65 protein-coding genes (2 of these 65 cut by a window edge) are annotated in these 57,671 nt (G+C 35.7%); 21 read left to right on the top strand and 44 right to left on the bottom strand.

What is annotated here, in order from left to right; translation table 11 throughout:
- Positions 1-261, bottom strand: the 5' end (the start) of a protein-coding gene (locus QH639_RS15735; RefSeq protein WP_131520106.1) for a hypothetical protein. 300 nt of this gene lie to the left of the window's left edge; the window shows 261 of its 561 coding nt (coding positions 1-261); its start codon is at positions 259-261; the stop codon falls past the left edge of the window.
- 305 nt (positions 262-566) lie between these two features.
- Here QH639_RS15735 and QH639_RS15730 point away from each other — a divergent pair, with 305 nt between their 5' ends.
- On the top strand, positions 567-1,508 hold the full coding sequence (locus tag QH639_RS15730) for a DMT family transporter (protein WP_048392645.1): 942 nt from the start codon (positions 567-569) through the stop codon (positions 1,506-1,508).
- A 130-nt stretch (positions 1,509-1,638) separates the two neighbouring features.
- On the opposite strand, the gene QH639_RS15725 is transcribed toward QH639_RS15730, so the two are convergent.
- From QH639_RS15725 to QH639_RS15675, 11 genes are all read right to left on the bottom strand, one after another.
- The gene (locus QH639_RS15725; protein WP_054550269.1) at positions 1,639-2,118 is read right to left on the bottom strand and encodes a GNAT family N-acetyltransferase; all 480 of its coding nucleotides are present in this window, start codon (positions 2,116-2,118) and stop codon (positions 1,639-1,641) included.
- A gap of 252 nt (positions 2,119-2,370) precedes the next feature.
- Complete coding sequence (locus tag QH639_RS15720) at positions 2,371-3,222, bottom strand: hypothetical protein (protein ID WP_131520104.1); 852 nt, start codon at positions 3,220-3,222, stop codon at positions 2,371-2,373.
- A gap of 449 nt (positions 3,223-3,671) precedes the next feature.
- Complete coding sequence (locus tag QH639_RS15715) at positions 3,672-3,842, bottom strand: hypothetical protein (protein ID WP_193767319.1); 171 nt, start codon at positions 3,840-3,842, stop codon at positions 3,672-3,674.
- 108 nt (positions 3,843-3,950) lie between these two features.
- Positions 3,951-4,319 (bottom strand): hypothetical protein, encoded by a 369-nt coding sequence (locus tag QH639_RS15710; protein WP_281114802.1) that lies wholly within the window; start codon positions 4,317-4,319, stop codon positions 3,951-3,953.
- Positions 4,320-4,414: 95 nt separating this feature from the next.
- Positions 4,415-4,789, bottom strand: coding sequence for a DUF6713 family protein (locus tag QH639_RS15705; protein WP_281114801.1), 375 nt, complete (start codon positions 4,787-4,789; stop codon positions 4,415-4,417).
- Between the two features lie 277 nt (positions 4,790-5,066).
- Positions 5,067-5,672, bottom strand: coding sequence for an ABC-2 transporter permease (locus QH639_RS15700; protein ID WP_054550271.1), 606 nt, complete (start codon positions 5,670-5,672; stop codon positions 5,067-5,069).
- Positions 5,665-6,531, bottom strand: a complete 867-nt coding sequence (locus QH639_RS15695; RefSeq protein ID WP_131520102.1) for an ABC transporter ATP-binding protein — start codon at positions 6,529-6,531, stop codon at positions 5,665-5,667. Before QH639_RS15695 ends, QH639_RS15700 begins: the two co-directional genes overlap by 8 nt.
- A gap of 5 nt (positions 6,532-6,536) precedes the next feature.
- Positions 6,537-6,908 (bottom strand): GntR family transcriptional regulator, encoded by a 372-nt coding sequence (locus QH639_RS15690; RefSeq protein ID WP_004225203.1) that lies wholly within the window; start codon positions 6,906-6,908, stop codon positions 6,537-6,539.
- Between the two features lie 15 nt (positions 6,909-6,923).
- Positions 6,924-7,229 (bottom strand): YfzA family protein, encoded by a 306-nt coding sequence (locus QH639_RS15685; protein WP_237898098.1) that lies wholly within the window; start codon positions 7,227-7,229, stop codon positions 6,924-6,926.
- 345 nt (positions 7,230-7,574) lie between these two features.
- Complete coding sequence (locus tag QH639_RS15680; RefSeq protein WP_066037309.1) at positions 7,575-8,420, bottom strand: MBL fold metallo-hydrolase; 846 nt, start codon at positions 8,418-8,420, stop codon at positions 7,575-7,577.
- 98 nt (positions 8,421-8,518) lie between these two features.
- Complete coding sequence (locus QH639_RS15675; RefSeq protein ID WP_155483390.1) at positions 8,519-8,656, bottom strand: hypothetical protein; 138 nt, start codon at positions 8,654-8,656, stop codon at positions 8,519-8,521.
- A gap of 272 nt (positions 8,657-8,928) precedes the next feature.
- On the opposite strand from QH639_RS15675, the gene QH639_RS15670 reads away from it, so the two are divergent.
- From QH639_RS15670 to QH639_RS15655, 4 genes are all read left to right on the top strand, one after another.
- Positions 8,929-9,438, top strand: a complete 510-nt coding sequence (locus QH639_RS15670; protein ID WP_237898099.1) for a DUF3231 family protein — start codon at positions 8,929-8,931, stop codon at positions 9,436-9,438.
- Positions 9,439-9,467: 29 nt separating this feature from the next.
- Positions 9,468-10,325 (top strand): manganese catalase family protein, encoded by an 858-nt coding sequence (locus QH639_RS15665; RefSeq protein WP_048392622.1) that lies wholly within the window; start codon positions 9,468-9,470, stop codon positions 10,323-10,325.
- A gap of 352 nt (positions 10,326-10,677) precedes the next feature.
- Positions 10,678-10,794 (top strand): YjcZ family sporulation protein, encoded by a 117-nt coding sequence (locus QH639_RS15660; RefSeq protein WP_004225198.1) that lies wholly within the window; start codon positions 10,678-10,680, stop codon positions 10,792-10,794.
- Between the two features lie 217 nt (positions 10,795-11,011).
- Positions 11,012-11,410 (top strand): hypothetical protein, encoded by a 399-nt coding sequence (locus QH639_RS15655; RefSeq protein ID WP_131520099.1) that lies wholly within the window; start codon positions 11,012-11,014, stop codon positions 11,408-11,410.
- Positions 11,411-11,611: 201 nt separating this feature from the next.
- On the opposite strand, the gene QH639_RS15650 is transcribed toward QH639_RS15655, so the two are convergent.
- The 6 genes from QH639_RS15650 to QH639_RS15625 form a co-directional block, all read right to left on the bottom strand.
- Complete coding sequence (locus QH639_RS15650; RefSeq protein WP_004225195.1) at positions 11,612-11,812, bottom strand: cold-shock protein; 201 nt, start codon at positions 11,810-11,812, stop codon at positions 11,612-11,614.
- A 370-nt stretch (positions 11,813-12,182) separates the two neighbouring features.
- Positions 12,183-13,058, bottom strand: coding sequence for a cation diffusion facilitator family transporter (locus QH639_RS15645; protein ID WP_131520098.1), 876 nt, complete (start codon positions 13,056-13,058; stop codon positions 12,183-12,185).
- Between the two features lie 342 nt (positions 13,059-13,400).
- Positions 13,401-14,156 carry an SDR family oxidoreductase gene (locus tag QH639_RS15640; protein WP_237898100.1) on the bottom strand — a complete coding sequence of 252 codons (756 nt, stop codon included), beginning with the start codon at positions 14,154-14,156 and terminating at the stop codon, positions 13,401-13,403.
- Between the two features lie 233 nt (positions 14,157-14,389).
- Positions 14,390-15,046 (bottom strand): hypothetical protein, encoded by a 657-nt coding sequence (locus QH639_RS15635; RefSeq protein ID WP_131520096.1) that lies wholly within the window; start codon positions 15,044-15,046, stop codon positions 14,390-14,392.
- Between the two features lie 46 nt (positions 15,047-15,092).
- Complete coding sequence (locus QH639_RS15630; protein WP_131520095.1) at positions 15,093-15,566, bottom strand: GNAT family N-acetyltransferase; 474 nt, start codon at positions 15,564-15,566, stop codon at positions 15,093-15,095.
- 270 nt (positions 15,567-15,836) lie between these two features.
- Complete coding sequence (locus tag QH639_RS15625) at positions 15,837-17,312, bottom strand: methyl-accepting chemotaxis protein (RefSeq protein ID WP_131520094.1); 1,476 nt, start codon at positions 17,310-17,312, stop codon at positions 15,837-15,839.
- 138 nt (positions 17,313-17,450) lie between these two features.
- On the opposite strand from QH639_RS15625, the gene QH639_RS15620 reads away from it, so the two are divergent.
- A complete protein-coding gene (locus tag QH639_RS15620) occupies positions 17,451-18,413 on the top strand; it encodes an MBL fold metallo-hydrolase (protein ID WP_237898101.1) in 963 nt (320 codons plus the stop codon).
- Between the two features lie 174 nt (positions 18,414-18,587).
- On the opposite strand, the gene QH639_RS15615 is transcribed toward QH639_RS15620, so the two are convergent.
- Positions 18,588-20,405 carry a DNA ligase D gene (locus tag QH639_RS15615; RefSeq protein ID WP_237898102.1) on the bottom strand — a complete coding sequence of 606 codons (1,818 nt, stop codon included), beginning with the start codon at positions 20,403-20,405 and terminating at the stop codon, positions 18,588-18,590.
- 106 nt (positions 20,406-20,511) lie between these two features.
- Here QH639_RS15615 and ku point away from each other — a divergent pair, with 106 nt between their 5' ends.
- Positions 20,512-21,333, top strand: a complete 822-nt coding sequence (gene ku / locus QH639_RS15610) for a non-homologous end joining protein Ku (protein WP_004225181.1) — start codon at positions 20,512-20,514, stop codon at positions 21,331-21,333.
- Positions 21,334-21,364: 31 nt separating this feature from the next.
- Here ku and QH639_RS15605 read toward each other — a convergent pair whose 3' ends face one another.
- Positions 21,365-21,886 (bottom strand): AAA family ATPase, encoded by a 522-nt coding sequence (locus QH639_RS15605; RefSeq protein WP_237898103.1) that lies wholly within the window; start codon positions 21,884-21,886, stop codon positions 21,365-21,367.
- A gap of 139 nt (positions 21,887-22,025) precedes the next feature.
- Between QH639_RS15605 and QH639_RS15600 the strand changes: the two genes are divergently transcribed.
- Positions 22,026-23,033 (top strand): serine hydrolase domain-containing protein, encoded by a 1,008-nt coding sequence (locus QH639_RS15600; protein WP_259419575.1) that lies wholly within the window; start codon positions 22,026-22,028, stop codon positions 23,031-23,033.
- A 14-nt stretch (positions 23,034-23,047) separates the two neighbouring features.
- On the opposite strand, the gene QH639_RS15595 is transcribed toward QH639_RS15600, so the two are convergent.
- A complete protein-coding gene (locus QH639_RS15595; protein WP_131520089.1) occupies positions 23,048-23,578 on the bottom strand; it encodes a dihydrofolate reductase family protein in 531 nt (176 codons plus the stop codon).
- Between the two features lie 101 nt (positions 23,579-23,679).
- On the opposite strand from QH639_RS15595, the gene QH639_RS15590 reads away from it, so the two are divergent.
- On the top strand, positions 23,680-24,633 hold the full coding sequence (locus QH639_RS15590) for a helix-turn-helix transcriptional regulator (RefSeq protein WP_259419576.1): 954 nt from the start codon (positions 23,680-23,682) through the stop codon (positions 24,631-24,633).
- A 90-nt stretch (positions 24,634-24,723) separates the two neighbouring features.
- The gene (locus QH639_RS15585; protein WP_259419577.1) at positions 24,724-25,764 is read left to right on the top strand and encodes a DUF418 domain-containing protein; all 1,041 of its coding nucleotides are present in this window, start codon (positions 24,724-24,726) and stop codon (positions 25,762-25,764) included.
- Positions 25,765-26,128: 364 nt separating this feature from the next.
- On the opposite strand, the gene QH639_RS15580 is transcribed toward QH639_RS15585, so the two are convergent.
- Complete coding sequence (locus QH639_RS15580) at positions 26,129-26,983, bottom strand: malate synthase (protein ID WP_281114800.1); 855 nt, start codon at positions 26,981-26,983, stop codon at positions 26,129-26,131.
- A gap of 405 nt (positions 26,984-27,388) precedes the next feature.
- Between QH639_RS15580 and QH639_RS15575 the strand changes: the two genes are divergently transcribed.
- Positions 27,389-27,634, top strand: coding sequence for a hypothetical protein (locus QH639_RS15575; protein WP_131520085.1), 246 nt, complete (start codon positions 27,389-27,391; stop codon positions 27,632-27,634).
- Positions 27,635-27,687: 53 nt separating this feature from the next.
- On the opposite strand, the gene QH639_RS15570 is transcribed toward QH639_RS15575, so the two are convergent.
- Together QH639_RS15570 and QH639_RS15565 are read right to left on the bottom strand one after the other, a co-directional pair.
- Positions 27,688-28,080 (bottom strand): RidA family protein, encoded by a 393-nt coding sequence (locus tag QH639_RS15570; RefSeq protein ID WP_131520084.1) that lies wholly within the window; start codon positions 28,078-28,080, stop codon positions 27,688-27,690.
- 708 nt (positions 28,081-28,788) lie between these two features.
- Positions 28,789-29,337 (bottom strand): hypothetical protein, encoded by a 549-nt coding sequence (locus QH639_RS15565; RefSeq protein WP_054550288.1) that lies wholly within the window; start codon positions 29,335-29,337, stop codon positions 28,789-28,791.
- A gap of 217 nt (positions 29,338-29,554) precedes the next feature.
- On the opposite strand from QH639_RS15565, the gene QH639_RS15560 reads away from it, so the two are divergent.
- Complete coding sequence (locus QH639_RS15560) at positions 29,555-30,220, top strand: response regulator transcription factor (RefSeq protein ID WP_131520083.1); 666 nt, start codon at positions 29,555-29,557, stop codon at positions 30,218-30,220.
- A gap of 1 nt (position 30,221) precedes the next feature.
- Positions 30,222-31,469 carry a sensor histidine kinase gene (locus tag QH639_RS15555; protein ID WP_131520082.1) on the top strand — a complete coding sequence of 416 codons (1,248 nt, stop codon included), beginning with the start codon at positions 30,222-30,224 and terminating at the stop codon, positions 31,467-31,469.
- A 141-nt stretch (positions 31,470-31,610) separates the two neighbouring features.
- Here the strand turns inward: QH639_RS15555 and QH639_RS15550 are convergent, their stop codons facing one another.
- The 16 genes from QH639_RS15550 to QH639_RS15475 form a co-directional block, all read right to left on the bottom strand.
- Entirely contained in the window at positions 31,611-32,165 is a 555-nt protein-coding gene (locus QH639_RS15550) for a ferric reductase-like transmembrane domain-containing protein (RefSeq protein ID WP_131520081.1), read from the bottom strand.
- A complete protein-coding gene (locus QH639_RS15545) occupies positions 32,155-33,060 on the bottom strand; it encodes an FAD:protein FMN transferase (RefSeq protein ID WP_131520080.1) in 906 nt (301 codons plus the stop codon). The genes QH639_RS15550 and QH639_RS15545 overlap by 11 nt, the downstream gene beginning before the upstream one ends.
- 28 nt (positions 33,061-33,088) lie before the next feature.
- Positions 33,089-33,346, bottom strand: coding sequence for a hypothetical protein (locus QH639_RS15540; protein ID WP_131520079.1), 258 nt, complete (start codon positions 33,344-33,346; stop codon positions 33,089-33,091).
- Between the two features lie 17 nt (positions 33,347-33,363).
- Positions 33,364-34,002: a copper amine oxidase N-terminal domain-containing protein gene (locus QH639_RS15535; protein WP_131520078.1), complete on the bottom strand. Its 639-nt coding sequence runs from the start codon at positions 34,000-34,002 to the stop codon at positions 33,364-33,366.
- 324 nt (positions 34,003-34,326) lie between these two features.
- Positions 34,327-35,532 carry an EAL-associated domain-containing protein gene (locus tag QH639_RS15530; protein ID WP_348638181.1) on the bottom strand — a complete coding sequence of 402 codons (1,206 nt, stop codon included), beginning with the start codon at positions 35,530-35,532 and terminating at the stop codon, positions 34,327-34,329.
- A gap of 442 nt (positions 35,533-35,974) precedes the next feature.
- Positions 35,975-37,078, bottom strand: a complete 1,104-nt coding sequence (locus QH639_RS15525) for a TFIIB-type zinc ribbon-containing protein (protein ID WP_131520077.1) — start codon at positions 37,076-37,078, stop codon at positions 35,975-35,977.
- A 14-nt stretch (positions 37,079-37,092) separates the two neighbouring features.
- On the bottom strand, positions 37,093-38,424 hold the full coding sequence (locus QH639_RS15520) for an SPFH domain-containing protein (RefSeq protein ID WP_112118514.1): 1,332 nt from the start codon (positions 38,422-38,424) through the stop codon (positions 37,093-37,095).
- A 162-nt stretch (positions 38,425-38,586) separates the two neighbouring features.
- Positions 38,587-38,961 carry a DUF423 domain-containing protein gene (locus QH639_RS15515; protein WP_131520076.1) on the bottom strand — a complete coding sequence of 125 codons (375 nt, stop codon included), beginning with the start codon at positions 38,959-38,961 and terminating at the stop codon, positions 38,587-38,589.
- Positions 38,962-38,972: 11 nt separating this feature from the next.
- Complete coding sequence (locus tag QH639_RS15510; protein WP_004225136.1) at positions 38,973-39,398, bottom strand: acyl-CoA thioesterase; 426 nt, start codon at positions 39,396-39,398, stop codon at positions 38,973-38,975.
- A 427-nt stretch (positions 39,399-39,825) separates the two neighbouring features.
- Positions 39,826-40,290 carry an STAS/SEC14 domain-containing protein gene (locus QH639_RS15505; RefSeq protein WP_131520075.1) on the bottom strand — a complete coding sequence of 155 codons (465 nt, stop codon included), beginning with the start codon at positions 40,288-40,290 and terminating at the stop codon, positions 39,826-39,828.
- Between the two features lie 253 nt (positions 40,291-40,543).
- Entirely contained in the window at positions 40,544-40,732 is a 189-nt protein-coding gene (locus QH639_RS15500; protein WP_054550360.1) for a hypothetical protein, read from the bottom strand.
- A 111-nt stretch (positions 40,733-40,843) separates the two neighbouring features.
- On the bottom strand, positions 40,844-41,032 hold the full coding sequence (locus tag QH639_RS15495; RefSeq protein ID WP_131520074.1) for a hypothetical protein: 189 nt from the start codon (positions 41,030-41,032) through the stop codon (positions 40,844-40,846).
- 570 nt (positions 41,033-41,602) lie between these two features.
- Entirely contained in the window at positions 41,603-41,848 is a 246-nt protein-coding gene (locus tag QH639_RS15490; RefSeq protein ID WP_131520073.1) for a DUF3953 domain-containing protein, read from the bottom strand.
- A gap of 214 nt (positions 41,849-42,062) precedes the next feature.
- Positions 42,063-42,452, bottom strand: coding sequence for a VOC family protein (locus QH639_RS15485; RefSeq protein ID WP_131520072.1), 390 nt, complete (start codon positions 42,450-42,452; stop codon positions 42,063-42,065).
- Between the two features lie 668 nt (positions 42,453-43,120).
- Positions 43,121-43,678 (bottom strand): hypothetical protein, encoded by a 558-nt coding sequence (locus QH639_RS15480; RefSeq protein ID WP_103118266.1) that lies wholly within the window; start codon positions 43,676-43,678, stop codon positions 43,121-43,123.
- 265 nt (positions 43,679-43,943) lie between these two features.
- Positions 43,944-44,624, bottom strand: coding sequence for a TraR/DksA C4-type zinc finger protein (locus tag QH639_RS15475; protein WP_281116204.1), 681 nt, complete (start codon positions 44,622-44,624; stop codon positions 43,944-43,946).
- Between the two features lie 235 nt (positions 44,625-44,859).
- On the opposite strand from QH639_RS15475, the gene QH639_RS15470 reads away from it, so the two are divergent.
- From QH639_RS15470 to QH639_RS15450, 5 genes are all read left to right on the top strand, one after another.
- Positions 44,860-45,489 (top strand): LysE family translocator, encoded by a 630-nt coding sequence (locus QH639_RS15470; RefSeq protein ID WP_048392575.1) that lies wholly within the window; start codon positions 44,860-44,862, stop codon positions 45,487-45,489.
- 74 nt (positions 45,490-45,563) lie between these two features.
- The gene (locus QH639_RS15465; RefSeq protein ID WP_259419586.1) at positions 45,564-46,796 is read left to right on the top strand and encodes an MFS transporter; all 1,233 of its coding nucleotides are present in this window, start codon (positions 45,564-45,566) and stop codon (positions 46,794-46,796) included.
- A 906-nt stretch (positions 46,797-47,702) separates the two neighbouring features.
- On the top strand, positions 47,703-48,041 hold the full coding sequence (locus QH639_RS15460) for a hypothetical protein (protein ID WP_048392571.1): 339 nt from the start codon (positions 47,703-47,705) through the stop codon (positions 48,039-48,041).
- Positions 48,042-48,421: 380 nt separating this feature from the next.
- Positions 48,422-48,811, top strand: a complete 390-nt coding sequence (locus QH639_RS15455; protein WP_131520069.1) for a spore coat protein — start codon at positions 48,422-48,424, stop codon at positions 48,809-48,811.
- A gap of 766 nt (positions 48,812-49,577) precedes the next feature.
- Positions 49,578-49,760 carry a hypothetical protein gene (locus QH639_RS15450; RefSeq protein ID WP_237898115.1) on the top strand — a complete coding sequence of 61 codons (183 nt, stop codon included), beginning with the start codon at positions 49,578-49,580 and terminating at the stop codon, positions 49,758-49,760.
- A 119-nt stretch (positions 49,761-49,879) separates the two neighbouring features.
- Here QH639_RS15450 and QH639_RS15445 read toward each other — a convergent pair whose 3' ends face one another.
- The 3 genes from QH639_RS15445 to QH639_RS15435 form a co-directional block, all read right to left on the bottom strand.
- The gene (locus QH639_RS15445) at positions 49,880-54,010 is read right to left on the bottom strand and encodes a chitobiase/beta-hexosaminidase C-terminal domain-containing protein (RefSeq protein WP_281114798.1); all 4,131 of its coding nucleotides are present in this window, start codon (positions 54,008-54,010) and stop codon (positions 49,880-49,882) included.
- 63 nt (positions 54,011-54,073) lie between these two features.
- Positions 54,074-54,199, bottom strand: coding sequence for a hypothetical protein (locus QH639_RS15440; RefSeq protein WP_255501574.1), 126 nt, complete (start codon positions 54,197-54,199; stop codon positions 54,074-54,076).
- Positions 54,200-54,929: 730 nt separating this feature from the next.
- Positions 54,930-55,439 carry a ClbS/DfsB family four-helix bundle protein gene (locus QH639_RS15435; protein ID WP_131520065.1) on the bottom strand — a complete coding sequence of 170 codons (510 nt, stop codon included), beginning with the start codon at positions 55,437-55,439 and terminating at the stop codon, positions 54,930-54,932.
- A 247-nt stretch (positions 55,440-55,686) separates the two neighbouring features.
- Between QH639_RS15435 and QH639_RS15430 the strand changes: the two genes are divergently transcribed.
- Both QH639_RS15430 and QH639_RS15425 read left to right on the top strand, forming a co-directional pair.
- Entirely contained in the window at positions 55,687-55,890 is a 204-nt protein-coding gene (locus QH639_RS15430; RefSeq protein WP_131520064.1) for an RNA polymerase subunit sigma, read from the top strand.
- A 174-nt stretch (positions 55,891-56,064) separates the two neighbouring features.
- The gene (locus tag QH639_RS15425) at positions 56,065-56,526 is read left to right on the top strand and encodes a DinB family protein (protein WP_048392558.1); all 462 of its coding nucleotides are present in this window, start codon (positions 56,065-56,067) and stop codon (positions 56,524-56,526) included.
- A gap of 463 nt (positions 56,527-56,989) precedes the next feature.
- On the opposite strand, the gene QH639_RS15420 is transcribed toward QH639_RS15425, so the two are convergent.
- Positions 56,990-57,151, bottom strand: a complete 162-nt coding sequence (locus QH639_RS15420; protein ID WP_193767318.1) for a hypothetical protein — start codon at positions 57,149-57,151, stop codon at positions 56,990-56,992.
- Between the two features lie 398 nt (positions 57,152-57,549).
- On the opposite strand from QH639_RS15420, the gene QH639_RS15415 reads away from it, so the two are divergent.
- On the top strand, positions 57,550-57,671 hold the 5' portion of the coding sequence (locus QH639_RS15415; protein ID WP_281114797.1) for a VanZ family protein. It continues 1,303 nt past the right edge of the window; 122 of the gene's 1,425 nt are visible here — the first part of the coding sequence; the start codon lies at positions 57,550-57,552; the stop codon falls past the right edge of the window.

The following is a 57,671-nucleotide window of genomic DNA, read 5'->3' as shown; positions in this document are numbered from 1 at the left end:
TAAACCTTTCATCATTTCTTTATGTTCTGTTTCAGACATTTTATAAGTTAAAGAACCATCCTCATTTTTACTGACTTCCTTCATCCCACTGCTTTTTGCCTTTGAAATAACAGAATCAATGTCCTGACCCTCAAAAAATAGAGCTGGAATAGTTACTTCTACATCTCCACCATCTTTGCTACCTTTTTCCTGGCCCTCACTACAACCAGAGATCAAAACACCTACTAATATAAATAATGGTAGAATCCATTTTCTTGCCATTAAATCTCCTCCTCATACACCAATATACAGAATATGAAGAGATTACACTATACTTTATTAACATAAAGCTCTATTTCTTAACCGCTTCTATACATGAAAAATCATTTCTTTTTTGAGAAACTGATTTTTTTATCGTTATCTTAATGTGTTGGGTGACGTTCCACATCCTAAATAAAATCTATTTCTTACTAAGTGTTCAGTGCTTAATTTTATAAAATTCAACACGTACTTTGATATAATCAATCATGCGTTGTTTTACATTTGTTTTTTTACATTTTCTTCAACAAAGGTTGTGATGAATTTTTATGTTTGCAGTACTTTTGGCTATAAGTATTGGAGCTATTCTTGCTGTGCAAACAGCCATTAATGCTCAATTAAGAAAGTTTGTGATTTCTCCTTTTTTAGCTTCAATGATTTCCTTCGCTGTTGGTGTCATCTTCTTAACTATTACATTAGTAAGTAGTGGTTCATCACTGGGGATTCCATTAGATTTATTGTTGAACCAACCTATCTATATATGGTTGGGGGGAATTGGTGGCGCTATTGCGATAACTACTAACATTCTCTTGTTTCCTAAATTGGGAAGTGTGCAAACAACTATCCTACCGATCTTTGGAATGACTCTCATGAGTATGTTAATCGATCATAATGGCTGGTTTAATGCAACACAATATTCCTTTGGATGGAATCGAATCTTTGGCATATTACTAGTCTTACTAGGCGTCCTTTTAGCTACAGCTATACGAAGCAAGAAAAATGAACAGTATTCTCCCCAAACAAATAAGGAGAGTGTGCGGAATCTATGGATTTGGCGCATAGTAGGGATTCTAGCAGGAATGTTACTAGCTATCCAAATCGCTGTTAATGGACAATTAGGAAAAGTTCTTCACTCTTCTTCTCATGCTGCCCTTGTTTCATTCTTTGTTGGTACTATTACCTTGATTATAATTGTTGGGTTAAAAGATCGATCTTACACAAGTATTAAAGAGCCTTTTAAACAAGCTGCTCCTTGGTGGATATGGATTGGCGGGATCTTAGGAGGATCTTATGTTCTCATCAATGTATTTCTTGTCAATCAAATTGGAAATGGCCAAACTGTAGTTCTTGCTTTATTCGGTCAAATCACTGGTAGCTTGCTGGTACAGCAATTCGGATTGTTTAACTCGCTAAAGAATCGAATTCAACCATTACAAATAATTGGTTTAATGGTGATGATAGCCGGTGTATTTTTAATCAGGATATTTTAAATAATTTTCTTTGCTAATCTTGATCGATGAAACTCTTTTTCAAGAATGGATGCGACATTTCTCCAAAACATAAAACCAGAGTTCATCTACAAAATGTAGCATAAACTCTGGTGACAATGGTGGTCTAACTTTATTTTATGAATTGCCTCATGATTATCTCTTCGCCGATACGTCCTATTAGCCTTTCATTCGTATCTTCAAACCCTACCTTTACATATAGTTTCTGTGCTGGTATATTATCTTTGTCTACAACTAAAACAATTTCATCACAATTAGGAAATTCTGCTTTAACAAACTCAACTAGTAATGTCATTCCTTGTTTTGCATAGCCCTTCCCTTGTTCTGTATGATTAATTGATAATGCAGATAATAGCATCGCATTTCTATTCGTAGAATATTTCTTAACTCGTTCATTTGCATTTAGGAGAAAGAAACCAACAGGTGTATTTTCACTTAGAATTACAATGCGATGCTGTCCTTCATTAATTTCCTCAAAATTACTCGGTAGTGCAGAAAATTGTTTTTGCTCTTCAGTAAGTACAAAAGCGTTCAGTCCTTGCATATATTCACTTGAAAAATGTTTTAATTCAACCTTCTTCAGTTTTTCCATTACATAATTCTCCATTCACTTTTTCTATACTTTACCACTTTATTAGGGTGTGGTCATTCATTTATTTGAAATTTCGAAAAATAACACGTTCGTTAGATAAATAAATCACGTAAAAAATGCCCAGGCTCAACATTAATTTGAGTACCTAGGCTTTGTTGTTACTTAGTATATTCATCCTAATACCGTTTTTGGATTTGCCGCTAACACGCTACTGGCTTCATGTTGTACTTTTGTTAGCAATGTATGTAATCTTTACTTGATTTCGTTCACTAACACTGCAGTATTTGGAGCAACAATCGCTTCAATGCCCGAAGCTTTGTAGCTAACTCGAATTGACTCGTTGCTTTTATATAAATGGAAAGTATCCGAACTAAAAACAAATTCCCCGTTCTCATCTAAAGCCGGTGAATAGGTGATATCATAATGGAACTTTATGTCCTTTGCATCGGCTGGCATATCTGGTTCAGGTTGATAATCCTCAGGAACTTCCGTTGTAACGTATCTAAAAAATAGTTGTATGTCGTTTTCATCTATTTTTTTCCAAAGGTCATATGTATTTCCTTGTGCCTTCATACCATCAAAATAAGTTGTTTCCTTTTCTTTATCGGTAAGGGGCAGATAAGGAACGGCTGCTTTTGCTAATTCCGTTATTTTTATTCTTTTCGTTTCTTTCCCTGCGGCATTATAAATCAATAGTGTTTTGTCTAAACTTCCAAACAAATCATCTCTTTTTCCAACCAGAAGATGGTTTTGAAAGGTTAAAAAAACCTCATCAGGTTGCAACTCTACATTATATTGATTTACAATTTTATTCATCTCTTTAGTCATTAAATGTTCTTCAAGGATATATTTTAAATTTCCAAATCCCAAAAAAGGAATGATTGCTGCGATGATCATGCTTAAAAACAACAAACCAAATTTTTTGGCTAAACTAATTTGGTTTTTAATAAAGATAATGGGAATACCCACCGCAAAAGTAAAACCTAATAAGCCAACATATGCAAAAAATTGCATCAACCCTAATTCATCTATTTCGTACATATTAATATATACACACACACCAAGTAGAACGATAGCGATTAATCGTATCAATTGATTTTTCATACTATACTTCCTTCCTTCTACAAACCTCTAAAAGCTATGGACGCACTAAGAAAAGATCGGATAATTTCTCTACAATTGTTTGTCTATTCTCAATTATCAGCCGTGTTTTTCCTTCATAGTTTATTTTGGCTTTTTAATTGTCCCTAAGTTTAGAACTATGTACCATTTTTACGTTTTGTAATGACTAATTAGCATTCTATTTCTATTCCAATTCCATCGAATACTTTACCTATCAAATCTTACCAATGTCTCACCTTATTTTATATAGGTAATTTTTTCCTTTCTTATAAATAGAAGGAGCCAGGAGATCTGAGTATCATTTTTATAGTATATATCAGCAAGATAACTCGTTACTTATGAATACTACTACTCTTGAGGATCAATATCACAAGTGTATCTCTACCTTCTCTAAAATTATAAAAGACACCAAGTATTAATATCTCAATGGATTATTTACTCTTGGGTATTGTTACAGGGATAGTGGCAACTATTAATATTAATCCTAGATAGAGAGGATATTTTAAACATTCATTCGTTGAATACCCCAATAAATAAGGCATACCTATTATGGCCATTACTACTCCAACTACAAACAAACCCATTTCAATTTTTCTGATCATATTTTTCCCCCATCCCTTAACATTTTACCCCTACAACCAGAGAGGCTTTATCTAAGGAGCTTCTTTAAAATAAAAGACACCCCTCGGAAATAAGGAATGTCTAACTTTTTATCTATACACATCTAACAGATTTAACAAATATCTTTCTAATTCATTAATCGCAAACAAAACTTCCTTATGAAGTCTATCCTCGACAACGCTATCATCATTAAAGACCTCTAAGTATTTATTCACTTCTACAAAGAATTTTTCATACTCCTGTAAAAACTTATCAATCGTTTGATCACCAGGTGTTACAGATAAATAAATTGTTTTAAATAAATTAAAATCACTATACGCATTACTTAAAAAATAGATAGCCAGTATTCTATCGCTATTAATATAAAATTTCACAAAAGATAGATTTTGCTTCAATTTTTTCAATGCATTGATAAGATTGTTCGTTTGCTTCAACATATTTGCCGTATTACTATACATCTGATAATCACCTCCATCTTTATAATAAGCAGAAAACCAACAAATTGGAATAATTTTCTGCAAATTACTAGCTGAAAACTTCCTTTACAATACAATTAAATCGAAATATTAATTAATAATGCTAAATGTATGACAGAAAGGACCCCCAATGGATAAATAATGGATCTTGAAAAGCTATTTTTAAATTCATTTCGAGGATGCCTTTCAAAAAATAAATGCAGGATTGCATGAATGATAAAGAATAGATCAAGGACCCAAAAAATGATGGTTTGATAGTGACTGAAAAGTAAGGAAAGGATTAATACGTATAGAAACAGGTGAATAAAAGTGAATACTTTATAAGCCTTTGAATCTTCCATATCTTTAAGTATTATAAACAATCGCCACTCAGAGCATCTTATTGCATCCATTTCGTGCAAAAGAAATAAAGAAAAGTTAAATAAAAAAAGAACGAGTAATAAATCAGGCATATAAAACCTCCTACAGACTATATACCAAATATTACTATAAAACAACTTTCGAAATACTAAGTAAACATGCCTAAATATGTCGATTTGTAGGCATATGGAGGCTTTCATTCTTTCCCTTATATTAAGCAACATAACCTTTTTACTTCATTCATTTTTGCATAAAGACATTTAAATCCATTTTACATTTAGTTCCAAATGATATTTTATCAAGTGGGCACCATTCTAAAATTGTCCACTTTCCTTGAGTAATCTTCTAGAAGTAAACAAAAGCACACAATCAGAAGGCTTTTCGTTGGTAAATAATATGTGTAATTCCCCAAGAAATAATATAGATTAGCATAATAAAAAACGTCGCCCCTGTATATAAAACCGTAACGGATGTATTATCAACAAAATCAATAATTGTTGTTAAGTGTTCATTCATATACAATGCAATCGGTCTTGAAATCCAAGTTAAGAGGATAAAGCTAATAAGTATAACCGTTGTAATATAACCCTGTTTAAATATCTGAAATAATGGGAAGGTAAGCGCAGCAAATAGTAAGAATAAGCCACTACCAATGGCAATGTCAGATACCGTAAAATGTTTATTGAAAGCTAGCAGCGCTAGACTTGTAACACCTATGGATAAAATCATATAGACAATCGCTCCAAGATAGCGGGATGCGATAATTTCTGTACGTGTGTATGGCAAGGAGTTTAATAATATATTCGTCTCAACTTTTTCATCGTATGCATATGTGTTAAAGGGAATAAAAATACTGGCGACCAGAAAAATTAAAACGGGTGGTGCCCCCAACAAAATAAAAACTAAGATAAAAGGAATAAAAAGTAATAGCTGCCTTTTCTGTAGTATGACATCGCGTTTAATTAAATTAAGCATGATGGATGCCTCCTTTAAAGTAATACATGATATCTTCCAGAGAGGCACGTTCAATCATAACTGTGTCTCCAAAAATATTTTTCGCTGCTTTAATATTATCCGTTAATGCTTCAAATCCTGTGGATGCACGATGAACATGGACAAATGCTTTTTCAGTGTCTCTATCAAGTAGATTCAACTCACCTTTAACGAGCGCATAGTTTTCAGCTACATCGTGTATAGATTGATTAAATACTAATTCCCCTTTCTGTATAAAAGCTATGTAATCTGCGATACGATCTAAATCAGTTGTAATGTGCGTAGAAAAGAAAATAGTGCGATTGCCATCAACCATTAATTCCTGTAATAGATCTAACAGCTCCCGTCTAAAAATGGGATCTAATCCTGCTGTCGGCTCATCCATAATGATTAGCTCTGCATGATGTGAGAGGGCTATTGCTAATGAAGCCTTCATTTGCATCCCTTTAGAAAATGTTTTTATTGCTTTGTTAAGTGGTAATTCGAATTGTTCTACATATTGATAAAATATTGTATCGTCCCAGCGTTTGTAAGCAGGTGCAACTATACGTTTTATATCTTTTAAGTTCAACCCTTCAAAAAATATATTGCCATCGTATACAAACCCAATGCGCTGCTTAATCTCCTTCTCATGCGTCTTGTAGTCTAATCCGAAAAGCTTTACTTCTCCAGCATCTGGCCTTAATAGATTCATCATCGTTTTTATCGTTGTAGACTTACCAGCTCCATTTGCTCCAATGAAACCCGTTACAAAGCCTCGCTTTACCTGTAAATTTATATGATTTACGGAAAAGCCCTTGAACCTCTTTGTGACATTCTTTAATTCAACTACATTTTCCATCCCTTTCACTCCTCGTATAAAATCTTCAATAATTCCTTTAGCTCATCAAGTGACAGGCCTATTTCTCTGCTATTCGCAATGACCGCACTCAGTTGTTCCTCAATAACCTTCAGCTTCTTTTCCCGTATAACCTCCAAATTTTGCTCCGCTACAAAAGATCCTTTACCAACAATGGAATAGATAAAGCCCGCCTTCTCCAATTCTTCATAAGCCCGTTTTGTCGTTATTACACTAATTTGTAAATCCTTTGCGAGGTTACGCATGGAAGGTATAGCTGTACCCTCCTGTAGTTCACCTGCTAAAATAAGTGATTTAATTTGATTCGTAATTTGTTCATAAATTGGCTCCTTTGAACTGTTCGAAATAATTATTTGCATGCCAATCCCTCTTCTTTATTTTTTTGAGAATATCGTTGAAACAATATTCCCTAGTGCTGCAATCAGTATAGCAATAACATGGATTGTGATGAACATATTAAAAAAAGGAAAGGAATAAGGCGTTATCCATTCGGTGAAAAGCCTCGAATCCAAAATCCATCTTCCCATTCTGGCAACTAAATTATTACTATCGTTCATGTTCGGCTCCAGATTAGTGCCATCGACCGCGATAAAGATCAATTGAACAATTAAAAATATACCAATAGTAATGATCCATCGTTTTAACAGATTACTTTCATCCGCTTTTTCAGTGCCTATCACTTAAACAATTCCCTCCACAAATTCGTTATATTGTATATATACTATATAAACATTATATACACAAATAAAAAATTTGTTCAACCACTTTTTTTAAAAAGGAAATTTTATACCATGAAACGATCTATGACATTCAAATACAAAGAAGGAGCCTGTTTTGATAGCTATTATCAAAACAGGCTCCTATTAACAACTTGCCATTCATTGTGTCTTGTCATTCAAATATGTTCATTCTACAGTTGCAATCTGATAATTTATGATATAATGAATCATCTGACTAAATTGGCAAGACAATGGCTGTAGCGTGTGACGACGCTGCGGCTTTTTCTTTGTTTTTTCCTTACGTGGTTAATTTAAATATTTACCCTGCTTGGGTAGTGCGATTTGTTCAAAATCATCGACAAGTTTTTTTAGGTTGCTTGTCAGTTCTTCGCCCTTCATTGGTAATCCGTGCCCTGTGATGGCAACTGAAGGTTTTAGTATTGCTAATTTTTCGATAGATGCTCGAGCAGCCAGCCAATCTGTTGTAAAATATTGAGGGGGACCACTGATTTCTTTTGTCTGCGTAATCACCTTATAAAGAGATTCTTGTTTGACCGTAACAAATGCATCCCCAGCAATAAGCACCTTATCCTTCTCACGGAATAAAGATATATGCCCTGGTGAATGGCCAGGCGTATGAATCCATCTGAAACCTGCCATAAATGGAACACTACCATCAGAAGGTAAAACTTTGAGGTTACCACCTAAATTTATAGCTTCATTTGGAAAAATAGGTGACATTTTAGCAACCAAGCCGTTATTTACCGTTGGATCAGGCTCGGGATAATTTTGTTTTCCAGATAAAAAGGGTATTTCCAATGTATGCGCATAGACAGGAACATCCCACCGCTCTATTAATTCTATGAGTCCTCCGACATGATCAAAATGACCGTGAGTCAGTATGATTGCCTTCGGTCGAGACTTAGAACCATAACGTTCTTCAACAACTGAAATGATCTCATCCGCACTTTTGGGCATCCCCGCATCTATTAGCACAAAATCTTTCATCTGCGGTTCACCATAAAGTACAATATTTACAATTTGAATCGTGTATTGATATAAATCAGGTAATATGTCTATACCTACACCGCTTCCAACAGAAGTTGCTGGGATAAATTTATAATCGTCCCCGTAATTCAAATTCTTGTCCATTTTAAATCATCTTCTTTCAATTAAGTCATTGGAGGTTCAAGCATTAACTATATGAAAATGCCACAACTATTGATGATGGCATACGCATACTTACCTTCTTACTTCTTTTCTTTTTTATTGAAGGGCTGTTCTTTCTGTTGCTCTTGTTCCTCTTTTACTGCTTCTAATTCTTCAGGATTAAATTCCATTGCTATTTCTTCTTGCTCTACTTCATTCTTTTGCTTTTCTTTTGTCAAAACACTCACCTCCAATATGCTTTAAAGTGGCCTTCCTAAAGAAAATCTATACTTTTCACTTTTTCAAAGCTACATTAAACGTATAACTAAACAGAAAACACCCATTCTATAAGTGCGTAGTGTTTCACTACTTAAAGAGCTGCAGAGATTTCTTTCTCTGTGGCTTCTTTTAATTTTTACATTAATAATTTTATTAAAAGTGAATTTTACTTATTTTTTCAGCCATACTAACATGGCTTTAATGGCGAAAAATAAGAAAAGGATGTGTACAGATGGGTATTCTTGGTGGAAATCCAAAAGATGAACCGTTGCATTATGGTGAGGTATTTAGTGTTTGGTCGGGTTTAATTGCAGACTATGGCATGATTTCTGGCTATCAAACGTTTTATAATCATGCTGGTGATGAAGATCTTAAAAAAATTATTGAAGATATCATCGAAACATGCAGGGAAGAAGTAAAGCAATTAGAAAAAATTCTAAAAACAAACGGGATCGCACTACCTCCTGCATCACCTGAGAGACCTGTAGCAAGACTGGAAGATATTCCTCCAGGTGCAAAGTTTAATGATCCAGAAATAAGCGCTGCCCTTACTGCTGACGTTGCAGCTGGATTAGTTGCATGTAGTCAGGCAATGGGTACTTCTACTCGTGAAGACATCGCATTAATGTATGGGCAATTCCATATGGCTAAAGCTCAGCTTGGCGCAAAACTTTTACGTTTAAACAAAAATAAAGGCTGGCTTGTACCACCACCATTACATGTTAATTATCCTGAAAAATAAAGACTATTCCCCCGAATTGAGGAAAGTAAATGTATTATTATAAAGAAGAATTGATAAACATTATTAAACCTGACAAACCAGATCCTCAAGCAGCACGAGTAATGCAAGAAATACTTGGTGGTCATTATGGTGAAATGAGAACCATGATGCAGTACTTTTTTCAAAGCTCTAATTTTAGAGGCAAAGAAACCCAATATCGTGATTTATTACGTGGCGTTTTCTTAGAAGAAATTGCACACGTTGAACTTGTACAAAATACAATCAACCAATTACTAAATGATTCTGGGGAATCCTCTGCTCCTGGAAATAACGGCATGGACCAAGCACCTTTAGATGAGGCAGTTAAACATGCCAATCCACACCATTATATTGTGGGTGCACAATCATCTTTGCCTGTAGATGCAGCAGGTAATCCCTGGAATGGTTCGTGGGTTTATGCACATGGAAACCTTATTGCAGATTTATTGGATAATTTAGTACTGGAGTCAACGGGTGTACTTCAAAAGACACGTATATATGAGATGAGTTCTAATCAGACATTTAGAGAAACACTTGCTTTTCTAATTGTTCGTGACAATGCTCATCAAAATGCATTTGCCAAAGCATTAGAAACTTTAGGGGTAGATTGGGGAAAATTATTCCCTGTACCGAACTACGATATCAACAAATACCCAGAGTGTAGAAAGTTTGTTGAAATGGGTTATCACAATGCTCAATTTAACTTTAGATTAGATCCAACTCGTATCGGGGAAATCTTTCAAGGACAAACTCCAAGTAGAAATGGTGGAGAATTAAATGTGACCCCTCCACCAGAAGGATTCCCAGTACCTGTTATGCCAGAGATGCCAAATGAACACAGTCCTGGCCTGAAGGATATGAATAACTAAAATACTTTTAGCTGTAGCGTTTGTCGACGCTGCGGCTTTTTGAATGTATAAATCCCTATATTTACACAAACTATTAATAAGTGTATCGCACAAACTTTCATAGGCTGTGGCGTTGTCATAGTCTTATTTTTATTTTAAAGGCAATAAACTATGCACAATGAGTTAACTTTTCATATAAATAGTAGTGTTAAGCTAATCTAGTTTAACATGTACCTCCCGAATTGTTACTTAGGGTCACTTTCAGCCGAGTGACCCTTAAATATTTATATAAACTTCGTTTTAAAGGAGATTATTTTGCCTGAAGCTTTCTATACTTTACATATTCTAGATTTTCGAAAGGAGGGACTTTCATATGGGATATGAAGTTTACGGTTCAAACTATGGCAAGCATGATAATTTATCATTCGCTCTAATTGTTGTCCTCTTTATTCTTTTAATTATTGCTGGCGCTACTTTCTTATATCATTAATAATTACCTTCTATTATCCTCAAATATTCATGCTATGATCAAAGGGTCGTCTTCCACCCTGGTGACCCTTTTTTACTACTTACTTTGTAGCATAGAAGAATATATGTAGAAGCTTGCATATGTAAAGTTTGTAGCTTACATAGTGTACTAATCTAACAAGCAGTTCATAGAATATATCAAGCATAATTTTGGCTAAAAATAACGAAGGAGAATGTCTATGAGCATTGATTTTATTACACTTGCCCCAACAGTCATGCAGGTGTTTAAAGCTGGAGATGCAAATCCCAAAAAAGTAAAGCGCATTGTTTATGGACAAGCTAGCTCAGATGCAAATGGAATAGCAACATTCTACTTTACAGACAATGCATTAGTGAATGGCAGTCCTCTCTTATCTACTCTTGACTATGCAGTGGCAAGTGTATACTCGACAAATTCAACAATAAACTTAAGACCGAGGGTTCAAATGAGAGAGAAGAATATTAGTGGAAAATATGTCTCTGCTAATATTACAAATATTAGTGGTGTGACAGTATTAGGAATTAATGTATTAGGATCGGAAAATCCAGTAAGTGGCGTGATTGTAGATTTTATGATTTTAGGTAGTTTTGATTTGTAAACAGATCATACTGAACAAACTCCCTCGTGTTGCTTTTACATTCTTCTTGGTAAAACCTCTTATCCTCACTTCTTTCATCGAGAATAAGCAAGTAACAAATGTATTTTGATATGTAATGAGAAAAAATAAAGACAAAGTCGAAAAAATCGACTTTGTCTACTGAAACCACTCTATTTAAGAATGTTTTTCTTCATTTAAAAATTAAAGTTTAACGATGTTAGCAGCTTGTGGTCCACGTTGACCTTCTTCAACTGTGAATTCAACTTTTTGACCTTCTTCAAGTGATTTGAAACCTTCACCTTGGATAGCTGAGAAGTGAGCGAATACGTCTTGTCCGCCTTCTACTTCGATGAAACCGAAACCTTTTTCTGCGTTAAACCATTTTACTGTACCTTGTGTCATTTAAATGACCTCCAATAATGTTATTAAATAAAATCATACTACTTCCAAAGAAAAAAATTCACATATTACAAAAAGTAACTAACAAAACACGATTACTCTTTGTAATATGTGAATTTATTATTTCTTTAAGAAAGATTCTATTACATACAGTATATGATAAAAAATCGTATTAGTCCAGTGTAAAGTGAATTTTTTTATCAATGAAGGCTAAAACCTGCACGTACCACCATTTTTAAAGGTTAAAATTAGTCATTTCACCGCCATTAAGTAGCTAGAGACAATTGTTTTTGTATTTCAATAGCGACATTCCTTACCTCATTAATCCATATAGTTTTTGAAGCTGAATATTACATTTAAGGACTTAATTGCCCTATGCATCCTTAGGCTCCACATGGACATGCACTTCGTAAACCCCTTGCTCTTCCACCATATTTTTCTCAACAACCGAAGCAACATCATGTGCTTTCGTGATATTTAACTTTGCATCTACAAGTATAACGACATCAATTACCTCATTATTCCCATAATTTCTTCCTCTGATTTCTTTCAATCCTTTAACGCCATCTATTTTTAAAATAATCTCTTTGTATGTTTGCAGAATTTTCTCATCAAATCCATCTGATAGTTCATGAGAAGCTTCCTTAAAAATCTCCCAAGCTGTTTTACAAATAATGAAACCTACCACAATTGCAGTTATCGTATCTAACCAAGGCATATGTAGTTGTGACCCTAAAATTCCTACAGCGGTTCCAATACTTACCCAAGCGTCTGACAAGTTATCTTTAGCTGCAGCCATAATGGCCTTACTATTGATTTTTCCAGCCAATTGTTTGTTGAAACGATAGACAAAATACATCACCAATGCTGATCCTACCCCTACATAGGCTGCGACCATATCCGGCGATTCTTTACCGCCTTGAAAAATGGAAGAAAAACCACCGACCAATACTTGAATACCAACGGCCATCATAATAAATGATGCGACCATCGATGCAATGGTTTCACTTTTCCAATGACCATAGCGATGATCATGATCTGCTGGTTTTTGTGAAAGCTTTAGTCCAATAAGTACTGCAATAGAGGCAATAATATCTGTCGTATTATTCAACCCATCCGCTTTTAAAGCTTCTGAACCACTCATATAACCAATGCCAACTTTTATGATAGATAAAATTATATAGGCAATAATACTGATAATGGCACCACGTTCACCTAATTTAAGATTATTATATCTTTCTGCTTCCAATTTACTTACCTCCCACTTACGTACCTTATCATCATAACAACCCAATATCGAGTGGGTCTACAGCAACCTTTTTGCCTTACTATACATAAGTAGGCGGAAGATAAAAGTGTTGATGTGGGGAAAAAATAAAGCCCTTAGGAAGAAACGCTGTCACTGGTTCAAAGCCTAGAAATTATTATACTAATCGAATAAAATAGTAGTGTATCTGTTCTTTAAGATTTTTTCCTCCAACGAACACACCTAACAAACCTTGGTCATTTCCAATTTCGGGAATGACCCTTTTTTAGGTACTTATAAGCACGTAGAAAAACCTTGCCACAACTGTAGCAAGGCTTAGAAGAATTATCCTCGTAGAAACCCGCCCTCTGAGTGGATTATTTGTCCAGTTATCCATGTAGCCTCCTCGCTAGCAAGAAAGCTAATCACCTTGGCCACATCCACTGGTGTCCCAATCCGCCCCATTGGAAATTTAGGTAATAGATAGCTTCTAATCTCATCATTCATCCATGTAGAATCTGTTGGCCCTGGATTGACAGCATTGACGGTAATACCCAGCGGTGCTAGCTCCTGTGCTAATGATCTAGTAAAGGCTGAAATTGCCCCTTTCGTTGCCACATAGGCTAGCTCTCCCATCATAGGACCTAAATCTTGACCAGATGTCATATTAATGATTCTTCCTGAATTTAAATTAGCTTTTTCAAAAAGACGTGCAAATTCCACACAAAGTAGTAAGGTTGATCTCATATTCACCGCGTAATGCTCGTCTAATGTTTGAGCATCTAACGCTAGATAACCATCTTGTGCTGAATGGGCAGCATTATTCACTAAAATGGAAGGTACACCTAGTTTTTCGAAAACCGTTTGGAGTATCCTTTTTGGAGCTTGAGAATCTGATAAATCAATTGACATTTCTTCACATGAAACACCCATACTCAAAATTTCCTGTTTGAATTCTCCTATCCACTTACGATCAGCATGCCAGTGTGTGAAAAAAACATTGACACCGTCCGTAGCCATTCTTCTACAAATAGCTGTTCCAATATCTTGAGGGTGGCTTGCACCCGTAATGATTGCTATTTTACGTGTTGTTTTATTCATTTCTTTTTACCCCTATGCTTTTTGATGGTTATTGAGATTATGAATAAAAAAAGAGCATTACCATCATGGTCTGCTCCGTTTTTAGAAATACAAAACCCTTACACTGCACATCCTTTGAAAATGACCACCATACCTAGACATACACCCTAAGCTACAGAAATTGTCACATGTAGAGTATGTATTCCCCTCTTCATTTAACTGAATTCATACCAAACAAAATTCGTGATAATTTTCTAATCTAAAATTATAATCTTATTTTGAACATCAATAGAAAAGTTTTCTACATCAAATTGATGCTGCTTTATCATATCTTCCGCTAACTGTTGAGCCTTCTTTTTAGCCTTGTGATTTTTTTCTTCTGTTAAATTAATGCTTACTTGAATTCCTTCAGACGTCATACTATGGTCAATGCTGAAAGTCCCGAAATCTTGGGCAAACATCTTCTCAAATAGATTGGCCATGACATCATTATAACTGAGCCGAGTTGAGATCGCTTCTGCTGGCTCATAGAGTTGCTTTAACGTTATTTGAAAAGAGATGGGGTTTAATTCATTAGCTTTGATAACGTCCAGCATTGTTTCCTCTATGTGTTGCTTTGTCTTGTGATCGACCTTGTCGGGTAATGACACAAGGAGCTCTATTTTTCCATTAGGTGAAATTCCGTAATCTAACAGAAAGCTATAGGATTCTTTGCGCAATGTATAAGAAATCTCACTAATTAAAAATTGATATTGCTGAATATAACGCAATAATTCATCATTACTAGGCTGTGACATAGAAACATTGGTTTTTTCAGCATATTGAATAGGTGCATTTGCCAAAAAGAAAAATGCACCACAAACAATGCTTAAAAGTAGAAACCATAACGTAAACAACCTTTTAATAAACATGTATAGCCCCCTTATTCGGGACTATATGCCAACTATCGAAAGTAAATTACGGTAGAATTTTATAAAACAACACACGATCTTGATTTTCACCACCATAATTACTATGAATGGACATATTATCTATCACCTTGTCACCTTTTTCCATTCTAAAACCCAGATTCGTATGGAAGGCGATGGATACTTCATTAATAGGCGACGTGACACATTTCACAATATTTCGATGGTATTGCTTCACCACATGAAAGAATACATCATATAATCTTTTTGCAATATTCTGTTTTCTATAATCAGGATGGACCCCAACAAAATGGATGAACGCTTCATTTGTTTTAGACTGCGATAAAAAGCCAATGAGGAAGCCGATAATCTCGCCATCCTTCTCCATAATTAGGCTTGTATTTGTAAAGTGATCAAAAAATAATTTAGGCAGCTTATCTGACATATTCCTACCACCCCACCACTCATTAATCAATGGAGATAAAGTATAGTAATCTGAACTCTGTACACTACGAATGTTCATGGAATCCCTCCTCCTTTTCAAGTCATACAACAGATTTATGGTCTGAATGTATCTACAGCTATTATATAAATGGTGACAATCACCATAGCATACCCCACTAAAAATGCATATTAAGTTATTGTGCTGAGGCTCATACAAACTCAAAAACAATCACCATAACCAGATATGGATAAAACAATGTAAATGAATACTATCTTTATACCCTCCATCTAGGAAGGTTAATCCTACTCTTATTTTACCCTACCATTTATTTCAATATCAATGGTTCTATTATACCTTTGCCATCACTAATGCCTTTAACGTGTTACTTAAAGCCTGAATGTGGTTCGTGGTGTCTGTCATGCTTACGAGAAGCTGATTTTCATCCTCCACTGAATGTAGAATAGCACCAGTAGAAGCTGCATTTTGCTCCGTCATGTGATTCAGTTTTTCAATTTGCATTTGGATTACCTCAAATTGTGAGATGGCACTACTTAATTCCTGCATCCCTCTTGTTAAATCTGTATTCGTTTCTGTAAAAGAATCCTTTAAATTATTAAAGAAATGACTGACATCCTGTAAAAGCTGTTCACCATGCTGGAGTGCCTTTTCACCGTCATCAGAACGTTGATGAGCCTCTGTTGATTTTTCAAACAAGGTTTTTGTCACATTGGTAATGCTGACAGTAATTGCAGCGCTTTCCTCTGCTAGCTTACGCACCTCATCTGCTACAATGGCAAATCCCTTTCCATGTTCCCCCGCTCTAGCTGCTTCTATCGCGGCATTTAAGGCCAATAAATTAGTCTGTTCTGCAATATGGGTAATCCCCTTTAATAGACTATCCACCGTTTGTAGGCTGTATTGAAGCTCTTTGACAGTTTCCACTGTTGAGCCCATCGCATAACTCATGACGCTCATTTGAGTCATGGCATCCTGCATTTTATCCCATCCTGCTAATACTTCTTGTTGTAGCTCAGTAGATTTAGCGACCGTATCCTTCGAAATCGTCAATGTTTTATTGACAAAATGAACCGAGTCGCCCATTGTGCCGTGAATCATTTGCAAACTGGATGCCTCCTGCTGAATACTTGCAGAAATATCCTCTGTCGCTACTAAAATTTGCTTACTAGAGCCAGAAATCCTTTGCATTGTTTGTTGGAATTGCGTGACATGCTTGTCCAATGCCTGACTGCTCTTTTCAATTTCCTGAAATGTATTTTGTAGTTGATTGAAGGATGCACGCACTTCATTTTGCTGGATTTCTGCATGTTGAATCAGTTCATTCCCCCATTTTGCCAGCAAATAAAAAGCAATAATGACCCCATTCATAATTGCCAGAAGTGTCACAAAGACAATGGTATCATCAAATGGGCCTAACAATGATGACGAGTTGACCATATATAAAATGAAAAAACTAAAATTGGTTAGAATCCCAAAGAAAACAATCAATTCTTTTTTAAAATACAGGGCAATAATGGCCACTGTGCACAGTAAAATATAATGTTTATTTAATGAGAAGCTATCAAGCAAAAATAAGGTAAACACAACACTTGATGGAATGAGGCCAAAAATAAAGCCTTTGACATACGTTTTTATAGGTAAAAAATAATTACATACCGCTAACGCAATGACAGCTAGCCCGATCAATAAAAAATGGATGCCCTTTGATAGAATCATAGGTCCGCATATTAGAATGGCCAAAATTGAGATAATAGCCAAATTGACACGATGAACTTTTCGTGTATCATAACGAAGTTTATGCTCCATTACTATCCCCCTTAAAAAATGAATAGACATTCAGTTAAATTTTCTATTATTATATAGTATAACAACTACTTTTTGTAGCTAAATATTGCATTTATAAGCAGAAATAGCTTATTTTTGAAATAAAAGGGGGAAATTGAATTGACTAGCGTCCAACAAATTGCACCAAATTTCTACTGTATCGATACACATGATTTAGGTCGAGAGCAGCGAACAAGCTCCTATCTATTAATCGATGAAAAGATTGCTCTCATCGAAACTTCGGCCAGTCCATCCGTACCTTATATTATGGAAGGGTTACAGAAATTAAATATTGCAGTAGAGGATATAGACTATGTCATCGTGACACATATTCATTTAGACCATGCAGGCGGAGCAGGGTTATTTTTGCAAAGCTGTCCCAATGCTAAATTAGTGGTTCATCCACGAGGCGCAGCCCACATGATTGATCCAAGTCGTCTTATCCGCAGTGCTAAAGGAGTTTATGGCGCTGAATTTGACCGCCTTTTTGATCCAATTGTGCCCATTGACGCTGCAAAAATTATAGAAGTTCATCACGAACAGCGTTTACAATTAGGTCAACATCAATTAACGTTTTATCATACTGAGGGACATGCTAAGCATCATGTTTCAATGCTTTATTCCGCTACAAACGGCTTGTTTGTAGGAGATACCACAGGTGTTCGCTATCCCGAAATGGATGAGGAAGCAATTGATTTAATCATTCCGTCCACCTCTCCAAATCAATACAACCCTGAAACAATGGAACAATCCTTAAAATTGTACGAAAAGCTACAAGCAAGTGAATTATACTTCGGTCACTATGGGGCTTATAAAAATCCAGCTGAAGCCTATCGTCAGGTGCGCTATTGGACACCGCTCTTTTTAGAAGAAGGTAGAAAAGCGCAAGCAGCATCCAGCCAGTTCCAAGAACAAGTTCACTACTTAGATGCTCGCTTAAAGGAACTTTTATTCAACTATCTACAGGAAAACGACATTCCGTCCGATCATCCTGTCTATCAAACCATCCCATTCGATACCATTGTGTCCGCAATGGGCATACTGGATTACCTCGAAAAAGTAAATGCACAGGTTCCACTATAACGGCAAAAAGAGGTGTTCCCAATGACATTGGGAACACCTCTTTTTTAGAAGCGCTTGCAGTATTGGTCAAAGCGATCTTTTTTGTAAACCTGAGTTTTATCAGGTAAACCCTGCTCGTTTTACATCGCACAGCGCTCATGCCCTGTCAGAGCTTCCCTATCCCCATAAGTGTCCTCATGCCTTTAATTGATCTAGAACTGCTTGAAAATTTTGTTGCTCCCCTACTTCACGAAATAATTGAAAGGGATTGCTCATTTTTTTCATGCGCGCCATGACAAAGGGAATCGTAAAAAGTGTTGGTGTTAGGTTTTCATTGACCTCCTCCCATAGAAGCGGTGTTGCTACTAAACCCATTTCATTGCCCCGAGTAGAATACGGGGCAATGATAGTCTTGCCCTCTGCATGCTGGACATAATCTAAATATAATTTTTCATGACGATTCTTCTTTAAACGCTCAATTGTATATAAATTTGGCTTTTGCTCACATAAAAAGCGACAAACAAACTCTGTAAAAATACGTACCTCTTCATAAGTAAATGTATTTGCGGGTAAAGGAATATACAGCTGTAAACCTTTTCCACCTGATGTTTTGACGAAGGATTGGAGCTGAAAATAATCAATAATGTTCTTTAAATCAAGTGCGCCTGAAACGGCTAATGAAAAATCTTGTACTGAGGGAGGATCTAAGTCGAAAACGATTTCTGTCGGGTACGGAGAATGATGTGTTTGAAATGGAATGTGGAACTCTAATGCCAGCTGATTTCCAAGCCACAATAACGTTTCCAAGTTATTACATACGATATAATCAATATCATCCATCACAGCTGTTGCCACAAAATCAGGCATTTTTTCTGGTCTACTTTTTTGATAAAAACTTTCACCTGGAACACCATGTGGATAGCGTATTAGCGTTAGAGGGCGATCCTTTAGAAAAGGCATTAAATAGGGCGAAATATTTTGCAAATAGAACAAGTATTGATCCTTTGTAATACCCATATTCGGCCATACAGGCTTGTCTGGATGTGTGATAGCAACTGAATCAGGGATAGGATACAGTTGACGTTGCATGTGCAGCCAATGACATTGCTCAGGTGCTATCTCTAATCGAAAGGCATGAAATCTAGGTTCCCGAAGCTTACTACCATCAAAATCAATACAGGCAATATCAACACAAATCGAAGGCTCAAGTGCCCATAGCTCCTTTTTACGCAGTCCATTAGTCTGAAAGAATTTGACAAGTGTTTGATGCTCTTCCTCTGTCATCCCATGCTTAAACGTAACGACTTCTCGTAATTCATTGTCCTCAAAAACTGCACCATGAAAATAACTATTGCTATGGTCATATTGTGTGACAATGACTGTGACATAACGCCAATTTTTTATCTTTAACCAATGATTTGATCGTATGTTTTCAAGCCATTTACTTGTTTTCTTCTTAGCAACAATGCCTTCCCCATTGTAAAGCTTGATGGACTGCCATATGCTCTCATGCTCCTCACTACCATGTATGACTTGGATAGGCGTTGGATTCTCATAGTTTACGCTTGGCCATTTGAACTTCGTCGCAAGCTTGACCAATTGCTCCTTTCGCGTTTTTAAATAGTGGTTTTGGAGAGATTCTCCTTTAAGGGTTAAAACATCAAATGCTAGATAGTGAAAAGGACATGAATGAGCATGTTCCTGAATCACGTCTTGATTTTGCATTCTCCCCCTCTTCTGAACAACGGCAAAATCACTTTTATAATGATTGCGTAAATAAACTAACTCCCCATCCAAGGTTAGGGGTAAAAAGGTTTGGATGGATGTATATATTTGCTGACAAAAAGCTAAAATTTCGGGAAACAGGTGATTTAAATGTCGCCCATTTCTACTAATGAGCTTCGGCTCCTCATCCCAAACTAATAAGCAGCGAAAACCATCATATTTTGTTTCAAATAGCCATTCATCTCCACTAGGAATATCGTTTGTTTCCGATAAAAGCATTGGTTTCATTTCACAATACCTACTTTGCTTTTTATATTCAGTGTTTGAAGATTTCATTTTAAGATACATAAAAAACCTCAAAATACATCATAGTAAGAAAAACGAGGTGACAACAATGCATACAGTGTGGAAAGGCAGTATTTCCTTTGGACTTGTTAATATTCCTGTGAAACTACATGCTGCAACTGAAAATAAAGATGTCAAATTGCGTCAGCTTCACAAAGACTGCCATACGCCGATTAGTTATAAAAAGGTTTGTGAGGGCTGTAACCAAGAGGTAACAGATGAGGATATCGTGAAGGCTTATGAATATGCCAAAAATAAATTTGTTGTGTTGGATCAAGAAGATTTAGAAAACTTGCGTAAGGAAAATGAAGATAAGGCTGTGGAAATTATTGATTTTGTGCAATTAACTGAAATCGATCCAATCTATTTTGAACGCACCTATTTTTTATCACCCGATTCGACGGGAGCCAAAGCCTATTCATTGTTACGAAAAACATTAGAACAATCAGGGAAAATAGGCATTGCCAAAATCGTTATCCGCTCTAAAGAGCAACTTGCCATTGTGCGTGTTTATCAAAATGCCCTTGTGATGGAAACAATTCACTATCCAGATGAGGTAAGGAGCATTGGCGATGTCCCTAATATTCCAAGCGAACAGGATGTAGTACAAAAGGAGCTCGATACAGCCCTCATGTTAGTGGAACAACTAACAACTACATTCAACCCTGAAAAATATACAGATGATTACCGCAATGCTTTATTAGAACTAATTGAAGAAAAGAAAGCTACAAATACGATATCTACAAGCGATAAACAACGTCCAATTCCTGAAAATGTCACGGATTTAATGACAGCTCTACAGGCCTCTTTAGAAAAAACAAAAAAGCCCGCTACAAGAAAACGGACTACACGTACAAAGAAAAATGCCTAAGAACAAGCGTATCCTGACATCGGGATACGCTTTAGAATTGTCGAAAATAGGAATCTAAATCCTTATTGCGCTGAATCATTAAAAGTTTAGCCAATACAGCATGTTGCTGTTTAAAGAATTTAGGCTTTCCTACCCTTTCAAAGCGTTTATTCCAACGAAACATTTTAAAAAAGATCGAAAAAGTAGGTTGATAGTGAGCTTTTTCGAAGCCCATTTTTTGTTTTATAAATCTTTTTATTATACGAAAGACTCGAATTTTATAAGGCGTATCGAGAAAGATAATGCAATCAGCTTGCTGGAAGCTATCAACAACCCACTCCTCCTGATGGATCCCCTCTATAATCCAACTGTTCGTTTGGAGAATGGTTTGTAAGTGCTCCTTTTTTTCTTCATCTGTTCTTAGAATATCCCCTGATTCCTTTCGCATCCATGCCACATTATCAAGCTCATAATAAGGAATCTGCAAGGTTTTAGATAACTTCCTCGCCAATGTCGTTTTCCCACTGCCAACGGACCCAATGATATGTATTTTTTGTGGAAACGCTTTTGTCACAGAACCCCTCCATTGTATGTACCTTTGTAGAAATAATTCCTTTATTATACAATAGATTTCAACTTACATAACGATAGTTTCCCAAGAACATTCGTTCCTACTTATGGTATGATGAAGGAAAACTAGGAGATCTTTATTCATGACAATACATGAGCAAATGTCGCAACAACAAATAGCTGGCCTCAGCATTGCCTATATAAAGGATGGTGAGCTTCAGAAAGCAGTGTGCTTTGGTCTATTAGAGGTCGGGAAAACTAACAGAATCAATACCCAAACCATCTTCAATGCCTGTTCAATTAGTAAACTAGTTACAAGCATTTTAGTGATGAAGCTGGTCGAGCAAGGTATAGTAGATTTAGATGAGGATATTAATCAAAAGCTCACATCTTGGAAGATGCCAGATCATAGCTACACTCAGGGAAAAAAAGTAACATTACGACATTTGTTAAGTCATCAGGCCGGAATTATTGACCCTAAAGGCAGCTTCTCTCCCTTACATTCACGATGGCAGAGGCCTTCGATGGTCGACTTATTAAAAGGTACAACTCCTTATTGTTCCATTCCAATCGATAGTACTTTTGAGGCCGGACAAGAATTTCACTATTCAGATGCTGGCTTTTGCATTGTTCAATTGCTGATTGAGGATACAATAGGCTCAAGTTTTTCAACACTTATGACAGACGTGATTTTCCGACCACTAGCCATGACAAATAGCTTTTTTTCTTCCGCAGTCCCAACTGCCAATACAGCAAGTGGTCATCAGAAAGATGGCACCCTAACAGCACAAAGATACCCTATTTACCCGTATGATGCAGCTTGTGGATTATGGACAACACCGTCAGATCTAGCAAAATTATTACAAGAGGTAATGCAGGCCTTAAAGGGAAAGGGTACACTTGGTTTAGCTTCAATCCATGAGCTAATTCGTCCTCAGGGCTGTAAAGAATGGATGGGCCTTGGTGTATTTCTTGATGGTGCTGGTGAGCAGCTTGAAATATCCTCGCTTGGCTGGGGCGTTGGCTATCAATGTATGCTAGTGGCCTACCCCCACCTAGACAAAGGCTTTGTTGCCATGACTAACACCGATACAGGCGTTCATCAAATGCAAGGTCTCTTAGGAGAAATCTATCGTTCCTTTATCAAATAAAGAAGAGGCTTGATTTAAGCCTCTTTCCTTACCTCATAATGTAGTTGTACCATTTGACCATATCGTTTTGTTTCCAATAGCCTTAAGTTTTCGAATGGACGGGGAGATTTAAACAAGGGTATCCCTGAGCCCAGTAAATGGGGTGTAATCGTAATAATCCATTCGTCAATTAGCCGCTCCTGTAAAAAAGCATCTAGAAGGTTCCCTCCCCCTACCATCCAAATCTTTGTGCCTTCTTGCTCTTTTAAACGTTGAGTAAATGTGATGACATCCTCTTGGATAAACGTCACATGCTCATTTTCCCCAGTTTGAGTTGTTGAGAACACATAGCATTTTTTATCAGGATAAGGGAACGGTTTAAGATGTTCTAGGATATAATCATATGTCCGTTTTCCCATAATGACGGTATCAATGGTTTGATACATATCAGCGTAGCCATTATCACCCTCTCCCTCTGTTTCCTCTAGCCACTGTAGATCATCATTTTCCTTGGCAATAAATCCATCTAAACTCCCTGCAATAAATACCAGTATTTCCCGTGACATTACGTCAGCTCCTCTTCTTTTGAAAATCTCTTGTACAATCTCTATACTAAATATAAAACATGACAACTATTGGCATGATTAAATAAAAAGGTGAACAAAATATGACCAAAGCTAAACGATTAATTGATATTTTGCTATTCGTCAGTGTGAAAAAGAAATTTACAGCGCAGGAAATTGCCGACACCTTCCATATTTCCGTGCGAACGGTGCATCGTTACCTTTTGGATTTAAGTGATATGGGGCTACCCATTTACGCGGAACAAGGAAGACATGGGGGCTATACGGTGCTATCCAATGCTATTCTCCCCCCGATATTATTTACTGAGGAAGAGGCGGTCGCCATCTTCTTTGCATTCCAGTCTTTGCACTATTATCGTGATTTACCCTTTAATACTGAAATGAAGTCTGTCTCTCAAAAGCTGTATGAATCCTTACAGAAGGAAGCCAAGAAAAAGGTGGATACGCTGCAATCCTATATTGCCTTTTGGAACCCTAAAAGAGCCATTACAACACCACTCCTAACGGACGTTTTAGAGGCTATCATCAACCAATCACAATTGCATATCCAGTATGAATCGAAGTCTGGTATCACCTCTAAGCATATCCAGCCTATTGGCGTGTACGCTCATGATGGCTTATGGTATATGCCTGCGCTACTGCTATCAAATGAAAGAATATTACTCTTCCGTGTAGATCGAATTAAAGGGATAAAAATTAGTGAAGCAAACCATAAAACGACGATGAATTTGCAGCAATGGCTTGAAACTGACTATGAGCCTCAGCAGCCTATTCGGTTATATGTAGAATTATCAAGCGAGGGCATTCGTCAATGTTTAAGTGAGCCCCATCTTGAAAAAGCGGTTGTTCGACATAGTGATGGAACAGGCTATATCGATACGATTATCGATCAACATGAGCTCCACTTTAATAGCTCCCTATTCTTTCGCCTTGGTCAACATGCAATTGTCAAAGAACCATACGCACTAATTCAGCTTATACGTCAGCATGCATATGAGCTATTAGCGATTTACCCTGAGCCAATAGAGCCTCTATAAGATGACAATTTTGTTAGATTCACGTAACATTCATCGTTACTACTTTTAAAAGATCTTCCTTATAATTGGTTTTAAAGGAGGAGATATACGTTGCAACCGACCAACAGTAATAAACGGATTGATACATTAGATTATTTAAGAGGGTTCGCCTTACTGGGCATTATTTTAGTCAATATCCCCTCATTAATGTGGATTGAACCACCTGAATTGGCAAACGATATTGCCTATAGCCGCTTTCTGACACTTTTTGTAGAGGGTAAATTTTTTATCATTTTTTCATTTTTATTTGGAATAGGATTCTATCTCTTTATTTCACGCGCACAGGCAAGGGGCGAAAAAGCCTATGCCTTATTTAGTCGTAGGCTTTTGATTTTACTGTTTATGGGGCTAGTGCATTTTTATTTCCAACCAGGTGAAGCCTTAACTGTCTATGCTATCTTTGGCTTTGTAGCCTTACCTTTTTATAAAATGCGCAAAGACATCAATCTCATCCTTGGATTCATCCTATTAGCCATCACTGCCTATTTTGGTCTAAAAATTTTAATGCCATTTCCACTGATTTTGCTTGGTCTAGCTGCTGGTCAATATCATTTATTTGAAAATATCTCGTTACATCGAAATAAAATCATGTTCGTGACGATTGTAATGGGCTTTATAAGCATGGCTAGCTGGTTTTATCAATGGCAGTATGTCCCTGAGCCTCTTGTTAATATCCAGCATTTGCCCAAGGATCAGCTAGCGGCTCATATTACAAATATTGAGCAATTTTCATTAATTGGACTACAGTTTAGCCCATTCGCTTCTGCCTTTTACATGGGAACAATCATCCTATTATTACAAAGCACTTTGTTCCAGCGACTATTGGCACCGTTAAAAGCATATGGGCGCATGGCCTTGACTAATTACTTGGGGCAAACAGCGCTCATTCTCTTAATTGGCCATACTTTCGGTTTAATTGGACAACTTCGCTATCTTGAATCTTTGTGGATTTGTCTAGGCATTTATGGTTGCCAATTGCTCTTTAGTAAGCTATGGCTATACTTTTTCCGCTTTGGCCCTATGGAATGGCTATGGCGAATCGGGACATATTGGACAATTCCTCCCCTACGCCAAAGTACGAAAGATTATTGATCGTAAAGGATAAACACCTATCAGCTTGGTGGTAAACATCATATATTGGTAATGTACCCTACTCGCTTTCCATCTTTGCTCATATCTTCAGCAAGAAACACATCCCCATTTTATTTAGTCACCAAAGTGACTAATTTAAAAACAGCGTTAAGCCATTATTAACGCTGTTTTTTTACTTTTATTACATCTAATAAGTGAATCATTGGGGTTACTGTGTGTGGAATAGGTATTAAAAGCTAATAAAGTTATTGGGACATAAACATACAAGTCACTGGATTTTAAAATCCAGTGACTTGTATTCATTGCCATTATTTTTCTCTTGCAAGCAAGTATAGCTCTTTAACTTGATAATTGGTTCACTGTACTAAATACGGGTTAATGCGCCATCAGGTTTGGGAATTTCTTGTACTGTTAGCTGATTCATTTTACAAAAATGTTTAAAGAATTGTTGTGCCAACTCCAGTTCTTTTGGGTCACTTTTCAACGAAATGATATCAAGTAAAATTTGAGCCATCCATAAATTTTCGAAATAACGATATTTCCCTGTCTTCCATGTCATTTTTTCGGGGAATTTTTCATTGATATAATATTGCCAGAAAAGTAACTGATCCGATTCCTGTTCTGTCAGATGAATTCTGTATTTTGAATGAGCAGGAATATGTCCATCTTCACACAGCTTGCCGACGAATTTTTCATTCACCATATAGACACCTAAGATACGTCTATCACTTTCAGGCTGGCTGGAATCTCTTGCTGTTAAAAGGACAGCGCTATTTTGGTGTAAGCGGCTCGGCTTGTTTGGCTTTCCTTTGTTATTCCCACTCTTTAATATACCTGAAAAAACATTCCACTCTGAAACAGAGCTATGCTGTTCCTCTGAATCACACCAAAAAACCATCTGTGATGCGGGATGAAGTTTATGATTACTCATAAGTTTTTCGTGTTCCAAGCGAAGTAAGAGTTCTTTCCGCTGAAGTTCTTTTGTCTCTTCCATCCGCGCTTCTTCTTCTTCTCGTTCAATTTCCTTTTTTTGTATAATCCCCTCAAGTAACTTAGCATCACTTTTATCATGTATTGTTAGGTGCTTTCCAAAGACATCTGGAAAAACAAACCTTTTATTTTCTGATGCAAAATGTATTTCAATACTCGAATCATTTTGGTTAACTATACTACCTATGCCAAAACGCTTGTGTGTAACTTTCTTATTAATTAGATTCATTTATCTAGTCCTCCTTATGGAATAAAATTAAGTTACTATTAGATAGTAAATTTCCCCAATAACTTCTTTAAAACAATTTCGAATTTTTCATCCGTTTAAAAAATTAAAAAAACGTATCCAAATTCTTTCTGCAAAATAGGACATCGGAATTCGAAATACGTTTATAAAAAATGATCGTAAGACTATTATAACATTTTTTATTAAAATTACAAATTTATTATTGACAATACATTTTTACATGAGTTAAAATATTCATTTATTCTCTAAATCATTTTAGAAAAGACCATAGACTTCTGAATAATGCTTTATAAAATCCAACTTTCCCCTGTTCCCTATTTGATGCCCATAAATTCTTCACCTGTTGCATACAATGCAAGTAATACCCTTTTTTGTAGGGAGGATTATATGAAGCAAAATAAAGGTAATCGGAATAGTGAGGGATTGGAGTCCGTGAGTCAAGCAGCTAAGTTGGCTGTCATTGCGGGGGCGATTACAACACTTGGAGACGCTCTAGCGACCATTGCTGCTGGTCTTGCTCTAGAGGATGAATTGAAGGAAAATGAAAGTAATAGCAATGATATTGACAAACTACAAAAGCAAATTGACGAATTACATTATGAAATGAAACAATTAAAAAGGATGTTACGTTAATACCGTCTGTACGCAAAAACGACAATATCACATGGATATTGTCGTTTTTTAGGCTATTTAGCAGCCCAAAGTTCAATCTCTATTTTTATTTCTGGTAGCCCTAATGCAGATACATAAGCAATAGTCATAGAGGGATAGGAATGACCAAACATTACTTCCCATTGCTGATAGAAATGATGCCAATCAATCTCCTCCGTCGCCCATATATTCACCTTTACCACATGAGATGCATCCAATCCCTCAGTTGCTAAAAGCGCTCCAATATTTCTAAATGTATTGGTCGTTTGTTCAATTAAATCTGCAGGCAGTTGATCGTCTTGATCAACCCCAATTTGTCCAGAGAATGCATACATTGTTGCATCTTTTGGAATGATTGTGATGTGGCTGTACTTCCCAACAGGGCTAGGTACCTGCATTGGATTTTTACGTACTATGTTAGTTTTCATATTCTTTTCTCCTTTAGGATTGTATTTTTTTCTAAAAAAGGGCAGACTTATCCCATGTTCGTTGATTTTAGAAAAAAACAGCTGTGGAGAACCCTATACCCATGCTTAAAAAACGAATAGCTCTTTTTTTCATGTGAATTCTCCTCCTTGACCCTAAAGTTATGTTCACTTTACCATTTCTATCCTAGACAATCAATGAAATACCCAAACACTTTTGCATTTCATCGATTATTTCTCAGGCAATTAACTATTCAACCATAGCAATCACAACATATATATAGTAGTGTAAAGCTAAATTAGCCTTACACCTCCGAAATTGTTACTAGGGTCACTCCATCCCAAGTGTCCCTTTGCATAATAGAACTAGGTACCCCTCTTTGGCGGTACCTGGTTTTTTAGTTATTTGGGGTCGAGTCGCACTTATGTTGGCTAAGTTTTGTCCACCTGCATTACAGCTAGTATTAATTCATCTGCAAGTAATGCTGAGGTGTAGAATTCTTATACGGAAATTTACCATTGCCAATACAAGAACTATAAACTTAAATATAATTACACCGCACACTTCCCTAATGCGATCCTTTTGCTTTAAGCTCAAATACTAGAGATTCTTTATCTAAGCATTGTTTATACAACAAATATAGAAAATGAATGCAGTATGCAACTAAAATGATAAGCTTAGTAATTATGAGCCGAGTCATGTTTACATAATTAAGAGATAAAAATATGAATCCCTCCTGTAATAACACTTAATGCCGCTATTGAGATATGGATTGTTCGCAAGCTTCGATTTTTTCTATAGTTGAATAAATTCATTCCTATAATAGCAGTAATTGATAAAAGAATAATTGCAATTAAGCCAATAATTCCTTCATTCTCCAATTCACCCTCATTAAAGTACATGATTATCCCATGACCAATACCTAACAACAATGCCATTGTGCCAAAAAGAATATGATATCTACCTATTAACTTTGCTACGTATAAATATAGCCCTTTAGATTGTGGGAAAGTACGAGTTACAGACTTCAAGAAAGTTCTAATAGGAAAAATCATACCCGCTGCACCAATTCCTATGAATGTACACCAACCAATTAATTCACCAAGGTCCTCATAACGCCCTTCTTCGTGTTGTTGTCTACCGTTACCCTCATCATACTCATCTTTTCCTTCAAAAATATCATCTGCATAAATGGGATTTACATCATACAAAAAAAACATAACTACCAATACTATCCCAAACATTTTTAAATATCGCATAGGAGATCTCCTTCCATATTGAGGTTCAACATTAGTCTAAACAACCAATATGAAAAAAATCTGAAAAACGGTACTAGAAAAAATTACGATATTTAATTTAAATTTCTTTTTTGGCTTAGAATAAGTAGAAGATTGGTCGCACAAAAAATTCAGGTGGATTTCATAATGTTGTTATAAATTAGTTATATTGAATATAAAAAAGGTAGGAGGAGCTTCGTTGAAAATACTGATAGCTGAAGATGATAATCGATTAAGAAAAAACATTGTTCACATCATTCAAAAAGAATTTCATCAGGTGGATGCTGTAGATAATGGTCAGCATGCATTAGAATACATACTGTTTCATACATACGATCTAGTCATTTTAGATTGGATGATGCCAGAAATAAGCGGTATTGATGTGTGCAAAGAAGCTAGAAGAAATGGTTATGAAGGTGGCATTTTAATACTAACAGCAAAGGATGATTGCAATAACATCATCTGCGGATTAGATGCAGGTGCTGATGATTATGTTGTTAAACCATTTAAAATGGAAGAACTCTTAGCGAGAATACGTGCCATTTTAAGAAGAAAAAATAAATCCATTCATCAAATCATTCAAATTGATGATTTAAAGTTATATTTGGATTCCAGAACACTTTTTAAAGATAATCAAGAAATACTATTAACTAAAAACGAATTTTTATTGTTAGAGTACCTTTTTATCAACAAAGGCATCATTCTTACTAGAGAACAAATTTACACACAAGTATGGGGCTTTGATCATGAAATGACTAACAACAACCTTGATGCGTTAGTAAAATTAGTTCGTAAAAAAATCGATCATAATCGTCCAAAATCCATTATTGAAAACATTAGAGGAATAGGATACAGAGTGAGGTAGCATGTTTAAGAAAACTCGTAAAAAACTAACTTTATTTAATTCCATTTATTTTATAGGCTTTTTCTTTGCTTTTCTTATTATTCTATATTTTTCATTAGTTCAACTAATGGATTATCAACAAATAGAAGAACTAGAAACTTATTATAAAGAACAATATCATGACTTTTTTGAGCACAAAAATGATAATAAAGGGAAATTAGAATTTAACCCAAATGGTATGTATTTTTACTATATTTATACAAAAGAGCAGATACTAGTCCACGGTGACGAAAACTATCAAGGTTTATTTAAAGACCTAGAAAAAATCATTCAAACCGAAAATCCTTCTAAACGTTTTGTAAAAAATATAAAGTGGCGCGATAAACATCTTTTAATTTTATCGAAACCCATTCAGCCGAACGGTGAATTTCTTGGATATATTGTTATAGGCAAATCGACCACATCACAATATCATTTTTTTCAAAAAATGATCTTACTGTTTATTGTTTTAATTATAATTTTTACAATAATAATTGGATTCTTAAGTTACTACATGGCAGGAAAAGCCATGATTCCCATTCAACATGCACTTGAAAAACAGAAAAGCTTTGTTTCAGATGCTTCTCATGAGTTAAGAACACCGCTAAGCGTATTTTATAGTTCACTCGATATTTTAGAATCTGATGAAGCTAGTAATATGAGTGATTTCGGTAAAGAATTGATTGAAGATTTAAAGCATGAAGCAGAGTTAATGAAAGAGCTATTAGATAAACTATTATTTTTAGCCCGACATGACAAAAATCGTATTCATTCAACTAAAGAAAAAATCTCCTTAACAGAGTTGCTACTAACGATTAGTAGGAAGTTTAAAAGAGCGTTACCGAAATCAATCGTTTTCGAAACAGAAATCCAACCTAATGTTGAATTTATTGGAAATTCAAATAATATAACTGAATTAATTTATATATTATTAGATAATGCCGCTCAGTACACACAAAGAGGATCAATCTATCTAAAGCTTTTACAAACTGATAAAATGATATATATCTACATTGAAGATACAGGCATTGGGATTTCTAAGGAAGACCTACCTTTTATTTTTGATAGATTTTTCCGGAGTGATGCTGTGAGAAACAGAAACGGAACAGGACTAGGACTTGCTATAGCTGATTCTATTGTTCAAGATCACGGAGGAACACTCACAGTTCAAAGCGAATTGGAAAAAGGTACAACATTTTGTATTCAATTTCCTCTTTATACTAAAAAATAGGCTCTTCATCGTTACATGATGGATAAACCATAGAATGGCATTACATGTATCAGTAGTGCCATTCAACTAGTTTATTTTTTTGAGCTACTTTGGCAGTCTAGCTAACATGGAGAAACTGCCTTTCATCCATTCAAGCACCGCTTACTTACTAACCCCTTGCTTTTGATCTTTCTTCTTAAACCCATCGCTCATCAACCTTACAAGTAGTGCGGTAATTATAACCATTACCGTACTGCTATAAAATAAAATTACCAACATTTGATTTGAGTCAGTACCAATGAATAGCCCATGAATAAGTGATAATATCCAAGCAGGTAAAACAAGAAAATGCATCTTCTTCCAAAGTGAGAAGTTCATTTTATTTATCCATATATCTGATGTTAAAAGAACTATTAAAAACAAATAAAAAGCTATGGTTCCTAGCCCAGACAACAATGCCTGATAGTTAGCGCTAAAAGGTAATACGATTTCAGAAATAGTATAGGGTTCGTATTGATCAATCATTAGTAAAAGTAAATGTACAATAACAGTTATAAATCCCAACCATCCACTCATTTGATGTAATTGAAAGTATAAGTTTTTATTGGACTTGAGAGTAGAAGATTTCCTTAGTAAACCAAAAAAAATTGACATACTGAAGTAAAAATAACTTAAAAGCCCTAATAATCGAATCCATTCCCAAGTACTAAATAACATCTAATTTTTCTCCTCCTTTCAGCCAATATATACTTCCATCATCTTTTGCTATTAAGCAAGCACAAGGCATCTGTAGTTTGTCAAACCATACTTGTAATTCTTGTTCATTTAATAAAAAAGCCAGTTTTGTTGCCACTTCTGCTTGACATAATGAGTTTGTTATTATTGTTGTTTGAAGGATAGGGCTAATGATTACCTCTCCGGTTCTTCCATCTAATAAGTGATGCTTTTCTTTCCCCTGCTGTTTCCAACTTCTAAATATACGATTCGAAGTGGCAATTGCTCCATTTTGAATTCTAATGGAACTGATCTCTTCGTGTATATGAAATGGATGAGCAATCCCAATGGTCCATGTCTTTTTGCCTGACGACCACATTTTCATATCTCCACCACCATCTACAATTCCATACTCGGGAGAAACCTGTCTAAGCCAATCAGCTATTTTTTCAACTACGTATCCTTTGGCAAATCCACCTAAATCAATTAATTGATTATCCGTTTTTAAAACTTCATTGTGATCCAAAAAAAGAAATGGCTTATTTGTCTTTTTTTCTATTTGTATTTCCTTATACGTTGATTCTTGAAAAGGAAAGGATCGATCGTACCCATGTTGTTCTAAATGTAATTTTAAATACGGAGAAAATATATTATTAGTTAATGTATAATAGTTGTCTGCTGCTTTTAAACAATCATATAATGCAGGAGAAATTCTACCTATTTCTCCTACCTTTAGTTGATTAATTTGATTTAACTCATTATTTGGCTCAAATCTCGACCAATCTCTTGCAACGTGTTGCAACCATTTCACCACTTTGTCTTTCCAATCCATTTTTTGCGTTCCAGCAATTTCAATATAAAAGTTTGTATTCATCGTATTTAATGAAAGGGTATCCAAGCAACTTCAACTCCACTTCAAACTATGTTTAGGATCGTTTGGTAGTTCGATCGGTATGAATTTTATTTTGTTGTAGTTGATTCACTCCAACAATTTCAAAATTTGTCCAATCTAATTGAACAAGTTCCTTTTCTCGGTCTGACATTTTTTTTGATTGTTCATTTGTCAAATTTAGATCAGCTATGTTTATATCTGATGGAACATTATTAAATTGCGTTAATAGTAAAGAAGATAATATTACTCCAGAAGTGCCTAATATCCATTTAGCTTTCTTTTGATCTTTCATTCAATCATCTCCCCTTTTTATTTTAATAACTTCAATACAACAGCGTTATTCATTTCTTGCCATTCAGCCACATAGCCCAAACCATTTGAAATTACACTAATTGGAACATATATATTATCATTCAAGTAAAATGTAACAGCTGGTATCGGTGTTTTTATCTCGTTATAGTACACAACATTTGTCCCCGCACGAAAAATTAGTTCTGTACCAGCTTTATTAATTTCCAATATTTTACTATTATCATAATTAACTACTTTTGCACCTAAAAGTTCAGCAACAATTTTACCTGGCACATATATTTCACCATCTAAAGGAATCAAGTAAAGTGACACTGTATTATTATTATTTTCTAGTTTTAATTGAATTTCTTTCGCTTCTTTTAGGGGTAACTCTCCTTTATTTACATAAGTAGATCTTGTCCAAATATTCCATGTATTACTATTTGTTTCAGGGTATCTTTGGTCATAATATTCATATTCATCCTCTTCTTTATAATAATCATCATCTTCCTCGTCATCATCATAATCATCATTGTGCTTTTTATGAACATCACCCTCGTATTTTTTATAATCTTCTTCATCATCCGCATTTGCTATTTTGGCATCAACAAATGGCCAAATTAAACTAATAATTAGCAATATTTTGATAATCCTCATTTTTTCAGCTCCTTTATGATATTTCCATCTTAATTAAGCTAAATGAAAAAATACTGAAAAAACAAAATCATTCATTACAAATTTAACAAATGTATAGACTGCCATGTTTGTTTCGATAGAGGTAGTTAATTTTCTATGAGAATTTAAATAGCATTCTTGATTGAAATCAAAAAAAATTGCCTTCTGCAAATATAGAAGGCAACTTCAGTATTTTACTAGGCTTTTAGGATTCTCCCCCATAATACCTAATACATTTAATTAAACTAAATAAATCGAATTGCAATTTGTACCCATGAAATGTTGTCACTAAAGAAATTACTAATATTATCTAAAGATTTTATGCTCATAAAGATAGTCATAGGAAAGGTCAACAAACAAATATTCATGCTCGTTGATGGCAATGGAGAATGTTCTTGTAATTTCTCCTGTTTCAATATCCCGATACAATTCAGAGATTTCCCCACTTTGATCGTTGCGCATTTTGATAATCGTTTGAAGGAAATAAGGGCGCCAGCTCCAATTTTTATTGATGGCACGTGGCTGTAGCTCCCAGTTCCCATCAATTCGCATAACGTTAGGCGTTAACTGGAACCCATCCTCATTACAAATATAGAGACGGAAGGAGTAGTTATCCAATAATTCAGCTAAGTACTCTAAATGGGAGACATTGTCGCTTGTTGGTTTCACACGGTGCACAATCGCCTCTAATTCCTCCCTTAATTTTTTCAGCTGCAAATATTGCGCCTCCAGCATTTTCTTTTCGGAAGTAATAAATTGCTGGCATTCTTTTTTAAAACGTTCCTTTAATATATCCTTATCGACAAAAGTCATAGCTGGATTTGCTAGGTATGGCCCTTGATAAAATCTACCGCCATTTTTCCAAGCAAATTGTAGCTGATAAACCGTTTCAATATCTTCAAATAATAGATTCGCTCCAATTTTATAAGCTAGGCTACCAATGGCAGAAATCATGTCCGATTGAGCGGACCAAGAATCGTAATTTAAATCACGTGTATTGACCTTTAAGATATGTGGTGCCAATAGCGCAATATGCTCTAAATGACTTTCGGCTCCTACTTCCTGAACGGCAATTTTTACCCCAAACGTCGTAAAATAGCGTAGGGCGTGATGTAATTTGTTAATATCCCCTATAAAACGATGCTCTGATACGACAAGTACGATACGCTGTAAATCTTTTTCCTCTATATATTGTTGGATAATATTAAAATGACTTTCACCAAAATCTTGCATCAATAAATTTGGATTGCTTGGGATATAAATATCAATTTCTGGTGCAATTTCATCAATTTTGGCTAATGCCGCATGTAAAATTTTATGTTCCATATCAATTCGATATTCTTCTGGAATATCTTCATTGTTGATAAAATCCTTTAAATTAATTTGCTGACCTTGAATTTGTAGATACCCGGAAATTTCGTAGGCAATCACCGTATGCGCATCTGCGCTAAATATCGGTTGATAATACCCATGTATTTGATCTAAATTTGTTAACACTTCAATTGCGTCCATCATCGAAACCTCCAATATGAATAACGTTTTCATTGTTATTCAAAAATAACATTACATTTATCATGACTAGCTTAAAAAATGCTCTCTGACTGTATAATAAGTTGTTTAAAGTAAAATCGCAACTTCACTTCTCATCATTAATGGAAATCCGTCCTAATTTTTAACCACCATAATTGCATTATTTCTAACGACTTTCCTACATAGTAGGTTGCTTGTTACACCATCTTGCAACGTTATGCTTTTGTCCAACCAAGGCTGTTCTGATATTTTACTCTCCCTTTAATCTATGCAACTTGACGCAATGACAGCCGTGATAATGGATGATGATTATCCTATACCAGTCAATTAATTCAGTCATTTACCCAGTATTTAAGGACAATTTTATGAAAAAACAGTATCCCAAAAGGACAATAAGAGGCTCCTACTGGCATACTGTTTATTATTATTCAGACATAAAGAAATACCAAATCAGAGCGATTACTGCTAATGATAAAATAACAGCAATTGTTACACGAAGCGGTGAAATAGGGGCATTACCACCAACTCGACCCGTTTGTCCATTCACCATAAAGCGGTAAATCTTCTCCTTATAGCGGAAAGAAGATAACCAAATCGGTAACATTAAATATTTGTATGTAATATCATCATGGTTTGTGGAAAAGCGTAGATTGGATACTACATCCGCCCTATTTTCCCAACGGATTTTGGCTGTAATCTGCGCATGGAGGTGATCATGGATTTCACTTTTTGCTTGGCTCCAGCCATCCTGCAAACCAACACTGTAACGCTCTGATAAAAATCCAGCTACATATTGAGGTTTATAGGCCTTATTATTAAGAAGATTAAATGGTTCAATTTTTCGCATCATGTCTCGATCATAGCGTGTTGTGGCACTCACTAAATGATCGTCTATAAATTCCTGATAAAACCCACTTGTTGAATACCAATCTGTTTCAGTATGCGTTTTACCATCTTTATCCGTAACCGTTCGATGTCGTCCATATCTTGCGGAGTATCTGGAGCTTGTTTTTGAATCAAACGTCCAATACGGGAGGTATACCCCTTTAAAGGCATCAGGCTTTGCACTTATTTTGGCAGCCTTTGGTGTAAACCATCGACCTTTGATCCATTTCTGAAAATGTTCTCCTGCCTGCTTATCCGTTACTTCAAAAGCACATACGCCATTGGGAGCAAGCGTATTTTCAGCGCTCGCTTCCATGACCTGATTTGAGCCGCAGTAAGGACAACTGTCAGCGACCTGCAGAGCATCATAAATTGTCTCGGCCGCGCAAGCTTTACAAATAACTGTTTTCTTCTCCACGCCCCAATTGAAATTCCCACGTTCCTCTGCTTTTAAGAAGTCCATTTCCTGTGCAACCTTTTCCTCTTCTTGCTCAGGGGTTGCAATTTCAGATTCAAATCCACAATACGGACAAGTTAGCTTACCTGTAGCAGGATTAAACTCAATGGATGCACTACAGGATGGACATTCCGCATCAAAGTCAAGCTTTACTTGTTTGACATGTTCAACTTCTTGCGTTGACATAGGTCATCATCTCCTTACTTGACATCCTTTTCATCAAAAACATCGCCGCATTCTGGACAGAATTTAGGCGGATTGGCAGGGTCCTCTGGTGCCCACCCACATTTATCGCATGCATAGAGTAAAGCACCAGCTGGTTTTTTAGAGCCACACTCGCTACAAAACTTTCCTTTATTCACCGCTCCACATGTACATGTCCAGCCCTCTTCCGCTGGTTTTGCTGCACCGCAATTTGAACAGAATTTCCCTGTGTTGTCATGACCACATGCACATGTCCATGTACCAGGTGCTTTGGCTGATTGATTTTGCATCGCAGCCTGAGCCATTTGCGCTTGCTTATTTTGCTCATTCATTTGATAAAGCTGACCAGCATTGACTCCACCTGCTTGTGCAGCCATATTCATCCCCATAAAGCCTGCCATAGCGCCACCATCATTGTTAGCAGCTGCAATCATCGCTTCTGCCTGAGCGCCTGTTAAATGGGCAGCAGCCATACCTGGATCACGCATAACCGCATTGCGTTGTAGTTGTTTTATCATCGCTTCGTCTTCCTCAGAAGCCTTTAGGGTACTAATCCCAAATGACACAACAGCTAAACCACGTGTAGCAAGCCACTTTTCTGATAATACCTTATTGAGTGCGTCTGCTAACGCAACCGTATGCGCAGGTATTTCACTATAACGAACGCCACTTGCTGAAATTTGTGCAAAGGCTGGCTGTAACGCTGTCATTAATTCTGATTTTAACTGGCTATCAATCGCCTCTCGCGTATATTCACGCTCTACATTTCCACATACATTTGTATAGAATAATAACGGATCAATGATTCTATAAGAATACTCACCATGACAACGAATGGCAATGTCGATATCTAATCCGATATTACGATCAATCACACGGAATGGAATTGGTGCGGGAGTACCATATTTATTGCCAACAATCTCCTTTTTATTAAAATAATAAACTCGCTGATCTTTAGCAGGTTCTCCACCAAATGTAAAACGCTTGCCTATCTGTTTAAATGTTTCCATAATGCCATGAGATAAATCTGAACCATACATAATCGAAGGCTCTGTAGATGTATCATAGACATATTCCCCAGCTTCTGAAGAAAACTCTACAACCTTCCCCTGTTCAACAATCATCATACATTGCCCTTCATTGATGGCAATAATAGAGCCATTGCTAATAATGTTGTCATTTCCTTTATTTGAACCTCGTTTAGAAGTGCGTTTAATACCCTTAGTTACTAGAACATCTGAGGATAATGCCTCACAATAAAAATATTCACGCCATTGATCCTCTAAAACACCTGTTAATGCCCCAACGCCTGCTTTCAATAAACCCATAAATATTCCCACCTTCACATTGATGTTTAGCTTATTTTAACATCTCTTCATACTATGTAATACGCAAAATCAGACAAATTGTTTCATTTTCTTCCTATCAACTAAAAAACGAGAAGCGCCAATGATATAAATCATCAGAACGTTCTCGTTACTTTTTCTGAATTAGGATAAGGCAGCTACTATAACAAGCACCCACGCAACAATAAATAACATGCCACCAATTGGCGTAATCGCACCTAGCTTTTTCACACCTGTCACGGCTAGCACATATAAACTACCAGAGAAGAATACAATCCCTGTAAACATTAAGTAGCCTGCCCAGGAAAGCAAACTAGAGCTTCCTAAAAATGCAGCATTGGATAGAATGCCAAGGGCTAGAATCCCTAAGGCATGATACATCTGATATTGCACAGCCGTTTCCCAAATGGCTGCATAATGCGGTGAGGCAAACTTATCCTTGAGTGCATGTGCACCAAAAGCACCTAAAACAACACCAAGAGCTGCCAAAATAGCGCCTAAAGCTATAAACATTTCCATCTATTGTTCTCCTATTTTGCCTCGACGGCAATTTCTTTATATTTGGCATCCCAAGCTGGGTCAATCTTACTTAATGATACCGGTCGCAATGTATCCTTATGCGCAAGAATATGTACGGATTGAGCTGTGGCTGCTACCGTGCCATCCTCATGTAAAATTTCATAGCCATACGTCGTTCGTAAACGATCATGCTTTTCTACCCAAGTGCGCACCGTTGCCACTTGTCCATAATGCATGGCTGCTTTATACGAAATCGATAAATCCATCACTGGCGATACATAGCCATCTTTTTCTAAGGCAGCATACTCAAAGCCTGCATCACTTACAAGCTGGGTACGCCCAATTTCCATCCAAATAATATAGTTCGCATGGTACACCACGCCCATTTGGTCTGTCTCTGCGTACCGTATTTCAATCTGTTTCTCACTCACAAACATTTTCTTCACCTCGTCCTACATTATAGCGTAAAAATGTTGATTTGGTGGGGTTTTTGCTCTAAGGAAATTGGAACGGTGAAAAATAGAGCATTACTTTTCTTGGTATTTAAAATAAATATTGATTTTTCTAATATAAATTTTTATTCCATATAAACACTTTTAAGTGGGGTACTATTCGGGGTACCACTTTATGAATAATTATTAAATAAACATGCACGAGCAGGTACAAAACAACCAACAAAAACACCAAGTACTCATTTGAGCGCCCGGTTATTTGTTTATTGTTTCTGGAGTTTTATCAAAATTAAAGCCTTTAAACGATACAATTCTTAAAGAACCTGAAACTGTTTTTTCTACATATGGAACTTTGCTACACAGTCTAGGTTCCAGCCATGTCATATCTCTTTCTGCCTTTAGATAAAGACTATTATTTTGTATACTCAACCAACCATTTGAATGCCAGTTCGTAATTATCGAAAAATTCAACAGACTCTTTTGTGTTGGATTGTTTTAAATGGTTCATTATCTCTCCCTCTTCAAGGAGAAACGCAATTGCTTTGCTGTGTTTTAGCATTGTTTTATTCAAGAACTTATCTTTCCATTCTTTTTGAACAGAAAAATGAGCTGGGATGTATCCTTTTCTATCTACCAATAATTTGTATTCTCTACCTTCAGAAATAAACTGTTGACAAATCTTTTCAAAATCATTAAACCAATCATGAACGTCTTCAATTTTTATTTGACCTAACAGGTGGGTAACGATTATATCTCCTGAAACTTCGGTGTTGACATTTTTTACCATCAACTTAGAATCATCTCCCTCGGTTTCTATTATGCATGAAAACCATATAAACTCAACGCTTACATTACCCCGCCTGCCGTTTACTTGCACTTTATAAAACTATATTCTGATTTAGACAATAAAATAACGCTAGGCTTCTGGTTCCTTGCCCAATTTAGTTATCCATAAGAATCCCTAAACTGCTCAAAAGTGTATTTGTTCTCGTTCTTTATAGCGTCCATGAGAAAAAAGACAAAATAAAAAGCCATTCAAAATGAATGGCTCAATTACAAACTTAGTATTAAATTATTGCCCTAAAAAATATGACTTAGCTTGCCAACAATTTTGTTAGTGGCACTAAGATTTATTGTAATCGCTCTAAATCCTGATATTCTTTCATATAAGGACCATCTTCTGCAACAAATGAATGATACAATGCCTTTACTGCGAAATTTTTCTCTAAACCCATTTCAGATTTTAGCTTTTTTAATTCATCATGCAATGTTCGATGTTCATTTATAAGCTTTAGCATAACTGTCTTATTATATTTCATTACATCCGCCCTTTTTGTTTACAACATGAAAGCTATAATACACTATTTTCACTTATAATCGCAAGTACAGCCTTGAAAGAAGCAACAGCTGATTGTGTATATTCGGTCTTACTATACCTCACCATTACATTTTTTCTTCCACTCTTCATAACGCATAAAAGGCAATGTGACGGTTGGTGGCTTAACCTCTTTGTACGCTTTGGTGAAAGCTTGAATGTAAGTTAGTCCTAAGACAGTCAATACAAGAGGCCAATTGCCTTTGGTAGGTATCGTCCATGTAGTCTCTGCCTCGTTCGTCATTCAGGTAACTTCCATTCACCATATAAATCGTATGGCAACGGCACTGTTTATCTATGGAAGCAATTCTCTATCATCTCGGTGCTTTCGATTTCCACTTACCATAGTGATAGTAACCATCTATATTGCTTTCTGACCATCTAACTACGAACCCTCGTATCAAGTGATGACAACCAGACTGTAGAGAGCCGTGCTGTTTTGGTCGCCTGTTCCTCAATGGCTAGATCAACTTGACCTCACTCAACCACCTTCTGTTCGGGCGACAACAATTCCTTTCTTTCTAGTCCATCCCATAACATTTTCGATTCTAATGGCCCTGTCTGTATAGCTTTCTCCAGCTTGTAAACTCTGTGCTATCTCGATGTTTATGCGCCTGATAATGTTGTTCCTATAAGGTTCAAAGACTTCGAGTAACATCAAGTCCGAAAACCAAGAGTTTTCTTTATTATTGGAGGTTCTACTCAAGCGAGTATACGAACTTGGCGATATGGAGGCCATTTAGGCAGACATTATCGATAAAAATGGTCAGTTACTCGAAAATGGAAGATTAAATATCAAGGTATTTACAACTCCCTAACTTTGGTCATATAAAGCTGTGAATTGATACATTGAGAGATAAACCGCAAATAAAAATAACCCGATTAATAACCAACCATAAACTTTTCTCTCGCTCTGAAATGCTTCAATTCCTTTAGTTAACATGAATAAACCTGAGAAGAATACTATTAAAAAAATCAGATCGTAATCACGTGTTATAAGTAGGTAAGCTGAAAGAGAGACAGTAATGATAGCAAAAACAATTTGTAAAATGTTAAGCATAATATTCCACTCCTCTTTAACTATCATAACAAAAAAAGAAGTCGTGGAAATGATTGTAAATATCTAACCTTAAAATTTATTAAGATACCTAATCTCTTAAAAATTATGGACCGGCCGTGTATGTCTTGCCTCGCACATGTTTGTGAGGCGCAGGTCGTTCTTCGTTCTGTCTTTCCCTAATATTTAGATTTTTAATTGAAGTTCAATCATTTTTTTAAGATACTTCTTTGCAAATCATTAATAAATTCCCATCAAGATCTTTAAACACAAAATAAAAATTATCCTGAATCTCTGTAACAAGCTCAACATTATTTTCTTTCATAAATTGATAAGCAGCTTGAATATCATCGGTTAAAAGCTGAATTGATGGAACTTGGAAAGTGGAAATATCACCATCATCTTTTCTCCACTTTGGCATGGAATCTAAAATTAATCCAGCTGTACCTTTCATGGGTGCCACGAATAAATGTCCAAAATATTCTTCTCCCCCTTCCAAACCAAGTATTTTTCTGTACCATTCTTTTGCTTTCTCTAGGTTACGAACTGGAACAAACACACCGCCGATTTGGTTTTTAATTGGTGATCTATAATCAGGTGTAGTCACAATACTTCCTCCTTTAATAATTTATTTTCACTTTGGAATTCTACTTTTTCAATTCAACGTTATTTTCTACTATTCCTTCTTGCACTAACCTATATTATTTCTTGTCATTAGATAACAATGTAGAGATTTAAATACTGCATAATATAAGAAAATTACATAGTAAATAAAAAAGCCGCAGCGTCATCACACGTTACAGCTTATATTTTTATATTTATTTAAAACCTTAATCCACAATATCAATACTTTTTTTCCTCTTTTACTAGTGTCGTAAGTATAAAACGGTCTCCAGTAGCCATTTCAATCCCTGTACTTGCCCCACCCCCGCCAGCGAAATTGTCTACAATGATTTCTCTGATTAAGCTTAATTGTATGGAAGAGTCTGGGCTGTGTTATTATTTATATTCATTTATGCTCTCCCTAACTTATAACCATTATTAGGGTAAAACTTCACAATATATTTTTCATCATTATCACTTCTCACCCAATCATAACCTAGCAGCTAAAGGGAGAACTACTTGATACTCACTAATAAAAAACACCCTATTTTAAACTGCACCCCAATTGTTAGACACAATGTAACAATTGGGGTGCAGTTCACTTTCAAATTTCAAAACCAATCTATAAATGCAAAAAGCCACACCTATTAGATGTGACTCGCAATAAAAGCTTTATGCTAATCTTAAAATGACAATAGACGCGCTGATAACTAGAATGTCAGGAATAACTAAATTTAATAAAGCTGTTGGGTTTGGATGAATATTTCTCAAAGTAAGAACATCCGATGAATTTAAAGTCGTTATTACTTGACCATTTTCCAAGTTACCAGAATTGTCTCCATAATTGGAACCGGCTATTTGGTTGTCGCCATTGAAAAGAGCAAATGCATTAGGGCCACCTGTAACAAACACCTCGTAGGTAATAAGATAAATACCCGTTTGATTTATAATGATAGGTGCTGTTCCTGGTACATGTGTTACAAACCCTGCAGGAGTAATATTACCATTTGTATTGAAAGTAACGGAACCATTATTCGGGATACCTGGTTGAGCAGTGGTATCATAAATATAAGCAAACCCTGGAAGACCTGTACCTAAAGGTTCTTGTGGTACCTGTACTCCTTGATGGATATTTTTGTTATTACAACTTTCTTCACAATCATCATGAATTCTGCTAATTCTTTTATTAGTTGGTTCCTTTTCACTTCTATTAAAATTGTCGAAACCCATTTTATCATCCTCCTTGTTTTTACATTATTCAATGAAGGGACAAATGAACTAGACAATTTTACTAAACCTTTATGGATTAATTATAAAAAGACCACTATATGAAGTGATCTTTTTAACAAGGAAATAATTTATTTTTCACATATTATTCTTAATAAAACATGTAAACTGGGGTAATATCTTTTCTCTTAAAATATATGGGCTGGCCATGTATGTTTATTAAAGCATTCATTTATAACAATTGCGCCTATCTTTTTAAATCCCACATTTAATCCTCTAAATAATCAAATTTTCTCGCGTGTTCTACTTCCTGAATGGAAACTTGGCGTGTTAATTCATCTGTTTCAGAGATATGGTATGAATCCCATTCGTCATTAACGGCAATTTCTTCAGGATCTTCATATAATTCATCATAATCTTCAAAATCCCCTTCAAAATCGGAAGGTGTTTCAGAAGTTCCATATTTTGCTACAACTTGAAACATATCTTCATAGTCATGAATATCATCCTTGTCATCACGGCCAGCAAAAGAATTGTCAACTGGAGGAAGCATCACTTGCTCTTCAACCGGTCGATCTGTTGGAACGTCTTTTGCAGTATGTTCAATACAAAAAGAGGTATAAGGCAGTGCCACCAATCGATTATATGGGATATCTTGTTGACAAACTTCACATACGCCATAGGAACCATCCTCAATCTTTTGTAAGGCCGTATTTACTTTTGCTAACTCATCAGTGTCATGGACTTTTAACGCCATATCTTTTTCACGCTCGTATAATTCGGTACCCAGATCTGCTGGATGATTATCGATTGTGGACAACTCATCAACAGAATCCCGTAAACTACCTCGTTCTAAATATTCATCATCTGTATCCATTCTTCGTTGGAGCGAGTGTTTTTGCTCAATTAACATATTTTTTAGCTTTGATATCTTCTTCTCATTTAGAATAGTCATCACGTCCTTTTCATTATTATGAACGAATTTGATTGAATTATTTGTTTTAAAGGATAAATTTAAAGACAAAAACGAAACTATATTCTTTGATAAATATGCTATATATAATTAGTTTAGCGTGCGATAAGGACATATTAAATCCGCATGTTTTTTATGCCCTTTTAGATTGTCCTAAAAGTTATGGCCTTCGAATAAAATGCCATTACATTTGATTATTGGAGGCTATTTTATGGATTCTATATTTACCTTTATCTTTTTAGGCATATCAATGGCTGCAACAATTGGACCTGTTAAGACTGTCCTATTGAATACAGGTTTAAAAAATGGCTTTTTTCATGCATGGTTTTTTAGTCTGGGTGCCATAGCGACTGACATTATCTATATGTTTATCGTATATTTTGGAATTGGCCAATTTATCAATTCCATCTGGTTAAAAACAATCCTTTGGTCCTTCGGCTGTTTTGTTCTTTTGTACACCGGTATCGAAAATTTACTGTCGCTACATAAAATTGAGATGGATTCGAAAACAGGGAAAAGGACACGACTGAGACAATCCCTCATGACTGGATTTTTCATGTCTTTTTTGAATCCGCTAACCATCCTTTTCTGGCTGGGAATATACGGCTCCATTCTCGCAAAAACGGCTGGTATCTCGACAGGGTATGAAATCATTTTGGTGAGTATCGCCATTTTGATGGGCATTATTTTTGTAGATTTTATTTATGCCTTTTTATCCAGTGTCGCTCGAAAATTATTATCTATACAGCTTTTGAAAACGGTCTCTTTTATCTCAGCCTTATTAATGATTGGTTTCGGAATCTACTTTGGGATGCAGGCTTACCAAGTGTTATTCCAATAAACTCACCGACAGCGCATAAAATGAACATGAAAGGAAACCATACCTTTTAAAAGAATATTAGTCGAGGTGTGGTAATGGACCAAGAGAAGGTTAATATAAGTGTCTGGTGTATTGTAAGTTTGACTTCTATTCCGCTCATCATGACACTTGGAAATTCAATGCTTATTCCCGTGCTCCCTATACTGGAGGATAAGGTCGGGATCACATCATTTCAGTCGAGCATGATCATAACAAGCTATTCAGTCGCAGCTATTTTTCTGATCCCCGTAGCTGGCTATTTATCGGACCGCTTCGGCAGAAGAATAGTGATATTACCAAGCTTAATTTTAGCTTTAATCGGTGGTCTGATTGCTGGATTTGCTTCATGGAAAATGGATGACCCCTACGCAATGATTATCGCTGGAAGAATTATTCAGGGAATTGGGGCCGCTGGTGCAATGCCGATCGTATTGCCTCTTGTAGGTGATCTTTACCAGGATGATGACGAAAAAATAAGTTCTACATTAGGGATAATTGAAACGTCTAACACGTTTGGGAAAGTGTTAAGTCCCATTTTAGGATCAATATTTGCTGCGTTTTTATGGTTCCTACCCTTCTTTTCCATTTCAGCGCTTAGTTTGATTTCGATTGTACTAATTTTTTTCTTCGTTAAAGCTCCTAAAGATGATGATGAACCATTGAAGCTCAAAGAGTTTTTACGGAATACAAAAAAAGTTTTCAAGGAGGAAGGAAAATGGTTATATACCGTATTCCTTAACGGGGTCCTTGTGATGCTCATATTATTTAGTATGCTATTTTTCTTATCAGAAAACCTCGAAAAAGTTCATGATATAAAAGGGATTAAAAAAGGGTTTGTCCTGGCCATCCCGCTTTTATTACTTTGTATAGCTTCATTTATATCTGGTCGAAAAATTAAAGGAAACCTAGGAAGGATTAAAAAAATAATTATTGCCTCCTTGATTGCAATGTCTGTCAGTATTGTCTTTGTTGGGTTTACAAGTAAAAAACTGATTCTTTTATTAGTCGTTACGAGTATAGTGGGGATTGCTATTGGTGCACTATTGCCTGCACTTGACACAATTATTACTGATAATATTAGAAAAGAGTTAAGAGGAACCGTATCCTCTTTTTACAGCTCGGCACGATTTATAGGGGTTGCAGCAGGTCCTCCTATTATGTCACTTGTCATGAAAAATTATCTTCATGCCAGCTATATTACGGCAGGTGTTTTGGGATTCGTTCTCCTGTTTGTTGTCTTAAAGTTTATCAAAGTAGAAGATATTGAAAAAACTAATGAAATGGCATAAAAATAAAGAGCTTTAGATTGAATGACCTTATTTGAAAGCACATCGTTTATCCAGATCTCATACTAAAATAATTCCGCTTAAAAATACTTTTAGAAATAACTTATAAGAAGTAGTCTCTCGGCTACTTCATCATTTGTTGTCGTACTTGATCATTTCATGAGCTTCCAATAGCGCGTATGCTATCCCATCAAGCAATCTATGAAGTATTTCAACCTCTCTATCCGCATGCACTATCGAAATGCGCTTTTGCACCATTTCCTTAATTCGATCATTTAATGAATATATACGCCGTTGTAATTCCTTTATACAACGGTTGTGCCCACATGCCTTTGGTAATGTTGATTCAATCACTCCAATTTAGCTATTTTTATCAGCTTTCGTTACTGGCTGCCTTGCCTCCTCGATTGTTTCAGCCATCTTTAGTAACTGTTGTTTGCCCTGTTACATAGTTTCGTCCTCCTAAGTTATCATATACTACGTTTACTAGATTGACTTTAAAGGCATCAACCAATTCGAGCTGTAGCGTCTGCAAACACTACGGCTTTTTTTATGTATCTTTAATTGTAAATTAATGATTGCGTGTATCGCACACCCTTATTCGTTTGTGGGGCTAGTTGACCGTCACGGCCTCTCTCATGTTAGAGTCACTACCAATCCAGCGACACTAGTTTCTTTCCTCATATTGTTCAATAGCTCCACTATTAGATGTTCTACTAAGGTACTATGTCATGAGAAATAGGTTAACCTCCACTTACATACTTCGCATTGCTTACTAAACCAATCCACACTTTTCTTTAATTTATAGAAATGATTGATTAATAAGACTAGAGAGTATACAGAATACTTCATACTATGAAAATATAATCTGCAGATTATACAAATTTTGTTTATTTGGAGGTGAAATAAATGAGTTTAACTACTGGCCCAATTGAAAATACAGGAAATCAACCAGCTAATGCAGCTAGTGTTCGTGTCAAAATTCTTAACCTTACGGGAGGTTTATTAACTGGCGTAGTAAGAGTTTTTCGACTAGATGGGTCAAGACAATTATTATCAACAACTCCTTTTGCCGCTATTGCCAATGGTTCTACTTTTGTAACGCCTGGTGTAGTTGGAGCTCAATATGAAGTTGAAATTATTCCAAATCAAAATGGTGGAATATATAGCGTTTATGGACGAACAGCTTCAGGTGTAATTATTGCTGCCCAACGGTTTGTGAACTCCGAATTAACACAGATTCTTTAGAATTTAATGTTAAGATTATAAAAGAGGCTGGGACAAAAAGAAAAAATGTTAGACCAAGATATAATTGGTCTAACATTTTTTTGATTCAGGAAGGCATATTTAACTACTTGAAGTGAAAAAGTTAATATCTATTTTTATTATTTTTCAATATAATCGAGTTATGTCCCAGCCTCTTTCCATATTCATTCATTTACCCCCAGCTTGTCACTCCTTGAACTTCAAATTGTCCAGTTAATCCCCATGCATATCCCTATTTCACCCCTACTATTAGCTCCTAATGATTTCAGACCAGAAACTATTCTTCACTCTCCCCTCCTCAACGTCCAAACAACTGTATTTGATATGAATAAGATATTTAGAGAATAGGAGGTGACTATAAAATGGCATCATTTGAAATTGGGGCAAGAGGTCTTTTCAATTTTCGAAACGAACGCTTTTTCGTATTAGTTGAAGATGAAATTACAATTCCAGAAAAAGGTGTGGAGATTGATCCAGTTAATATCTATGAGATTGACCAACAAACTTTTGATTTTATCAGAGATGAAGGAGATACACCTTTAGTTGTACCACGTTTCAATCTTCCTCCTGTACCACCTGGATTTGAACTAGAACGAAAATGTATTTTTACAGTTGATAATTCATACTTTGTGATCTATGAATTAGAAAATGGCACTGATAACTTTGTTATTTTAAGAATCAGTGCTGCTTTATTTAACTCATTGAGAAATGCTGGTGTTCGTGAATGTATTCCTCAAAATTTTATTAATTAATAAAAAAATTATTATATTTATAGTAATGTTCAGCAAGAATCCTCTTCCTTGCTGAACATTTTATTCAAAGTGTACAGTAAAGTTTCTTTGTTTTTATGACACTCACCAATAAACACAGAATAGGTTAACTAAAAATACATTTTGTGTTAACCTATATACATACCATTATTTGGAGGTGTGTGTGTTGACTGACAAAAATAAAATATTACTTAGTTCGGTTGGCAGTTTGGCTTTATTTACTTTAGGAGGATACAGGATATTCACTAACAACTTAGAAGCTATGTCCATACTAGTAGCCTATATTTTCTTTATTTGTGGAGTTATAGGCTTTGTTTTTAATGTAGTAAGGTTGTCAAAAACCCCACGTACTTAGCATTGCTTCGTTGCAATGCTTTTTTCGTTTGCCATAGTCATTCATTTTTCATCTGCACAAAAGTATGATTTAGTCGGATTTTTGCTCTAAGGAAATTGGAACGGTGAAAAATAGAGGGATGCTTTTCTTGATAGTTAAAATAAATAGCGATTTTTCTAACATGATATTCACTACCATCTAAACTTCTATAAATCCTTTTAAGTGCGGTATACTTATAAATAATTTTATACATTAAGCATGAGTAGTTACTTTTATACATACAATGCGTCCCTGATTTACCTCCAACTGAAATAATTGTATTGAAAGAAAGGTTGGATGCTAATCTTTGATTAAAAGAAACTGCTTTGGGAGTGGAGTAAAAATTAGTACTTATTTAAATAAGGGGATGATCGATTGAAATATATTTCTGGTTTGATTGGATTTATTTTTATTGCCTTTGGCAGTTTACTAATGAATATCACTGAAAATGGAGAGACATTTACAAATGTAACATTAAAGATTTCAGGGTTCTTTGCTTTAATTATCGGTTTAAAATTTATTTTTCCACATATGGGCTTTATAAAAAGTAAAAAATAACCAAGTATTCATATGGACACTTGGTTATTTTTTGATTAATCAACAACTTTCAGTGGTTAATTAGCAAACAACCCAGCACTAAATCAATATAAACTAGTGCTGGATTATTTTTTTAGATACTACTTAAACTCAATTTCCTCTGCCGAAGCCCCTTTCGTATAAGTAATAGTAGCTCCATCGGGTAAATTTCGTATTTCTTTTACATTTTTTCCTTCGATAATAATTTCACCTATTTTCGTACCTTTAAAGTCAATAATCGCATTTCCTTTTTTGGGACTAATCGTTACTGTTTTATTCGCAAATCCTTCCCCATGGAATTCAGCATATTGACTAAACACTGCAATTCCATTTTTAATATTCGTATTTTTCCCTAACGATAGCGAAATACTTGGGCGATTCATGATTAGTTTACCAGTTTTGTAGTTATCAATATTGTATACATCTTCAGGTGTTATTGGAGTTGGTATTTCCTCATTGTCTGCCTTCAAATCAATTTGAACTAATACTGGGTCATGATCTGATGCACGGCCTTGTGCTTCTGTAAAGTTCGCATTTATATGAATCAAATCAATTTCTGTAACGTCAGCAAGCTTATTCGAAACTAAAATATGATCCAACACTTGATTGTTTCCTTGGAAGAAGTACGTAAAACGATCTTGCTCTGGGGCTTTATCTATCATATTCGTTAAAACATCACCCTTTAACGTTTGAAGAGCTGGTGTGAATTCAAAGTCATTCATGTCCCCTGCTACAATGATATTTAAATCTGGATTAATGGCAAGCCCTTCATCGATAAAGTCATTAATGGCTTGAGCAAGCTGAATACGTTTCTTTACTGATTCTAGCACTGGTGGCTGATTTGGTCCCCAAAGTGAACCATCTCCACCTTTAGAATTTAGGTGAGCTCCGATAATCACTACACGTTCTTTCTGGAATTCAAATTCGGCTGCAATTGGTTTTCGTGTATCTACAAATTTTGATGGATCAACAAAGCCAGGATTTAAAGCGAGGCTTCCATCTGCTGTCCACGTATTGGTTTGGTCACCCATCCCTTTTATACCTGACACTAATGAAACACGTTCTGGATTATATAGGTAGCCTACACGAATATTACCGCCAGGTGCACCACCTACTGTATTGTTAATTGGCATGACATCAATCCAATCATACGCAGGACCACCCGCAGCTTTAATTGCATGAATTAATCGCATGTAGCTTTCCGATGCATCTGCATTTCCTGAATCGGTTTGTCCATCATTATCTTGAACTTCGACTAATGTAATAATATCTGGTGATTTCATATTATTCACAAATGTCGCTGCTATTCTGGCTACTTTTTCGTTCGATGTATTGGCAGGATTATTTGAAAAGTTTTCGATATTATAGGAAGCGACATTTAACTTGTCCGCTACTGGTTCAAGATGCGTCACTTCTTGCTGAAGATTCGCTTTTGTCACTTCTGGGAAGACTTTATTTGTGTTCAGTCGATAGCCATCTGTAAAATTCTCTACAAATCCGATAAGGGCATCATTAAAACGATCACCTGAATCATAATTTTTACCAGCTACCCCTTCAAGCATAATTTTTTCTGGGTTATAATCATCGGCCGCTATATTTAAACCACCATTCACATTGAATGTATTATTAGTTGTGCTCGGTACAACAATTGGAGAATCGTTATTATAAATCGGTCCTATTACTCTCGCATCCGGGAATGATACCAGCATATACTCGATAGATTCCCAAAAATCGATGCCATCTTCTTGTGGGTCAAAAATTGCAAAACTATCATTATCGATAATTTTATTTGGTGGCAACAGATCCTCCCCTATCACAAGGGCTTCTGGAGTTCCTGCTGTACCTGTTTTTGTAATATTTGTTGCTGCAATTTGTGTATCTGTCAATCGAGAGTTGCCACCCGCCTCTACTACATTTCCTGAAACGTCAATAACGTCCCCTACTGCTACATTATGTCCTGTCTTATTTACTTTGATAGCAGTTGATTTTACGCCATCAAATGACGACTCGTTTTCTTGCATAATAAAGCTAGTTGAATTTAAAACAAATGTTACAATTCCCGCCACATCATTTACTGTTAAATCGACATATGGTGATTTATGGCTTGCCCCTTGAATATCGCTAATCTTGGCATTTTTAGTATCTATAATTTCATAAACAAATGTAGCCATTGCACTGTTCGTTAAACCTTCTTTTACCGCAATCGCTTTAATTGTCATTGGTTTATTAACAAGGATTTCCTCTGTATACTTCGTACTAGCAGTTGTTGGTGTTGAGCCATTCACTGTGAAATAAATCGTTGCACCTTCTGTCACTGTAGAAAGCGAAACCTTCGTGCCAGCTGTTACGCCTCCGACGTGAGAAGCTTTGATATCCTGGACCTTTGTTACATCTTCAATAACGCGAAGAGGGAGCAATTGATGGTTTGTATATTGACCAACAATCCCTATAATTTCCCCATACGTTTTTCCACTCACTAAACCAGAATCTCTTGTTTTATCGTAAATAGCAAATGGGCCAGCTTCATCAGTTCCTGTAAAGTTTTGACCCGAACCAGTAACGGTCACATTTTTAATTGTAACTAGTTTCGATTCATTGTCTTCTGCCACCTCATTACTTTTAATAAGATGTGGCTCTGGTGTTGTCGAAGGAACAGGCATACCAACAAGTGAAATATTCGTTAATTGCTTTAGACCGCTATATTCATCTACTCGTCCTTGAACCGTCACTCGATCACCGACATTTGCGGCAAGACTATCCACAGGATAAATGGCTATCGCCACCCCATCTTCATCTTGAATGTGGGCTGTAGCCGTTTCTAATTTTGCTGTCACGATCCCTGATACGATAACAGTTTGCCCGATTTCTTTATTACGAGCTTCCGTAATGGATATAACGGTTGGTTCTTCTTTAATTGTATAATTAAAGGAAGCAATGTCACTATCGTCTAGGCCTGTTGCAGTAGCAAATGCTTTTATAGTCATGGCTTCATTTACAACAATCCCCGCTGCTGCATCATAAACCTCACTAGCTACTGACGGTTCAGAACCATCGATTGTGTAATAGATGGTTGCATTTGGTGTATCTGTAGACAATGTTACTTTCGTTCCTGTATAAACTTCGCCTGTTACTGGTAAAGCCTTAATATTCTCTACTTGTGTCGGCTCATAGTTTGATACTAATTGGAAGCTTTCCGCGCTTAACGTTTTTAATTGATAGGTCCCGTTAAAAGTTGACGCAATCCCTGTCACTGTGATGACATCATTGTTATTGAAGCCATCTGCTTCAAACTGAGAGAACTGATAGCCTGTACGGTTATCATGGCGAATTAACAGCTCGTTATTTGCTGCATCGACTGCTTTAAATTCAAATGTACCATACGTACCAGATGGCGCTAAATCTTTAATCTTCACATTTTCAAGTGTGATTAATCTTCCTTGTGTGCTATCATCCGCAATCGGTAAATTTACTGTCTGCGGTGTAGGTGCCGTCCCTGTAGAAATCCGTTCAATTGTCGGTGAATTAAATTGAACTTCTCCACTATATAAACTAGTTTTCCCTGTGATGCTGACAATATCTCCAACAGCTAAGCTCCCTGCTTCTGCAGAACTAGAGAAGACATATACCCCTGCTGTCTCATCCTGTACATAGAAGGCCTTGCCTCCCCAGCCACCAGGTGTTGTCGTAACCGTCCCTTGAATTTGAACTGTGCGGTCTGTTCCAACAGCTGCACGAGCTTCGGCAATGGTTACTTCAGTCTCGGGAGGATTTGGTTCGGTTGTATCGTCCCCAACAAACTCCATTGAAGTTGGTGATTTTAGCCCTGCATGGTTACTAAAATATTTTTCTAGTGAACCTGTTATTTTAACTTTTTTCCCAAGATTACTTGGGTTAGTAAATAATCCGAAATTGGCTCTATAGGAGCTTGGCAATTGAATATACAGCATTTTCGTGACATCTGTTTCATCTGGTGTATCAGCAATCGCAATATTTGTGTCACTATCTGCTATCACAGAATAAGAAGTTTCACTTTTGGCGAACCCTACTATATATCCCTCTACAGTAACATTACTCTTTACTGCGGTTGGATCAAATTGATTGACCGCTTCCCCCACGCCAATAGCTTCTGTCGTTTCGGCCTTTACAACTGTGAAGTAAGGTGAAATCATAGAGATTACAAGTAAAAATGATAACGCTATTTTGATAACGACATTACATTCATATTTCTTCATTCGCTTAGCTCCTTATGATTTTAGTCTAACATAATCTTTTCCTTAGGTTTTACATGGAAGTTATTATTCAATTACTGTGTTCCCTACAACGGTTAACCCATCTAAAGAGAGGATTACATTCGGCGCATAAATGATTAAATCCCCCGAAATAGTACCTGTACTACCAGATGGCATTAAAGAAATTCGCATTAAAGCTTCTCCAAAATACAGATGATTAGTTTTTTTCGGGTTTAAATATACCCATCATGGCACGATCATTAAATTATTAATCTTTTTATAAAATTGTGGCGAGCGCTGTACATCCTTGTAATTGGTGTTACTACAACCGCTGAAGCTGTTAATGCGTTCAAATACTTGGATTTCCCCACTTACTCATACTTTGCGTAATCCCTCCCTATTCCTGTTTAGTAAGATAAGTTTTAAATCCTCTTAACAAAATTATCGGTAATTATCAAACAATACCAAAATATTGTTTAACATAATAATTTTAACAGAAAAATAATAAATACTTTGTTATTTAATATGAATATTCTAAATTCTATGTAAAATAGTACATATTTATCTTTTACAATAGTCATTTGAATAGTAGTTTTATATTATGTAATTACATTTCCGTATGAATAAAAAGCGCCAATGTACCAGCTTAGCTCTGTCAGCATAAAAAAACTTCACTTTTGTAGAGAAGGACTGACATGGATAAGTGTTATCTTTTCTTAGAGTGGTCACCATAATAGCAGCTCGCTGAAAGATTGTTGCTTGACTGATTCCCTTCCACCTCCTTCATATGAAGCATCGAGATACAGTAAAACGTACCATAACCCATCGCACTTGTTGTCATAGTGGATAATAAAAAGCCCTCCATTTGTGGAAGGCTAAAGTCAATTCGTTTGGTTTGTTATAGTAAGGAACATCTAATCTTTTAAAGGTTCATCTTCTTCCATTTTCGAATTTTGGTTCTGAAATTTGTAAATGGAGCAACTGAGTTAATATGAACCCATTTCCAAACAGGCCAATTAGCTTGTGTTTTTGCCCATCGTCTTTGATCAACTTCAAATAATTCCTTTTCTGAAAGGGTATTTAACCACTCACATAAATGATTGACAGCTTCATTAAGCATTGATTGTTGTTCCTTCAAAGAGTACTCTCCGTATTGTTGATAAAAAGAGTTATACAATCCACTTAGATTATTCCATTTATAGCCTTCTGCAGGTGTATGTACTTCTTCGCCCTTTTGTTCTTTTTGCTCCCAGTGAAGCAAAAGATTTATCCAACCAAGTTGATAAGAAAGATTTTCAGACGGCGTTTTATCAACTTCTTTAATCCGTTTGTTTTTCAAGATTTCTGGTATATCATGAAATTCGGCAATATATTTTTTATACTTTTCGTTAATCGTACTAATCAATTCTTCTTTGTTGGCATACTGTCTCACTCTATTTCCGTCCCTTCCACCTATTTCTTAAGTTCAGTCTAACATAACGCGAATACGCTAATTTTGAAATTTTTTTAAAAAAAGTTGTTATATGGTAAGTGTTACCTTCTATTTTTTCGGTGGATGTATAAGTAACCAAAATTTACACACACTAACCTTGAGTGTATCACCCATAACGAGTGAAACAGAGAGTTTTATTACGTTCTTCTTTTCTTATGTGTGATGATTAATAATAGAGGTGCTTGAAGTGACTACATTCGGAAAATGCTTATATATCGCATTCTTTATCATTATTTTTTTATTTACAACCATTTGGAATTATAGTAAAAATGGTCATTGGGCTTTGCTAGAAAATTTATTCTTTGCCTTTTGGGTGGCCAGTTTCTTATTCATGGCATTACTACTCAGAAGTAAAAAAGAAGAATCGGAAAAAGCTGAAAATAGAAGCTGATTTGCCTGTTTTAACTAGTGTTAAAATCCGCATCTATATTTGCTGTAGCTCTAATAAGCTGCAGCTTTTTTATTGTTGCATTCATAAAAGCTAGTCAGAACTACTATTTTATCGGTATATTAAAACTTAAAATGTTATACTATTCAATAAATTACTTTGAAGAAAGGAACGTGAATGATGGAGGCCAAGACCATTTTGTTAGATCAACTTTTAGCTAATGCAAATGACCCAAGTTGGTATATCTCATTTTCTGAAGTCGTAGAGGGGTTATCTGAAGCAGAAGCCTTTTGGAAACCCGATTCTTCTAGCCATAGTATGGCTGAAATTGTCCAGCATCTAATCTACTGGAATGAAATTTGGCAAATACGGTATCGAGAAAATCAAGTGAAGGCTCCTTCGCAAACAAATAATGCGAATACGTTTCTAGTTAAAGAGGAGGTAACTTTCTATGAACTAAAAGAAAAGCTATTACATATCCTACTTACGTGGCAAGAATTAATTGAGGAAGAACAACTTTTATCTATCGTAAATGGATTCCCTGTGAAGGCGCAATGGTGGGCCATCATATCTAATGCTGCTACTCATAATGCCTATCATATTGGACAACTCGCTTATTTACGTAAAATGGAAAAATAGACATTTATATGCTATACTCTTAAAATAGGACTACTGTTAATAGTCCTATTTTTATTTGTTGCCGCTTATTTAACTCAAATAACACCAAAGGGAGATGCATGTGAGCCTAGAAGAAATTACACAGATCTATTCATTTTTCTTAACAACGCCACTTATAGTAAGGCTAGTTGTATTTAATTTTATTTTTAAAGCCCACAAACATACTATGGTTATTTTATTGGATGCGATTGTTTTAGTATCAACCACTATTTGGTTAATATTGATTAGAGAGGTCATTTTCCCTCTGCCTTCGTTAATTTTAAATGTATTTAGCGTACTCTACATCCTATTGATTATTGACATTTCTCTCAATTATTATCGCTTAAAAAGGAAGAGCTCCTTGCAGTGAAAAGCCCAATTTATACATATAAACAAGCTCCAAATAAAAGAAAAAAGCATCTTTTTTCAAGATGCTTTGCTCTTACTATTGGGGCAATTCTTCTGGTGTTTTCTCAAATTCAAGTATATGTCCATCAACTTTTGCTCTTTCTAGTTCCTCAATAAATTCTTCCTTACGTTCTTCAAGTCTGGAGTCAAGTGTGTTTTGATAACCCGGAAATAGATTGTAATCTACTGGTTTCCCCATAAGTTCACCTCTTATTCTCAGCTTTTTTATTTATTATAGGGTATATTGATATTTTCTGACAATTGTTTATGTCAATTTTGATTACAAGGACTGACAAGACAATACAACGGAAGTCTTATAAAAAATGCCTACCTATACTTTATTGCCCATAAAATTATGCTGATAAATCGAAACAGCAAGGTTTATCTTTGCCTCTAAACGTGCAATTTTCATAAACTTTGTTGATAATCCCTAGACTGTTCCTCCCCTTTTTTACGGAAAATAAAAGCATTTTCCCTCAATTAGGTATACTACAAAATCTTAAGAAATCTTCATAATTTTTCTCAATAATTATTAATAATTACCATTTACAATAAGAAAAGTCGACAATAGATTAACATAGTTAGGAGCATCTTGTCTTGGGCGTTACAGATATTATGAATAACATTCGAATTTTAATGTTACCAGTCATCCTTATAGTTGGTGCAGAGTTCTTACTTATTGGACTTTATTATTTCCTCTATCATAAAAAACATCAGTC

Origin of the sequence: Lysinibacillus sp. 1 U-2021 (assembly GCF_029916965.1) — a bacterium.
GTDB lineage: Bacteria > Bacillota > Bacilli > Bacillales_A > Planococcaceae > Lysinibacillus > Lysinibacillus capsici.
This window is presented reverse-complemented; position numbering and strand designations above follow the sequence as displayed.

Coding starts and splice junctions, on each gene's coding strand:
- QH639_RS15550 (WP_131520081.1), bottom strand. CDS start 32,165: ATGTTATTTAGTACTTGGGAATGGATTCGATTATTAGGGCTTTTAAGT.
- QH639_RS15665 (WP_048392622.1), top strand. CDS start 9,468: ATGTATTATTATAAAGAAGAATTGATAAACATTATTAAACCTGACAAA.
- QH639_RS15660 (WP_004225198.1), top strand. CDS start 10,678: ATGGGATATGAAGTTTACGGTTCAAACTATGGCAAGCATGATAATTTA.
- QH639_RS15525 (WP_131520077.1), bottom strand. CDS start 37,078: ATGTCAACGCAAGAAGTTGAACATGTCAAACAAGTAAAGCTTGACTTT.
- QH639_RS15460 (WP_048392571.1), top strand. CDS start 47,703: ATGAGTTTAACTACTGGCCCAATTGAAAATACAGGAAATCAACCAGCT.
- QH639_RS15510 (WP_004225136.1), bottom strand. CDS start 39,398: ATGTTTGTGAGTGAGAAACAGATTGAAATACGGTACGCAGAGACAGAC.
- QH639_RS15595 (WP_131520089.1), bottom strand. CDS start 23,578: ATGTCACGGGAAATACTGGTATTTATTGCAGGGAGTTTAGATGGATTT.
- QH639_RS15630 (WP_131520095.1), bottom strand. CDS start 15,566: ATGAACATTCGTAGTGTACAGAGTTCAGATTACTATACTTTATCTCCA.
- QH639_RS15515 (WP_131520076.1), bottom strand. CDS start 38,961: ATGGAAATGTTTATAGCTTTAGGCGCTATTTTGGCAGCTCTTGGTGTT.
- QH639_RS15570 (WP_131520084.1), bottom strand. CDS start 28,080: ATGAAAACTAACATAGTACGTAAAAATCCAATGCAGGTACCTAGCCCT.
- QH639_RS15640 (WP_237898100.1), bottom strand. CDS start 14,156: ATGAATAAAACAACACGTAAAATAGCAATCATTACGGGTGCAAGCCAC.
- QH639_RS15695 (WP_131520102.1), bottom strand. CDS start 6,531: ATGGAAAATGTAGTTGAATTAAAGAATGTCACAAAGAGGTTCAAGGGC.
- QH639_RS15650 (WP_004225195.1), bottom strand. CDS start 11,812: ATGACACAAGGTACAGTAAAATGGTTTAACGCAGAAAAAGGTTTCGGT.
- QH639_RS15535 (WP_131520078.1), bottom strand. CDS start 34,002: ATGAGGATTATCAAAATATTGCTAATTATTAGTTTAATTTGGCCATTT.
- QH639_RS15580 (WP_281114800.1), bottom strand. CDS start 26,983: ATGAATCTAATTAATAAGAAAGTTACACACAAGCGTTTTGGCATAGGT.
- QH639_RS15420 (WP_193767318.1), bottom strand. CDS start 57,151: ATGGGGAAACCAGTAGATTACAATCTATTTCCGGGTTATCAAAACACA.
- QH639_RS15690 (WP_004225203.1), bottom strand. CDS start 6,908: ATGCAAATAATTATTTCGAACAGTTCAAAGGAGCCAATTTATGAACAA.
- QH639_RS15700 (WP_054550271.1), bottom strand. CDS start 5,672: ATGCTTAATTTAATTAAACGCGATGTCATACTACAGAAAAGGCAGCTA.
- QH639_RS15710 (WP_281114802.1), bottom strand. CDS start 4,319: ATGTATAGTAATACGGCAAATATGTTGAAGCAAACGAACAATCTTATC.
- QH639_RS15615 (WP_237898102.1), bottom strand. CDS start 20,405: ATGAAACCAATGCTTTTATCGGAAACAAACGATATTCCTAGTGGAGAT.
- QH639_RS15715 (WP_193767319.1), bottom strand. CDS start 3,842: ATGATCAGAAAAATTGAAATGGGTTTGTTTGTAGTTGGAGTAGTAATG.
- QH639_RS15490 (WP_131520073.1), bottom strand. CDS start 41,848: ATGCTTAACATTTTACAAATTGTTTTTGCTATCATTACTGTCTCTCTT.
- QH639_RS15670 (WP_237898099.1), top strand. CDS start 8,929: ATGGGTATTCTTGGTGGAAATCCAAAAGATGAACCGTTGCATTATGGT.
- QH639_RS15520 (WP_112118514.1), bottom strand. CDS start 38,424: ATGGGTTTATTGAAAGCAGGCGTTGGGGCATTAACAGGTGTTTTAGAG.
- QH639_RS15530 (WP_348638181.1), bottom strand. CDS start 35,532: ATGGACGCAATTGAAGTGTTAACAAATTTAGATCAAATACATGGGTAT.
- QH639_RS15705 (WP_281114801.1), bottom strand. CDS start 4,789: ATGCCTGATTTATTACTCGTTCTTTTTTTATTTAACTTTTCTTTATTT.
- QH639_RS15655 (WP_131520099.1), top strand. CDS start 11,012: ATGAGCATTGATTTTATTACACTTGCCCCAACAGTCATGCAGGTGTTT.
- QH639_RS15555 (WP_131520082.1), top strand. CDS start 30,222: ATGTTTAAGAAAACTCGTAAAAAACTAACTTTATTTAATTCCATTTAT.
- QH639_RS15480 (WP_103118266.1), bottom strand. CDS start 43,678: ATGGGTTTCGACAATTTTAATAGAAGTGAAAAGGAACCAACTAATAAA.
- QH639_RS15590 (WP_259419576.1), top strand. CDS start 23,680: ATGACCAAAGCTAAACGATTAATTGATATTTTGCTATTCGTCAGTGTG.
- QH639_RS15495 (WP_131520074.1), bottom strand. CDS start 41,032: ATGACGAACGAGGCAGAGACTACATGGACGATACCTACCAAAGGCAAT.
- QH639_RS15425 (WP_048392558.1), top strand. CDS start 56,065: ATGATGGAGGCCAAGACCATTTTGTTAGATCAACTTTTAGCTAATGCA.
- QH639_RS15455 (WP_131520069.1), top strand. CDS start 48,422: ATGGCATCATTTGAAATTGGGGCAAGAGGTCTTTTCAATTTTCGAAAC.
- ku (WP_004225181.1), top strand. CDS start 20,512: ATGCATACAGTGTGGAAAGGCAGTATTTCCTTTGGACTTGTTAATATT.
- QH639_RS15445 (WP_281114798.1), bottom strand. CDS start 54,010: ATGAAGAAATATGAATGTAATGTCGTTATCAAAATAGCGTTATCATTT.
- QH639_RS15730 (WP_048392645.1), top strand. CDS start 567: ATGTTTGCAGTACTTTTGGCTATAAGTATTGGAGCTATTCTTGCTGTG.
- QH639_RS15720 (WP_131520104.1), bottom strand. CDS start 3,222: ATGAAAAATCAATTGATACGATTAATCGCTATCGTTCTACTTGGTGTG.
- QH639_RS15440 (WP_255501574.1), bottom strand. CDS start 54,199: ATGCGAATTTCTTTAATGCCATCTGGTAGTACAGGTACTATTTCGGGG.
- QH639_RS15565 (WP_054550288.1), bottom strand. CDS start 29,337: ATGCGATATTTAAAAATGTTTGGGATAGTATTGGTAGTTATGTTTTTT.
- QH639_RS15465 (WP_259419586.1), top strand. CDS start 45,564: ATGGACCAAGAGAAGGTTAATATAAGTGTCTGGTGTATTGTAAGTTTG.
- QH639_RS15575 (WP_131520085.1), top strand. CDS start 27,389: ATGAAGCAAAATAAAGGTAATCGGAATAGTGAGGGATTGGAGTCCGTG.
- QH639_RS15500 (WP_054550360.1), bottom strand. CDS start 40,732: ATGAAATATAATAAGACAGTTATGCTAAAGCTTATAAATGAACATCGA.
- QH639_RS15635 (WP_131520096.1), bottom strand. CDS start 15,046: ATGTTTATTAAAAGGTTGTTTACGTTATGGTTTCTACTTTTAAGCATT.
- QH639_RS15470 (WP_048392575.1), top strand. CDS start 44,860: ATGGATTCTATATTTACCTTTATCTTTTTAGGCATATCAATGGCTGCA.
- QH639_RS15540 (WP_131520079.1), bottom strand. CDS start 33,346: ATGAAAGATCAAAAGAAAGCTAAATGGATATTAGGCACTTCTGGAGTA.
- QH639_RS15725 (WP_054550269.1), bottom strand. CDS start 2,118: ATGGAAAAACTGAAGAAGGTTGAATTAAAACATTTTTCAAGTGAATAT.
- QH639_RS15600 (WP_259419575.1), top strand. CDS start 22,026: ATGACAATACATGAGCAAATGTCGCAACAACAAATAGCTGGCCTCAGC.
- QH639_RS15680 (WP_066037309.1), bottom strand. CDS start 8,420: ATGGACAAGAATTTGAATTACGGGGACGATTATAAATTTATCCCAGCA.
- QH639_RS15625 (WP_131520094.1), bottom strand. CDS start 17,312: ATGGAGCATAAACTTCGTTATGATACACGAAAAGTTCATCGTGTCAAT.